Raw genomic sequence first — 52,745 nt, 5'->3', positions numbered from 1 at the left:
GAGCGACGCAACAGTTCGTTACTGCGGGAGTGGAATTCTACTCAACCGCCTTCTCGAGTCAAGCCTTATTTGCAAAGGCTTTTCGAGGTTACCGACGAGGTTGTTTGCGTTGCCGCTTGCCCTGTCGATGGAGGCGCATTATAGGGAACAGATTCTTTCTGGCAACCCCTTATCGGCAATAAAATTGCAAAAAACTGCACTTTTTTAGTTATTCATATCCAACCACAGCTTTTATACAAACTTATCCACAGAAACAAGCTCCGAGTTGTTAGAATGGCCGAAAACAAGGAGGCCAAGATGGACTTGAGACTGAGACCCTACAAGGGAAAACGCCCGCAATTGGGCAAAGGGGTGTATGTAGATCCCTGCGCGACACTGGTGGGTGATATCGAGCTGGCCGACGATGCCAGCATCTGGCCCATGGTGGCGGCACGGGGGGATGTGAACCATATCCGCATCGGTGCCCGCAGCAATATTCAGGATGGCACCGTGCTGCACCTGACTCGCAAGAGTGCCGGCAATCCTGACGGCTATCCGCTGCTGATCGGTGAAGATGTCACGGTCGGTCACAAAGCGATGCTGCACGGCTGTACCATCGGCAACCGGGTGCTGGTCGGCATGGGGGCCATCATTCTGGATGGGGTAGTAGTCGAGGATGATGTGATGATCGGCGCAGGTTCGCTGGTGCCACCGGGCAAGCGACTCGAATCGGGCTTTCTATATATAGGTAATCCCGTCAAACAGGCTCGCCCGCTCAAACCCGCCGAGGTCGCGTTTCTCAAAACCTCGGCCGACAACTATGTCCTGCTCAAGGATGAGTATCTGCAAGAGACCTGATAGGGCAGGCAGAAACAGTAAGCCCGGCATGATGCCGGGCTTCGCTTCTTATATAGCTATATAGCCGTGCATAAAAGCAGGCTGGAAATCAGTGGGCCTGATCCCAGTTGTCGCCGGTGCCCGCTTCCACCAGCAGCGGCACATGCAGCTCGGCTGCAGCTGACATCTTCTCCTTGATGATTGCGATGTACTCTTCCAGCTTCTCTTCGCGGATCTCGAACACAAGTTCATCGTGCACCTGCATCAGCATGCGGATCGACTGGTCTTCTATTCCGCGGATCCAGCTGTCCACGTTGATCATGGCGCGCTTGATGATATCGGCAGCGGTGCCCTGCATCGGGGCGTTGATGGCAGCCCGCTCGGCCGCCTTGCGCAGACCGGCGTTGCGGGACTTGATATCCGGCAGATAGAGGCGGCGGCCAAACAGGGTCTCGACATAGCCCTGGGCTTCCGCTTGCTGGCGGGTGCGCTCCATATATTCCAGCACGCCCGGGTAACGTTCGAAGTAGAGGTCCATGTACTTCTGCGCTTCGGCACGACCAATCCCCAGCTGCTTGGCCAGACCAAAGGCACTCATGCCGTAGATAAGGCCGAAGTTGATCGCCTTGGCGCTGCGGCGCATGTCGGTAGTGACCGCATCGAGCGCCACACCGAATACCTCGGCGGCAGTCGCCTTGTGGATGTCCTTACCCTCGGCGAAAGCGGTCAGCAAGCCCTTGTCACCGGAAAGATGCGCCATGATGCGCAACTCGATCTGGGAGTAGTCCGCCGCCACCAGCTTGTAGCCGGCGCTCGGAATAAAGGCCTGACGGATCCGGCGCCCCTGCTCATTGCGCACCGGGATGTTCTGCAGGTTGGGATCGGTGGACGAGAGTCGACCGGTCGCCGCCACAGCCTGATGATAGGAGGTGTGCACCCGCCCGGTCTGCGGCTTGATCATCAGCGGCAACTTGTCGGTATAGGTGGACTTGAGCTTGGCCAGACCGCGATGTTCCATCAGTAGGCGCGGCAGTTCGTAGGTCTCCGCCAGCTCGGCCAGCACCTCTTCTGCGGTGGACGGCGCTCCCTTGGGAGTCTTTTTGATGATCGGCAGGCCCAGCTTGGTGAAGAGGATCTCCCCCAGCTGCTTGGGCGAGGAGAGGTTGAACTCCTGCCCGGCCAGCTCGTGGGCTTGCTTCTCCAGCTCCGCCAACCGAACTTCTATCTCCTGACTCTGCTGGTGCAGCAACTTGGGATCAATGGTGGTACCGAGCAACTCCATCCGCGCCAGAACCGGCAGCAGCGGCAGCTCAATTTCGCTGAATACCCTGGCGAGGCCCGGCACGGCTTCCAACTGCCCCCACAGGGTCTGGTGCAGACGCAGGGTGATATCGGCATCTTCTGCCGCATAGGGAGCGGCCTGCTCCAGCTCGATCTGGTTGAAGGTGAGCTGCTTCACCCCTTTGCCCGCGATATCTTCAAAGGAGGTGGTCTCGACCCCGAGGTAACGCTTGGCCAGCGAATCCATATCGTGACGACTGGCAGTGGAGTTGAGCACGTAGGATTCGAGCATGGTGTCGTAGGCGATACCTTGCAGGTCGATGTCGTGGTTGAGCAGCACGTTGCGATCGTACTTGAGGTTCTGCCCCACCTTGAGACGGGTCGGATCTTCCAGCAGCGGCTTGAGCTTGCCCAACACCACGGCTTCGCTCAGCTGTACCGGCGCCCCGAGATAGTCGTGGCCAAACGGCACATAAGCGGCTTTGCCCGGCTCAACCGCGAAGGAGACGCCGACGATCCGCGCCTCCATATAGTCGAGACTGGTGGTTTCGGTATCGAAGGCGAACAGCTGCGCGGCCTGCAGTTGGGCCAGCCAGCCGTCGAATTCGGCTTCGTCCAGAATACAGCGGTAGTCGGTTTCGATGGCGGCAACCGGGGCGGTACTGTCATCGCCAGCCTCGTCTTGCCCGGCACGCTCACTGCCCTCTTCACCACCAGACTCCAGCTCCTTGATCAGGTTGCGCAGCTCGTATTCGCGGTAGACCGCCAACAGGGACTCCTTGTCGACCGGCTTGAGCAACAGCTGCTCCAGACTCTGTTCCAGCTCGACATCGGTCTTGATGGTCGCCAGTCGATAGGAGAGACGAACCTGATCTTCCTGCTCGCGGAACTTGTCGGCGAACGCCTTGGAACCACGGAAACCGAGCGCTGCTACCTTGTCGAGGTTGGCGGCAATCTCGTCGATGCTGCCAATCCCTTGCAACAGGGCCAGTGCGGTCTTCTCGCCGACACCGGTCATGCCGGGAATGTTGTCGACCTTGTCACCCATCAGGGCCAGATAGTCGATGATGAGCTCGGGCGGTACGCCGAACTTCTCGATCACCCCTTCCCGATCGGTCTTCACATCTTTCATGGTGTCGATCAGGGTGACATGGTCGGAGACCAGTTGCGCCATGTCCTTGTCACCGGTACTGATCAGCACCGGCAACTGCTTCTCAGTCGCCTGGCGGGCCAGGGTGCCGATCACATCGTCCGCCTCGACCCCCTCGATCATCAAAAAGGGGAAACCCATCGCCTTGATCATCTGATGGATCGGGCCAACCTGGCTGCGCAGATCTTCCGGCATGCTGGGGCGATTGGCCTTGTATTCGGAATAGATGTCGTCACGGAAGGTCTTGCCCTTGGCATCAAATACCACGGCCACATGACAGTCAGGATATTGCTTGCGCAGGCTGCGCATCATGTTGGCCATGACACGGACGGCGCCGCTCGGCAAACCGGTCGATGTGCGCAGATCGGCCTGCTGGGAGGCGAAGAAGGCGCGGTAAAGATAAGAGGAGCCGTCGACCAGAATAAGGGGATTGCTAGGGGCCATGAAATCGTCCTGCCAGAGATAAACAGCCGCTAGGATGCCACAGGGCCCCCCTCACACCAAGGGGCGCAGCAACAGCACAAAGCGCCTGATAAAGGGACTCAATCTGTGGATAACTCTGTGTTCAAAAATGGGGCGCATCAGAGCGCACAGTGACAAAGCTGTGTATAAGAATATAAAAATCTATTAAAAACAATATCATGAGATCGCAAAAACCGATCGCAAGACAGTTGGAATGATCTCGATCAATGTGGAAAAAGATTTAAGGGAGTAGGAACGGCAGGATCCAAAACGAAACAATCCTAGCACAGCAAGATGACTTGACCAGCGGATGGCGAGCGATAACCATACAAAAGTACAACAATCCATCTTGGCTCACATTTTCAACAACGAGGAGTTTGCCATGAAAAAAGTGGCCGTGATTTTGAGTGGCTGCGGTGTCTTTGACGGAGCCGAAATCCATGAGGCCGTCATCAGCCTGCTGGCGCTGGCCCGTCAGGGCGCTGCCGTCCAGTGCTTCGCACCGAATGTGACGCAGCTTCATGTGATCAACCACCTGACCGGTGAAGTGAGCGAGGGAGAAAGCCGCAACGTGCTGGTCGAAGCTGCCCGCATCTGCCGTGGCCAGATCAAGGACGTGGCCGAGCTGGATGCGGCCGATTACGACGCGCTGCTGGTGCCCGGCGGCTTTGGCGCAGCCAAGAACCTGTGCGACTTCGCCATCCGGGGCGCCGAGTGCCAGATCCAGCCCGATGTGCTGAAAGCGTGCCAGAGCTTTGCCAAGGCCAACAAACCGGCCGCCTATATCTGCATCGCACCCGCCATGATCCCGCTGATCTATGGCGCCGGGACGCTGGCGACCATCGGCCATGACGAAGGCACCGCCAACGCCATCGAGGCGATGGGCGGCAGCCATCTCAACTGCCAGGTCAACGAGTTCGTGGTGGATCAGGAACGCAAGGTGATCTCTACCCCCGCCTACATGCTTGCCAACAATATTGTCGAGGCGGCGGACGGCATCGAGAAGACGGTCAAACAGCTGCTGGCGCTGTAATCCCCGCCCCGCCAAAAACAGACGGGCCGCTCATCGAGCGGCCCGTTTTCAATTCTGCCTGAAGGCGATGAATTAGATGGTTTCGCCCATCTGATCCATTTTACCCAGCAGGGCGCGCAGACGCTCCTGCCATGCAACATGCTCGTTGCGCAGCTGATGGTTCTCGTCTTGCAGCTTGCTGTTCTGCTCTTTCAGCTCGTCCAGCTCCATCTTCAGCAGGGAGATGTTGTCGACGGCGGATTGTACTTTGGATTCGAGTTGCTCAAGGACTTCTAGTGACATATGCATACCTGTTTGTTCAATTGCGATGCCCCACAGAGGGCGATTCAAGCGCGTGAAGCCAGCATACCCCGAGCGCATCGGCACAAACAAGCCAGTGCGCTGTAAAATGCGCCTTCCATAGATGTATTGTCTAAATATGCGTCTATTTTTCTCGCATCCTGCGCCAGAGCCGCGACAACACACTGAGCCGTGCGTAAAAGACCCCGCCACCCGCGCATTATTGGCGCCCTCCCGACAGTACCGCCGTTATCCCTGCAAGGCGATATAAGCCCCCAGCAACAGACAGGCGACGACATACATCAACAGACCGTAGAGCAGGTTCCAACGCAGGATCAGCCCGGCGCTGAGGTTATAACGGGAGGCCAGCGCCAGATTGGAGCCGGAGAGCGGGCTGGTGCCGGTGGCAAGCCCCCATCCCAGCAGGAAACACATACCGAGCAGGCTGGGATCCGGCGCCAGCGGCCAGAGCAGCGGCGCCAATCCGGAGATACTGATGAGCGGATGCACCCCGACGATGGCCACCAGCAGGATCAGCAACAGAGTGAGGGATGCTTCGAGCCAGCCAAAGTGGTTGAACAGCGGCAGGCCGTGACCTGCGCCAAGATCGATGACCGACAGCGCACTGTTGATGCCCGCCGCCAACAAACCGGCCCCCAGAAACAGCACCAGCTGACCGCCGATGGCGGGAAAGCGCTCCACCACCTGCCGCTTGAGGGCCGCCTTGCGCCCGACCCTCGGCATAAAGAGCAGCGCCAGCAGCGGGGCCACCAGTGCGATCACCGCCAGAATGCCAAGCTGAGGCCAGATCTGCTTGATAAGGAGTACCAGCAACGCCAGCGTGACCGGCAACCCCAGAGTCTGCAGTCGCAGCGGATAACCGGCAAAGTCGGCCACTCCGATCCGCTCCACCTGCCAGGCGGTCAGTCCCATCGCCAGCAAGGCGGCGAGGATCCCGAACGGCAGAATATGGGAGAGCTGCATGCCCGGCGCATAGGTCAGTGCCACTGCCATGGCGACAAAGAAAGGTGACCAGAAGGCGGCGGCACAGAAGATCCGGCTCAGTACCATCACTTGGCGCCGCTCCAGGGTGCCGCCCCGCTCCAGCCGATCGCCGATGATAAACAACACCGAGAGATTGATGACGGCGCCCAGCAGATTGAGGCTGGCCATGGTGCTCCACAACCCCTTGCGCCCGGTCCAGGAAGCAGCACCGGTCAGCAGGCCGGAGGTAGCGAGATTGAGGGTGCTCACCGCGGCAAACATGGTGAGCATATTGATGTTGGGCAGCAACCAGTCACCGACGGTGAGAGTAGCCCCCCGCCACCAGGAGAAGAGCAGCAGCAACAGGGCTGCGCCATAAAGAGCCAGAGCCTGCCGCCTGGCAGCACCCACCAGCCAGGGCCAGGTGAGCAGTGACGCCCCCCAGGCCGCGATGGCTGCTGGCCAGGGGGAGAGCCCCAAATAGAGGTGAAGCAAATTGAGCAGCCACATCCCCAGGATCAGATAGCCTGACCAGCGCTTGGTCATCGAATCATCTCGGTCAGGGGATCAGAGGCACTGATCCATATCCAGCGACGGCTTGTCGCACTCCGGACGACCGACGATCTTGGCAGGGACGCCAGCGACAGTGGTATGAGGCGGCACCGGGTTGATCACCACGCTGCCAGCACCAATCTTGGCTCCCCTGCCCACTTCGATATTGCCGAGCACCTTGGCGCCCGCCCCGATCATTACCCCTTCACGGATCTTGGGATGGCGATCGCCGCTCTCCTTGCCAGTACCGCCAAGGGTCACGCTCTGCAGGATGGAGACATCATCCTCAATCACCGCCGTTTCACCGACCACGATGCCGGTGGCGTGGTCAAACATGATCCCCTTGCCGATGCGAGCGGCCGGGTGCACATCCACCCCGAACACCACCGAGATCTGGTTCTGCAGATAGAGCGCCAACGAGCGACGACCCTGCCGCCACAACCAGTTGGCGACCCGATAGCCCTGCAGAGCATGGAAGCCCTTGAGGTAGAGCAGCGGGGTGGAGAAGAGATCGACCGCAGGATCGCGATCCTGCACGGCGCAGATGTCGGCCGCGACCACCGTCAGCAGCTCCGGCTCGCTGCGCAGGGCCAGCTCAATCACTTCGCGCAGGGCGATGGCGGGCATGGTGGCGCTGTCGAGTTTGTTGGCCAGCTGGAAGCTGAGAGCCGATCGCAGATTCTTGTGATTGAGAATGGTGGAGTGGAAGAAGCTGGCCAGCATCGGCTCCTGGGCCGCCATGCACTGTGCTTCTTGTTGAATTTTGTGCCAGGTTTTGGCGACCAGTTCATCCATGTTGCAGCCTACTGTTGTTCTGGGTGAGGGCTCTGTTGTTCTTTTATCAACACCGAGATGGGGTCCATGTGGATGATGACATCCATCCGCTCGAATGCCTGGCGCACGGCCAGTTCGGCTTCATCGGCGATCTGATGGGCCTTGATCAGGGGGATCTGATCATCCAGTTCCAGATGTAGCTGAACGAATCGAGTCGGCCCGGATTGACGGGTACGCAGGTCATGTACGCCGTGGACACCTTCTACGGCACAGCAGAGGGCCATTATTCTCGCTTGTTCTTCAGCTGGCAACTGACGATCGAGCAGCGCCTGCACCGACTCGTAGCCAATGTGAACTGCCCCCCACAACAGAAACAGGCCGATCAGGATGGCAAACAGACCATCGGCCCAGTACCACCCCTGTCCCGCCAGCACCAGTGCCAGCAAGACGCCGGCATTGAGCAGCAAATCAGAACGGTAATGCAGCATGTCAGCCTTGATGGCGACGCTGTTGGTCTTGCGGATGACGAAGCCCTGGAAGCTGACCAGCAACAGGGTCAGCACGATGGAACCCCCACTGACCCAGAGGCCAGCCTCCAGCCGTTCGATGGGCGCCTGTTTGAGCAGCGACGAGATGCCGTGCATCACCAACAGCAGGGCGGAGCCCGAGATGAAAGCGGCCTGGATCAGCCCTGCCAGCGACTCCGCCTTGCCATGACCGAAGCGGTGTTCGTCATCGGCGGGGGCCAGCGCATAACGGATCGCCAGCAGGTTGATGATGGAAGCACTGACATCCATAAAGGAGTCGGTGAGCGACGCCAGCAGGGTCGATGAGTCTGTCATCAACCAGGCGATCAGTTTACCGATGATCAGCAAGGTAGCCGTCGTGACCGCCGCCATGCTGGCAAAGGTAACCCAACGAGAATATTGTTGATGGCTCAAAACCGGCTTTCCTCTGGCGGTGAAAAACTTATTATACCCTGACCCCGGCGTCAGTTTGGCGCGAAAATCTGCGGAATAACACCAGATGAACAGAATACTCCTGGTCGACGACGATCTTGAATTGACCCAGTTGCTTACCGAAATTCTGACCCTGGAGGGATTTCAGGTCACGGTCGCCGAGGATGGTGAAGAGGGGCTGCTACGACTGGCAGAACAGAGCTTCGATCTGGTGCTGCTGGATGTGATGATGCCCAAGCTCAATGGCTTTGCCATGCTGACCAAGCTGCGCAAGACCCACGATACCCCGGTGCTGATGCTGACTGCCCGCGGAGACAGTCAGGATCGGGTCAATGGCCTGGAGGCGGGGGCCGACGACTATCTGGCCAAGCCGTTCGATGATCGGGAGCTGTTGGCCAGAGTACGGGCCATCCTGCGCCGTACTCAAAGTGCTCCCCCCCAACGAGGCAGCTCCTCCGATGAAGTGCACTTCATGGACATCATCCTGCAGCCCGGCCTGCAACAAGCCCGTTGTGGCGAGCAGTTGCTGGAGCTGACCGCCACTGAATTTGGCCTGCTGGAGTGCTTGCTGCGCAATCCCGGCCAGATCGTCAGCAAGAGTCATCTCTCGGAACAGGTGCTCGGCAAGAAGCTGGAACCCTTCGATCGCGCCATCGACATGCACCTGAGCAACCTGCGCAAGAAACTGCCGGAACGTGCCGATGGCCAACCCCGTTTTAAAACTGTCAGGGGGCGCGGCTATCTGTGGCTAGAGCAAGAATAAAGGGCTCCACCTCCCTCAACGGCATCTCGACCCACATCTTCCTCTGGTTCTGGTTCATGCTGCTGGTGATCCTGGCAGCCGTGATCAGCCTGCCCACTCTGGACCCTCGCAACCAGATCCCGTTGCCTACCCATGAGGCGGCACGGATGCAAAATAACGTGCAGGCCCTGCTCAACGCCGCCGATCCGGACCAGGATTTCGACCTGAGCAAGGCGATGGACAAGATCGCCATGCTGCCAGTGGATAACGTCTACCTGCGTGATGAACGCGGGCAAATCCAGTCGACCACCCATCCGCGCAAGTTTGTCATTCGCTTCATGGTGGATGCCGATAACCCGGCCAACCCCATGCTGGGTAACGAGGATCGCAAGGCGATTGCCGGCCCCTTCCTGATGGAACACCATGGCCATCGCTATCACGTCTATTTCGGCCTCAATGCCGAAAACCCCTACCTGTTCCTGTTCATTCAGGTGCTGGATCACCCGATCCGCATTCTGGGCATCTCGATGCTGGTCAGTACCCCGCTCTGCCTGCTGCTCGCCTGGCGACTGACCCGCCCAATCCTGCAACTGCAAAAGTCGGTCTCCCAACTGGCGGCTGGCAATCTGGAGGTGCAGATCCCCAATCTGGGACGGGGCGACGAGATCGGCCAGCTGGCGGACAACGTCAGCCGCATGGTCGAGACGCTCAAGAGCATGATTCAGAAACAGAAACAGCTGCTCTCTGACATCTCCCACGAGCTGCGCAGCCCCCTCACCCGGATGCAGCTGGCACAGGCGCTGATCCGCCGCAAGCAGGGGGACAGCGCCGAGCTGGCGCGGATCGAATCGGAAATCGGACGGCTGGACAAGCTGATCGGCGATCTGCTCGATCTGTCGCGGGTACAGCAGCATGTGGAGGCGCCGGTGGTACACCCGCTGGCCGAGTTGCTGGAGCCCATCCTCGAAGATGCGATGTTCGAAGCGAACCAGAGCGGCAAGCAGCTCAGGTTGCCGCCGCTGCCTGCCGAGTCGATCCAGATGTGGCCCGAGCTGCTGGCCAGAGCGGTAGAGAACCCTCTGCGCAACGCCCTCAAGTATGCTCGCGAGTTCATCAAGGTGGACTGGTATCGGGAGGGGTTGGAGTGGGTGATGACCATTCGGGATGACGGCCCCGGTGTGCCTGACGAGCAGCAAGCATTGCTGTTCCAGCCCTTCTTCCGGGTCGATGATGCCCGCAATGCCAAGACCGGCGGCACCGGACTGGGGCTGGCCATCGCCTCGGAGGCGATCCAGCGTCACGGCGGCACCATTGCGGCCAGCAACAATCACCCGACCGGGCTGACCATCACCATCCGCTTGCCCATCGCCTGATCCTTTTCATCCTGGCGGGCGCTGGGTATGCTGGCGCCCCTTCTTGGCTTTACATCTCTTTGCAGGAACTCGTCATGCTCGATATCGTCCTCTACCAGCCGGAAATTCCGCCCAACACCGGCAATATCATCCGGCTCTGCGCCAATACCGGTTACCGGCTCCATCTGATCGAGCCGCTGGGATTTGAGTGGGATGACAAGCGGGTGAAGCGGGCGGGACTCGACTATCACGAGTTTGCCGAGGTGAAGCGCTGGCCGAACTATGAGGCCTTTCTGGCAGCCGTGGCGCCCAAGCGGGTATTTGCCTGCACCACCAAGGGTCGCACTGCTCACTCGGCGGTGCAATTTGCTCTGGGCGATGCCTTGCTGTTTGGCCCGGAGAGTCGCGGTCTGCCCATCGAGATCATCGAGAGCCTGCCGTTCGAGCAGCGGCTGCGCATTCCGATGGTGCCCCAGAGCCGCAGCATGAACCTCTCCAACGCGGTATCGGTGTTCGTCTACGAGAGCTGGCGCCAGCTCGGCTACGACGGCGCCATGTAAGCGCCGTCGCGGATCAGTGGCGGGCGTCGAGCAGATGCCCGCTTCGCTCCAGCCGCCAGCAGGTGACCCCCAACGACAGACCGCGCCCCACCATCAGCGCCGCCATCGCCGCCCATAACGCGGCCACGCCCCACGACTGACAGAGCCACCAAATCGGGAAGAAGCCGCCGAATGCGGCCAGCAACATGCTGTTGCGCATCTCCCGCGCCCGAGTCGCCCCGATAAAGACCCCGTCCAGCAGGAAGCACCAGACCGCCAGCAACGGCATGGCAATCAGCCAGGGAAGCTGGCGATTTGCCTCTGCCACGACCGCCGGAATATCGGTGATCTGCCCCACCAGCCAGCTGCCCAGCAGGGCAAACCCCAAGGTAAATGTGGTCGCAATCAGCGCGGCCCAGCCCAGATTGAGCACGATGGCTTCCCGCAGTTTCTGCCGATCCCGCTGACCGATGGCCCGCCCCACCATGGCCTCCACCGCATAGGCAAAACCATCGAGTCCGTAGGAGATGAGCATCAGAAAGTTGAGCAGCACCGCATTGGCGGCCACCGCCACATCTCCCAGCCGTGCCCCTTGCAGAGTCATAAATGCAAAGCAGAGCTGTAAACAGAGGGAGCGCAGGAAGATATCGCGGTTGAGGCCGAGCAGTCGCACCATAGGGGCAAGTTGCCGCCAACGCTGCCAGCCATTGTGCCACACCGTTGGCGCCAGTTGCCGCAGCTGACGGCGTACCAGCCAGATCCCGGCCGCCAGCGCGCAGTAGTCCGCCATGACCGACGCCGCTGCCACACCCCGCACCTGCCAGCCAAGCCCCAGCACAAACAGGGCATCGAGCGCCATGTTGACCAGATTGGTAAGAATCAGCATCACCATGGGGCTGCGGGCATCCTGCATGCCCAACAGCCAGCCCATGATCACCAGATTGCAGAGCGCCGCCGGGGCACTCCAGATCCGCACCGCTACGTATTGACCAGCATAGAGCTGCACCTCGGGCGAACCGCCACTCAGGGCGATTAGCCTTGGCAACAGGGGAAACAGCAACAGCAGCAGGGCTAATCCGAGGGCAATGGCCAGCCCCAACGCCCGCAACAGGGTGTCAAGTTGGGCGCGGCCATCGGCAGCACCATGAGCCTGCGCCGTCAGCCCGGTAGTCGACATCCGCAGAAAGCCGAGCAACCAGAAGATGAGGTTGATCAATGTTGCCCCGACCGAAACGCCTCCCAGAAACCAGGCCTGACCGAGATGACCGATCACCCAGGTGTCCACCAGCCCCAGCAAGGGGGTGGTGATATTGGAAAAAACCATGGGTAGAGCGAGGGCAAAAACAGCGCGATGGCGAGAGGGATCTCGCCACCAGTGAGCACACGACGGAGTCATGTTCAGTAGCCAGCCAGCTTCATCATGCGGGAGAAGTCAGACAGCATGGTGGCCATCTGCACTCGCGGTACCCGGCCAGGCACCACCTGCGGACGAAACACCCCCTGCAACTTGCCCTGGGGATTGATAAGCACAATGGAAGCGGAGTGATCGATCAGATAGTCCTTCTCCCCCTGATTGGCGATGGAGTAAACCAGCCCCAAATTGCGCACAAACGGGAACAACTTGTCGTGGGGTGCGGTCGCGGCTTTGAACTCGGGATTGAAGAAAGCGGTATAGGTCTTGAGACGGGCCGGATCATCGCGCTGGGGATCCGCCGAGATAAACACCACCTGGCTGTTGGGCGCTCTCTTCTTCAGCTGATCGTAGACGGAGCGTATATCTGCCAGCGTGGTGGGGCAGATATCGGGACAAAAGGTGTAGCCGACAAACAGAAAGGTCCAGTGCCCCTTCAGGTTGGCCGGGGTGAACGGCTTGCTATCCGCATCGGTAAAGGAGAAATCGTTGATATCCCGCCCGGCAGGATAGTAGTCGGCCTGCTCTGGCTGCTTCGGTTGTGTGGCGTAGAACGCGAGGATCAGACTGCCTATCAGCAGTAGAAAAAGCAGGGGATAGCGGAGCTTCATCATCACAAGAGACCTTTTCAATTCGAGGCAGATGGCCAGCCGTAACCGGACAAGAGGAGATATTGTACCCCAGTGAACCACCAAGATGGGGCGACCTTGTAACGAACCCTGTCAATAGTCGACCATTTGGTGCGATTTATCGCCAGTGTCGACCATAAAAAAACCGGCCCATCGGGAGCCGGTTATGAACACGCCGGTTTGTCTCGCGTCCTCTCAGGTACGGGCGTTGCGCCCCTGCTGCAACATCTTGCCGATGGCGCGGACTCCGATCGGAATAACGGGTGCCAGCCAGCCTTCTTCCCCTTGACGCTCGCCATGGCCTCGCCGGAACAACAGTACCAGACGCACCACCTTCTCTTTCGGGCATCCCAGCCAGAGCGTCCAGTGCGACCCCTTGTGGTGCAACCAGAGACCATAAAACCAGGTCATCCGGCTCCCCTTGATAAAATGGGTGATTGACGATTCCGAGGGCGCAGCTGCCACTTGTGAATCCCATGGCGATCTTGATGCCATACCAGTCCTCCTTGACCGACAGGTCATGTTGCTTCGTCGGCCTGCACTCTGGTCAGACCCGTCACGACTACCTGCAACGCCAAAAGTGGTGCCGAACCGCAAGGCTCGGGCTCTACCCACTCTCCCTTCATATCCCGTGAAGGTGTTTTGCTTCATTTTCGTAATGTCCGGCTCCTCGCGAACCACTCATTGGTTACTCATCAGCGAAGAACCCGTCGCCATCCCAGCGATGAGGCTGCAAGATGGGGCTCTGATCAGAGCATATATCTGAAATGAATGATTGCTAGCAGGTCGTACATGACAAACATACCCGCAGCAGAAATCCGCTTGATCTGGTTAGAAAAGATCACCAAAAACAGCACGGCCTCCCGAAGGAGGCCGTGTGGCAAAAGCAGTTGGAAGTAAGGACTACATCCAGTCGGCGTTACGGATCACCCCGACAGCCAGTCCCTCGATGGTGAGCTGCTGGCTGGAAAGGTCCACCTCGATGGGAGAGAGCTCTTCGTTCTCCGGCAGCAGCCACACCTGGCTACCCTTGCGCTGGAAGCGCTTGACGGTGACATCCTCATCGAGACGAGCAACCACCACCTGACCGTTGCGCACCTCCTGGGTCTTGTGCACTGCCAGCAGATCGCCATCCAGAATGCCGATGTTCTTCATGCTCATCCCCTGCACCCGCAGCAGAAAATCTGCCCGCGGATGGAACAGGGCGGGATCCACCTGGTAGTGGCTCTCGATATGCTCCTGCGCCAGGATCGGTTCACCGGCGGCTACCTTGCCGATCAGCGGCAGGCCGCTCTCTTCCAGCACCTCTTCCTCTTCAAGCAGCAGGCGAATACCGCGGGACGTGCCCGGCATGATCTCGATGACCCCTTTTTTGGCCAGGGCCTTCAAATGTTCTTCGGCCGCATTGGCCGACTTGAAACCAAGCTTCTGGGCAATCTCGGCACGAGTCGGCGGCATGCCGGTCTCGCTCATGTTCACCTTGATCAGCTCCAGCACTTCGGCCTGGCGGGGGGTAAGGGGTTTCATAGAATTGGCACCTGTCTTTTTATACAGCACACTGGCAGTATATACAGTGCGGTGGCCAAGGCAAGGCGCAGCTGACATTTGTCACGACCAACCCCTCATTTACTGCTGTTTTGATCCTGCGCAGCCAACTCATCGTACCTCTCGGCGACAACGGGCTGCCGATTTGTTATGCTCACGCCGCATTTTTTTGGAGAGCAGACGCACATGTCCCTAGGACAGAAGATTTCCAGAGCCATCTTGCAATGGCCGGTCAGCGGCTTGGTCAATCACAAGAGCCTGCCGGAAAATCCCATCACAGAACTCAATCTGGATCCGGCCAGACCCATCGTCTACGCCCTGAAAACCAGTTCGATCACCGACCTGATGACCTTGCAGCAGTGCTGCGAGGATCTCGATCTGCCCGGCCCCTTCACGCCGCTGGAGCTTAACGGCCAGCTGCTGCCGCGCTATGTCTGTCTGGATCGTCCGCCTCCCCTGTTTGGCAAGCGCAGCAAGCCGCTCCCCTTCCTGCAGGAGTTCCACCAGCTGCTGGACCTGCATAAGCAGGATCCCGAACTGGATATCCAGGTGGTACCCGTCACCCTGTTCTGGGGCCGCGCCCCGGGGCGGGAGGGGGAAGAGGCCTCCGGCCTCAACATCATCAGCAGTCTGGCGCCGAACCGCCTCAAAAAGGCGCTTATCGTGATCCTCAAGGGGCGCGAGAATCTGGTGCGCTTCTCGCCACCGCTCTCCCTGCGCTACATGGCCGACAAGCACGGCACCGACGAGGCCATCGCCCACAAGCTGGCACGAGTGGCTCGCACCCACTTCAGCCGCCAGCAGTTGGCCGCCACCGGCCCGAAACTGCCGAACCGCAACCTGCTGTTCAAGCAACTGCTTGATTCCGAGGTGATCCAGCAGGCGATCAGCGAAGAAGCTGAGCGCGAAGGGATCAGCCAGGAAAAAGCCCAGAAGCGGGCTCACGGCTACATGGACGAGATCGCCTCCGACTTCTCCTACCGGCTGATCCGCCTCGGCGAAAGTTTCCTCGGCTGGCTGTGGAACAAGCTCTACCGCGGGCTCTCCGTCAACGGTGCCGAGAAGGTACGCCAGCTGGCACAAGAGGGGCACGAGATCGTCTATGTACCCTGCCATCGCAGTCACATGGACTACCTTCTGCTCTCCTACGTCATCTACCATCAGGGGATGGTGCCGCCCCACATTGCGGCGGGCATCAACCTCAACTTCTGGCCAGCGGGGCCCATCTTTCGCCACGGCGGCGCCTTCTTCATTCGCCGCACCTTCAAGGGCAATCCGCTCTACAGCACGGTATTTCGCGAATATCTCAACCTGCTGTTTGCCAAGGGTTACTCGGTAGAGTTCTTCACCGAGGGTGGCCGCTCCCGTACCGGCCGTCTGCTGCCGCCCAAGACCGGCATGCTGGCGATGACCCTGCAGGCGATGATGCGCGGTCTGGATCGTCCGGTGACTCTGGTGCCGGTCTATCTGGGCTACGAACACGTGATGGAGGTAAACACCTACCACAACGAGCTCAAGGGCAGCCGCAAGGAGAAAGAGAGCTTCCTGCAGGTGCTCGGCATCCTGCGCAAGCTGCGCAACTACGGCCGTGGCTTCGTCAACTTCGGCGAGCCGCTGACCCTCAACAGCTACCTGAGCGAGCATGTCCCCGACTGGAAAAAACACATCGGGGAAGAGGAGCGTCCAGAGTGGATGGCGGGGACCGTCAACGATCTGGCCGAACTACTGATGACCCGGATCAACGGGGCCGCCGCCGTCAACGGCCTGACCCTGAGCGCGCTGGCACTGCTGGCCGCCGAGCGTCACGCCCTGACCCGCGACGAGTTGCAGGCCCAACTCAACACCTATCTGGATCTGCTCAAGGCGGTGCCTTACAGCCCGCAGAGCACCATCCCGGATGAGGACGCCAAGACCCTGCTGGATCAGGCGATGGAGCTCAACAAGTTCGAGGTGAGCGAGGACAAGCTGGGCCAGATCATCAGTCTGGATCGCTATCAGGCGATCCTGCTGACCTACTACCGCAACAACATCCTCCACCTGTTCGCCATGCCCTCTCTGGTCGCCGCCCTGATCGAGCGGTGCGAGGGGATCTCTCGCAGCGAAATCATGGCCCGCTGCATCGACATCTATCCGCTGCTCAAAACCGAGCTGTTCCTCCGTTATGAAGAGGAGGAGCTGCCGGAGTTGGTCGACAGCCTGCTCGATGCTCTGCAAACCCAGCAGTTGATCGAGACCCGTGATGGTGGCTACTGGGTCAACCCGGCCAACCAGATGCGCCTGCTGCTGCTGGCGGAGAGCATTCAGGAGACTCTGCAACGCTACGCTATCGTGCTGACCCGGGTGCTGGACCAGCCCCATATCGAAGCGGAGCAGCTGGAAGCGGACGGCCTGATGATGGCAGAGCGCCTCGGCACCCTGCATGGCATCAATGCCCCCGAGTTCTTCGACCAGAAACTGTTCAGTACCCTGATCCACACGCTGCGCAAAGAGGGCTACTTCTCCTCCGACTGCAAGCCGGATCTCGGCCGCTTCCAGGCACTGGCAGAAAACATAGTGCCGCTGCTGAGCAACAAGATCCGCCGTACTATTCAGGCGGGCAACCAGCTCTGATCAGCAACCCGAAACAAAGAAGGCCGCATGATGCGGCCTTCTTTTTTATCAGGATTTGTGCGGGATAAGTCACGCCAGCAGGTAGTCGAGTACCAGACCGGCAAACACCAGCGCCCCCACATAGTTGTTGTTGAGAAACGCCTGGAAGCAAGCCTCTCGCTGCCGCTCGCGAATGAGCCGCTGTTGGTAGACAAACAGCACCGCCGCCCCCAGCAAACCCCAGTAATACCAACTTCCCAGCACCATCAACTGCCCTACCACCACCAGCAACAGGAGTGCCGATAGCTGCAACACCCCGATGATCCGCTTGTCATGGCGGCCAAACAGGATGGCGCTGGATTTGAGACCGAGCTTGAGGTCATCGTCCCGATCCACCATGGCATACTGGGTGTCGTAGGCCACTGTCCAGAGCAGGTTGGCGAAAAAGAGCAGCCAGGCCACCAGCGGCAGGGCATCCGCCTGCGCTGCGTAGGCCATGGGGATGGACCAGGAGAAGGCCATCCCGAGCACCAGCTGGGGGTTGGAGATAAAGCGCTTCATGAAGGGGTAACTCACCGCCAGCAGCAGGCCAACAAACGACAGGCTAATGGTGAGCGAATTGAGGGTCAGCACCAGACCAAACGAGATGATTGCCAGCACGAAGAAGAGCGCCAGCGCCTCGCGGGGATCCACCCTGCCAGTCGGCAGGGGGCGCCCCGAGGTGCGTTTGACATGGCCATCGAAATTGCGATCCGCATAGTCGTTGATGACACACCCGGCCGAACGCATCAGAAATACTCCCAACACAAACACCAGCAGGATCCAGAGATTGGGCAGGCCGCCTGCAGCCAGCCAGAGCGCCCAAAGCGTCGGCCACAACAACAGCAGGGAACCGATTGGCTTGTCGATACGGGCCAACTGCATATAGGCCAGTCCCCGCTCCTTGGTTAACAGATTCACTCCAGCTCCTTGTTACAAACGAGAGAAGGCAGAAACAGCTCGTGGACCAACAGAGGCCACTGTCCCAGAAACAGCCGGGAGCGACGCCCCCAGACAGTGGCTGCGGGGCAGTGGGAATTGGCGGCAATCTCAAAACGGGCCAGTTGCAGATGATCGCGGCGGGCGGGCTCATGACCAAATACCCGCTCACCCAGCGGTTGCTCGCCCAACTCGGCAATGCCGCTTCCTTGCAACGCTGCTTCAGCAAACAGGGTCCAGCCCAACACCGCAGCCCCCCCATCGCCATGCAAGATCACTTCCCGGCAAATCCCGGTGGAAGAGGTTGAATCTACTAGCCACTGCTCATCGGCAGTCAAAGAGACCTGATGATTGCCAAGCCACTCCACCGAGAAGTGGCGATTGTGCTGGCGCAACCGTCGGGTCATGGAGCCGGGCTCCAGCAACCAGGGACGCAAGCTGGCGGGCAACTCGCAACATTCGGGGGCCAACCAGCCGCTTAACGGCGTGAGGGGAACAGTCAACTCGGACTTCACAGCTTCACCATCCAGAGATTTCCGTGTTCAGGTTAAAATCCGGTTTATTATCCGTAAATCAATAGCAAAATGTAAGAACATCCGTGCTTGACGGCCCCGATGGCAACATCAAAAATGGGTTATCTCTTGCTGATGAGCCATCCATATGAAGATCTTCAAAATTCTGCTGGTGTTGTTACTGAGCTGTGGTGCACTTCAGGTCTATGCCTCCGAAGGAGAGGAGCCAGCTGCGGAAGGAGAAGCCGCTGCGGCCCCCAAACCCGGTTTCTACTATCACCTGCTGGATCCGGACATCATCACCAACTACCTGAGCGATGGCAAAACCCTTGGCTACGTCCGGGTAACGGTAGAGTTGATGGCAGCCAACGAGGGCGATCTCAAGCTGCTGGAGCAGCATGACCCGCTGATCCGCGACGCCCTCATCCGCCTGATGGGCAGCAAGAGTACCGAACAGATCAAATCGCTGGTCAGCCGTGAAGAGCTGCGTAAAGAGTGCGAGACCAAGGCAAACGAGCTGCTGGTGAAAGAGACCGGCAAGAAGGCCGTACGCGAGCTCATCTTCACCAAATTTCTCTACCAGTAATATGTCATTTGCAAACCGGCCAGCAGGGAGTACTCCCTGCTGGCCGGTTTGTCGTTTATTCGAAATGAAAATTGATTACAATACGCCCATCGAGTCGTAGAGGTCGTCGTTATGGGCAGTAAAACCTTGTGTGAATGGCGCCGCCACGAGATCCCCGCCGATCTCAAAGCGCTGAGAAAAATCGTGCGCAAACCCAAGTTTGTCTGTGGCAAGTGTGCCCGCAGCGCCAACGAAAAGGGGTATCTCTGTCAGCCCCTGCGGCTGAAAGAGGAGTAAGTTCACCAGTTCAGGGCGTTATTGATCGGTCCAGCCCTGCCGTCCCTGCTCGAGCAACCGGCGCGCCTGGGTATCATTGGGGCAAACACCGCGATATTCACTACCGGAGCGACCAGCCAGATAAAGATGCTCAGGGCGGCAATACCAGGCCAACCCCTTCTGGCGTCCCTGCTCCCATAACTCGGCATCGACCTTTTTGCCGCACTGTGCCTGATGAAACTCGACCCGATCGGCGGTGAACCCCAGCTTGCCATCCGCCTCCCCCACATCGATCCACACCTTCTGGCAAGGGTCATCGTTGGAGACGCAGCCCCCCAGCAGGGCAGCCAACAGTATGATGGAAAGTCGCATAGTCATCCTTGAGTGTCGTTTGAGCAGTTCATTCTTATCCAGCCACCGGATGACCACAAGAGGTATGCGCTCGCCCTGTGAGCCCAGCAAAAAAATCAGGCGGGCCCAAAGCCCGCCTGTTCATTCAATGCTGTGGTTCACTGGTCATCGAAAGTGTCATCATCCTGCCAACTTTCATCTTCCCACTGATCCAGCTCTTCTTCCCAGGATTCCGGATCCCACTCATCATCAGAGGAGTCGTAATCCGGCTTGTGTCCACCCATCTTCACTCTCCTTGGATAGTTCACCCGCACTCCAATTTTATCCGGAATTGTCAGGCTCGCCAGTCAGTGAGAGTTCAAAGTTTGACCAGGGTGCGCCCGGCGATCTGGCCCAGCGTGATGGCCTCAGCGGCCTCCACTACCTGCTCCAGCCCGATCTCGGTGACGGCCTGTTCGAAGAAGCTGGCAGGCAGATCCCGTGCCAGTCGCTGCCACGCCAGTTGCCGACGCGCCAGCGGGCACATCACCGAATCAACCCCCTGCAACCGCACATTGCGCAGTATGAAGGGCATCACGCTGGTCGGCAGATCGAAACCGCCCGCCAGCCCGCAGGCTGCCACGGCGCCGCCGTAGTTCATCTGGGCCAGTAGCTTGGCCAGCACCTGACTGCCAACGGTGTCGATGGCTCCGGCCCACAGCTGTTTCTCCAGCGGTTTAGCTGGCACCAACAGCTCGCTGCGCGGCACGATGCGGCTGGCACCCAGCGCAGTCAGCATGGCGCCCTGCTCTTCGGGGCGACCGGTCAGCACCGCCACCTGATAGCCAAGGGCAGCCAGCAGGGCAACCGAGGTGGAACCCACACCGCCTGCCGCGCCGGTCACCAGCACCTCACCGCTTTCGGGAGTAATGCCCGCCTCTTCCAGCGCCAGCACGCAGAGCATGGCGGTAAGGCCGGCGGTGCCGATGCACATGGCCTGCCGCTCATCCAACCCGGCGGGCAGCGGCACCAGCCAGTCGCCCTTGACCCGCGCCTGTTCGGCCATGCCGCCCCAGTGCCCTTCGCCCACGCCCCAGCCGGTCAGCACCACCTTGTCGCCGGGCTGATAGCGGCTGTCGGCGGATTCGAGCACGGTACCGGCAAAATCGATGCCGGGCACCAGTGGCCACTGGCGCACTATCTTGCCCTTGCCGGTGATGGCCAGCCCATCCTTGTAGTTGATGGAGCTGTAGGCGACGGCCACCCGCACCTCACCTTCCGGCAACTGGCTCTCGGTCAGTTGGGTCAGGGTCGGAACAGTCTTGCCGTCTTGGTTTTCCAGTAACAGAGCCTTGAACATGGTTGCCTCTTTGATGACGTGTGAAACGGGGATCAACTGCTTTGGCGTTTTTGCAATTCAAACTCGAGGGGCTGAGTACACTCTTGCAGCTCCTCACCAGCCAGCCTGCGCAGGATCATCTCGGCAGCCATGCTGCCCATTTTGCGATAGGGAATATGTACCGATGTCAGAGCAGGATAACAGGCCTTCGCGACATCGGAGTCATCGAAACCGGCTATGGCCAGCTTGCCGGGCACACTCAGGTGCCGCCGCTGACATTCAAACAGCACGCCAGCGGCTAGCTCATCGTTGACGCAGATCAGAGCATCAAGCTCGGGCCAACGCAGCAGAAACTCACCCAACATGGCCGCCCCCGTACTGAAACTGGGCGCCTCCGAGGTATTGATCACCATATCTGGCGAGAGATAGCTCTCCAGCATTGCCTGTTGCCAGCCACGCATACGCTGTTGCAACATCCACTGCTCTTGGCGGGCACAGAGAAAACCGATATTGCGGTAGCCCCGCTCGATGAAGTGACGAGTCAGACGGTAACCTGCCTCCTGATTGGAACCCCCCACACAGATATCCATGGGATGTGGCACCAGTGCTCCCACCTCTACCACTGGCAGGCGACTCTGCCGCAACAACGCTTTGTCATCTGGCGACTCAAGGCAACCCAGCACAATCACGGCAGCCGGATTGTACTGCAGCAGATTCTCTAACTGTTCGCTCTGCTGGCGCAGATGCTGGGCATCGCCCAGTACCAGCTGATAACCGGCTTTCATCAACAGAGGTTGCAACCCGGCCATCAGTTCAGCACTGGCACGATCCAGCAGGCTTGGCACTATCACCAGAATGACATGGGAGGTACCCGAGGCCAGCGCCCCGGCCGCCCGGTTGGGGATATAGCCGAGCTCTTCCACCGCGGCTTCGATGCGCTCGCGCATCTTGTCGGAGACCATCTCCGGCGTGCGCAGGGCACGGGAGACCGTCATGGCCCCCACGCCGGCCAGCTGGGCCACATCGTTGAGGGTCACCCGACCCGTGCTACGGCGCTTCTTTGCTTCTGACATCCATCCCATCCTCGACTTGCGGCTGCCCACTTTAAGGCAAAAATGCGGCACCGACTATTTGCTCAGGGCCGATTCTACCCTCTTTCCCGGATCACGGGGGCAAGATGACTCCCGTTAATGGAGGAAGTGATAGCGCTATCACAGTTTTATGTTAGCGCTATCTGATAGCGCTAACTTTCGCGATCACCCTCACAGTTTCACCACCGCAAGATCGATAAATTGGCCCCATCTTAACTAGCCGGATCACCACCATGCTGACTCAACTGCTGACCGAGGATGTCATCCGCATCGAACCCGCCGCCCGCGACTGGCGTCATGCTATCGAGCTGGCCACGGCCCCCCTGCTGGCCAATGGCACCATCGAGCCCTCCTATGTGGCGGCGCTGTTTCGCTCCCACGAGGAGCTCGGCCCCTACTACGTATTGGGCCCCGGTCTGGCGATGCCCCATGCTCGCCCCGAGGACGGCGTCAACCGGCTGGGTCTGGGTCTGACCGTTATCAAGCAGGGGGTCAACTTCGATTCCGAAGGCAATGATCCGATCCAGCTGCTGATCACCCTGGCTGCCAGCGACAGCAACTCCCACGTGGAGACCATCGCCCAGCTGGCCGAGCTGTTTATGAATGAAGAGGACGTGGCGGCCATCATTGCGGCCGACACCAAAGACGACATCTTGCGCATTCTGGCGCGCTACTGAGCTGCGCCAAGGCGCACCTGACAAAGGAAGAGACAATGAAAATTCTGGTTGTATGCGGTCACGGTCTGGGCACCAGCCTGATGATGGAAATGAGCATCAAGAGCATCCTGAAAGAGCTGGCGGTCACCGCCGAAGTGGATCACCGCGATCTGGCCTCCGCCGGTAGCGAAACCGCCGAGATCTTTATCGCCACCCGTGACATTGCCGAGCAGCTGCAATCCATGGGCGTTAATGGCCGACTGGTGAGCCTCGCCAACATGGTCGACAAGGTCGCGATGAAAGAGCAGCTCTCCACCGCCTTGCGCGAACTGGGCGCCCTCTAAGAATCCTCCATGCGGCCTGCGGGCCGCATCTTCCATTGCCAGGAGCTGACCATGGAATTTTTCAATTTTCTGATGTTTGACGTGCTGTCCGAGCCCGCCGTGCTGGTCGGCCTGATCGCGCTTATCGGCCTGATTGCCCAGAAGAAACCGGTGACCGAGTGCATCAAGGGCACGGTCAAGACCATCATGGGCTTCGTCATTCTGGGGGCCGGTGCCACCCTGGTGATCAACTCGCTGGGTGACTTCGCCGTCATCTTCCAGCACGCCTTCGGCATCAAGGGGGTCGTCCCCAACAACGAGGCCATCGTCTCCATCGCCCAGACCTCGTTTGGCAAAGAGATGGCGATGATCATGTTCTTCGCCATGCTGGTGAACATCCTGATCGCCCGCCTCACCCCGTGGAAATTCATCTTCCTGACCGGTCACCACACCCTGTTCATGTCGATGATGGTGGCCGTAATCCTCTCTGCCGGTGGCATGAGCGGCGTGCCGCTGATCGCGGTCGGCAGTCTGGTAGTCGGCGTCGCCATGGTCTTCTTCCCGGCCATCGCCCACCCCTTCATGAAGCAGATCACCGGCTCCGACGACGTGGCGCTGGGCCACTTCTCCACCTGCTCCTACGTACTTTCTGCCCTGATCGGCGCCAAATTCGGCAACAAGGCTCACAGCTGTGAGGATGTACAGGTACCCAAGAGCCTGCTGTTCCTGCGCGACACCCCGGTAGCCATCTCCTTCACCATGGGCATCATCTTCCTGGTGACCGCCGCCTTCGCAGGCCCCGAGTTTGTCTCCAGCGTCGCCAAGGGCAAGCACTGGTTCATGTTCTCCCTGATGCAGTCCATCACCTTCGCGGCAGGCGTCTACGTCATTCTGCAGGGTGTGCGGATGGTCATCGCCGAGATCGTGCCAGCCTTCAAGGGGATCTCCGACAAGCTGGTACCTAATGCCAAACCGGCGCTCGACTGCCCCATCGTCTTCCCTTACGCCCCCAACGCCGTACTGATCGGCTTCCTGTCGAGTTTTGCCGCCGGTCTGGTGGGGATGGCGCTGCTCTACGCCATGGGTTTGACCGTCATCATCCCGGGCGTGGTACCGCACTTCTTCGTCGGTGCCGCCGCCGGGGTATTCGGCAACGCCACCGGTGGTCGTCGCGGTGCCATTCTGGGCGCCTTTGCCAACGGCCTTCTGCTGCTCACCATTCTGCCGGTGTTCCTGCTGCCGGTACTGGGCGACCTCGGCTTCGCCAACACCACCTTCAGCGACTCCGACTTCGGCGTGCTGGGCATCCTGCTGGGATTGATCGTTCGCTAATCCCAGCCACCGCCAACAACAAAACGGAGCGCATCGCGCTCCGTTTTTTTATCGATTGCTGACCCTGACTCAACCACACTGTAATCTGGCCAGGCAAACAAATGACATTAAAATCAGTAAGATATAGTCACCATTACTGATACATAACCTGTTAGCCATGGTTGTTAACCTGCTCACAACAGGACTCTTTTGCTGTCTATAAAATGTCCGCGCTGGCATACCAACAACAAGATAAAAAGAGAACCCTACGATGAAAACCACCCTTAAAATAAGTGCGGTGGCAGTGGTCTTTGCGCTGTCCGGCTGCAACCAAAGCGACTCTCAAGATCCCGCCAACAATGGCAAAACCACGGCAGAAACCCATGCTCAGGCCCCCGGTGACGTCAATCTGCGACTGATTGAAACTTCTGATATTCACGCCAACCTACGCAGTTTTGACTACTACCAGGATGAGAAAGCACCTCAGCTGGGGTTTGCCCGTACTGCGGTGCTGATCAAGAAAGCGCGTGAGGAAAATCCGAACAACCTGCTGATCGATAATGGCGATTTGATCCAGGGTACCCCGCTTGCCGACTATATCCACCAGCAGTATGCCAACGATCTCGGCGGTGCCAGTGCCGACGACGCCAAAGCGCAAGAGTTTGCCAAGCTGTGGTTCAAAAACCATACCCACCCGGCGATCAAAGCGCTCAACGTCATGAAATATGATGTAGGCAACCTGGGTAACCACGAGTTCAACTTTGGCCTCGATTTCCTGAAAGGGACCCTGAGTGGCGCCAACTACCCCTACATCAACGCCAACGTCTTCCAGGCCGATGCCTTCAGCCGTGATGGCAAGGGTGCCATCGACTGGAGCAAACAGTACTTCAAACCCTATGTGATCCTTGAGCGTCAGGTCACTGATGCCAACGGCAATCCCCAGACCATCAAGGTCGGTTTTCTGGGGCTGACACCGCCACAGATCACCATGTGGGACAAGAGCGTGCTGGAAGGCAAGGTGGTCGTAGCCGACATGGTTGAAACGGCTGAACACTACATTCCGGAGATGCAGCAAAATGGTGCTGACCTCATCGTGGTGGTCGCCCATACCGGCCTGATCGGTGGCGAACGCGTCAAAGGGATGGAGCATGCCGCCCTGCCGCTGGCCAAGGTGAAAGGGGTCAATGCACTGTTGATTGGCCATGCCCACCGCGAATTCCCTGGCGACAAGAGCTACTCCAACATCAAGGATGTAGATAACGTCAACGGGACGCTGGCTGGCATCCCGACTGTGATGCCAGCGGTAACGGGCACCCACCTGGGGGTTATCGACCTGAAGCTGACATGGCAGGATGGCCGCTGGCAGGTGGCGTCAAGCAAGGCGGGATTGCGCAAGATCGACAGCAGCCCGACAAGTTATGAAGATCCGGATGTCGTGGCTCAACTTACCGCCGAGCATCAGGAGACCAGAGAGTGGCTGAAGACCCCGATCAGCAAGATCACAGCGCCGTTTTACAGCTATTTCGCGCGGGTGCAGCCAGACCCTTCCATCCAGATCGTGAACGATGCCCAGCTGTGGCGTGGCAAGGAGTTGCAGAAAGAGGGGCTGCTGCCCGAACCGTTGCCGCTCCTCTCGGTCGCAGCCCCCTTCCGTGGTGGTCGCAACGGTCCCAAAGACTACACCTATGTACCAGCAGGTGAGCTGTCGCTGCGCAACATCGCCGACCTCTATGTCTTCCCCAACACGGTACAAGTGGTCAAGATCACCGGTAAAACCGTCAAGGAGTGGCTGGAGAAGAGTGCCGTTCAATTCAACCAGATCGATCCAGCCAAAACCGAACCGCAGGATCTGGTCAACGAGCAGTACCGCAGCTACTGCTTTGATGTGATAAGCGGGGTGAAATATGAGGTGGATGTCACCAAACCAGCTCGTTACACCATTGATGGCGTCAAGTTGAACAACAGCGAGCGCATTACCAGCCTGACCTATCAGGGCAAGCCAATCGATCCGGAGCAGAACTTCTACGTAGTCACCAACAACTACCGCGCCAGTGGCGGCTGCCACTTCCCGGGTGTTGATGGCAAGCAGATTGTGCTGGAGGATGGCTATGAAACGCCTCGTGCGCTTTCCGAATACCTCACAGAGCTGGCAGCCAAGTCTCCGAAAGAAGGCTTTACACCGCAAGCAGAAGAGATCTGGCACTTTGCCAAGCTCCCCGCCAATCTGGACCTGCGCTTCTACACTTCGCCAAGTGAGGAAGCTCAGGCATTGGCAACAGGCAAGTACACCTATCTGAAGACAATGCCGCCAAAAGGTACCGCGGGCGTTGATGACGATATCGCAGCCAAGGGCCAGTACAAGTTGATTCTTACTCCTTGATCTTCATCAGGTCACATTGATCGGATAACGAAAAGCCCCCTCCAACCGGAGGGGGCTTCTGTTTATCGACGGCTCGACAACACGTTCACGATCTGGTGCCAGGGGCATCAATCGCCCCTCCGCTCCGCTAGTCACTCTCCAGTGACGCGAGGCAATGCGAGAGGGTACGCGCCAGCGCCCCCTGATTGCGCAGCACCACGGCGCGGGCCTGCTCGCCCATCTCGCTGCGGGCGTTCCCGTCGGCAAACAGCTGGCTCACCCGCTCGCCCAGCTCGGCGGCATCGGCCACGATGGCAGCGCCCCCCTGAGCCACCAGCTGGCGAGTGATGTCACTGAAGTTGAAGTAGGCGGGGCCGGTCAGACAGGGCTTGCCGAGCGCCGCCGGTTCCAGCAGGTTGTGACCGCCCACCTTGACCAGACTGCCACCGACGAAGGCCACATCGGCCGCCGCCAGCATCAGCGGCAGCTCGCCCATGGTATCGCCGAGATAAACCTTATCCTCGGCACTCACCGCAGCACCATCAGTGCGCCGCACGCAGCCATAAGGGGCGCACAGCTCGGCCACCCGGTCAAACCGCTCGGGGTGGCGCGGCACCAGAATGAGCAACGCAGCGGGATGGCGTTTGAGCAGCAGATCGAAGGCGGCCAGCACCTGCTCGTCCTCACCCAGATGGGTGCTGGCGGCGATCAAGACCGGCCGATCTGCGCCCAGCTGCTGGCGCAGGGCGCGCCCTTTAGCCTGCACCTCGTCACCAAACTGGATATCGAACTTGATGGAGCCGGTCACCGCCAGCCGCGAACGATCGATGCCGAGGCGGGCGAAGCGGTCGGCGTCGTCCTGATGCTGGCAGAGCAGATGGGTCAGCGGCCGGCTCAGGGCGTCGAAGGCGCCGTGGAAGCGGGCATAACGCTGGCAAGAACGCTCGGAGAGGCGGGCGTTGATAATGGTCACCGGCAGGTGGCGCGCCTCGCAGGCGGCCAGCCAGTTCGGCCACAACTCGGTCTCCATCACCCAGAGCGCGCGCGGCTTGAAGGTGTCGAGAAAGGCCGCCACGGCCCAGGGGTAGTCGAGCGGCGCGTAGCGATGCATCACCAGATCCCCCAGCTTGGCAGCCTGCTCGGCGCCGGTGCGGGTGGTGGTGGTGAGCAGGATCGGCAGATCGGGCCGCTCTGCTTTCAGGGCTCGAATAAGCGGCGTGATGGCCAGTGTCTCCCCCACGCTCACCGCATGGATCCACAGCGGTGCATCCTGTCCGGTGGCAGGCAGTCGCCCGAGATGCTCGGCCCAGCGCTCACCAAAGCCGGGCTTGCCCTTCTTTGGCTTGTAGAGGGCCAGCAGTGCCAACGGCAATCCCAGATGGATCAGCAGGTTGTAGAGCAGACGGTAGGGCATCTTACTGGCTCTGCTCCAGCTTCTTGCAGGCATCGACCACCTGCTCGGGCGGCAAGTCGATCAGGCACTTGAGATGACCGAACTTGCAGGTGCGCTTGAAGCAGGGGCGGCACTCGATGTCGGTGTGAACGATCTCGACCCGATCCGCCAGCGGCGGGGTGTAGAGCGGCGAGGTGGAGCCATAGACGCCCACCAGCGGCCGATTGAGGGCGGCGGCGATGTGCATCAGGCCGGAGTCGTTGGAGATGACCCGGCTGGCCAGCGCCATCAGATCGATCGCCTCATGCAGGCTGGTCTTGCCTGCCAGCACATGGCAGTTGGGACGGGTCAGCAGATTGACCCGATCCCGAATGGTGTTGGCCACCGGCACATCCTTGTTGGAGCCGAAGATCCACACCTGCCACCCCTCGTCCAGATGCTGCTGGGCCACCACGGCGTAGTGCCCCTCCGGCCAGCGCTTGGCCGGACCAAACTCGGCACCGGGGCAGAGCACCAGCACCGGGCGGGCGCGATCCAGCCCCAGCCGCTCCAGCGCCTTGCTCTGATTGATCAGATCGACGTGGAGCGAAGGGTGGGGAATAGTCGGAATATCGGCCCGGCTCTTCATCTGCTCCTTGGGATAGGCGAGCGCCAGATAGCCCTCCACCATCAGCGGGAAGGCAGACTTGTTGCTGCGCAGGTCGTTGAGCAGGCCATAGCGGCTCTCGCCCTTCCAACCGGTACGTACCGGAATGCGGGCAAACCAGGGGATCAGCGCCGACTTCATGGAGTTGGGCTGGACGATGGCCTGATCGTACTTTTCGGCCGCCAGCTGCTTGCCGAGGCGGCGGCGTGCCACCAGCTTGAAGTCACCGTGGCCAAGGGGCATGGTGATCGCCTTGTCCACCTCCGGCATCCGCTCCAGCAGGGCGCAGCACCAGGCGGGGGCCATCACGTGCAGTTCGCACTCCGGATGGTTGGCCTTGATCGCCTTGTAGAGGCTCTGGGACATCACCATATCGCCGACCCAGGAGGGGCCGATCACCAATATTTTCATCACGCGTCTTCTCTCGGGACTGGCCCGGCGGTTAATCATCACTGGGCGAGATTATGCCCCAAGAATGACTGGATAAATAACAGAAGATCCTTGGCAATCCCCTCTGCCACCTCATTTTTCCAGCCGTGCCCCTCTTCCAACCGGGCGAGACGAGACAGGCAGACAGCAGGCAGAAACGGGCAATGGCGGCTCTCTCTTTGGCCCGTTTTTCCGTTAGAATGGCCCATCAATACGCATTCGCCCCGCCAGCCGGGCAATAACCGTGAGCCCACATTCGTGAAAAAACCGACTCTGGCTGCCGTTCTGATCGTCAAGAATGAAGCCGACAACCTGCGCAAGTGCCTCGCCTCCCTCGACGGACTGGTGGACGAGATCGTCATTCTGGATTCCGGCAGTCAGGACGAAACCCCGGCCATCGCTGCCGAGTTTGGGGCCCGTTTCTTCGTCAACGCCAAGTGGCCGGGATTTGGCAAACAGCGCCGACTGGCCCAGTCCCACGTGCAATCCGACTGGGTGTTGTGGCTGGACGCCGACGAGCGGCTCACCCCCGAGCTGAAAACCGCCATCGGCGAAGTGATGGCCAATCCGGCCAGCGATACCATCTACTCGCTGCCGCGCCTATCCTGGGTGTTTGGCCGCTTTATCCGCCACAGCGGCTGGTATCCGGATCGGGTGCTGCGGCTCTATCCCAAGGCGCTCACCAGCTACAACGAGGCGCTGGTGCACGAGAAGGTGGAGGTGCGCGCCAACATGAAGATCGTCAACCTTTACGGCGACCTGCACCACTTCACCTATCGGGATCTGGAGCACTATCTGGTCAAATCCGCCGGTTATGCCCGTGCCTGGGCCGATCAGCGCACCGCTCGCGGCAAGAAGGGCTCCCTCAGTCAGGGGCTGATGCACGCCGTCGGCTGCTTCATCAAGATGTACCTGCTCAAAGCGGGCTTCCTCGACGGCAAGCAGGGGTTGCTCTTGGCCATCCTCTCCGCCCACTCCACCTTCGTCAAATACGCCGACCTCTGGGTGCGCCAGCAACCGCAGCAGCCGGAATAGCGCCCTACACCACCCCACCGCAAGTTCGTCAATTCGCCCCTTGTTCCAGCGGAACAAGGGGCGAATAGCATGGCGGCAGATCGGGCGGAGCCCTTGCAGGGCGCGCAAGGACAATGACGGTGGGCGGCAGGGGTTAGATCGTTCGCTATAAGCTGAATTTATGGATTTTGGTTAAATGACCCAACTCCAGCTTATACCGGCAGGATCCGCGCCAGCGGGGCACTGGCAGGGCCGTTACAGGGCGGATGGGGGCGACTTCCGATCTCCCCGCCAGCCGAGCTCATCGCCAGATACCATCACCATACAAACGCACCATACAAAACAGGGCCCCGCGGGGCCCTGTTTGCATTGCGGTATACCTTTACTTTTGCCAGAAAGGTGCGGCCCAGCGGGCCATTACCGGCACCATGGTCTTGGGATCGAGCTGGCTCATATCCTCCGGATGGTCGCTATCCTCCGGCGGGCTGAAGGCGAGGTGACGCCCTTCGCTATTGAGGGGCCTCCAGCGCAGCGGGGTGGCGGAGCGGCGCATCGGGAAGAAGCCGATGGTCGGCACATCGAGCGCACCGGCGATATGGAGCGGGCCGGTACTGCCTGCCACGAACAACGCCGCGTTGGCCAATACCTGACAGAACATCGGCAAGCCATCACTGGAGCGGTAGATCCAGCCGTTACCGCCATGGGCCAGCAGCTCCGCTGCCAGCTGTTCAGCCATCTTCTCCTCGCCCGGGCCTGCGGTCAGCACGCACTGCAGCTCGGGGCAAGCCTGATTGAGCTTGATGATGATGCGGGCGTACTGCTCGATGGAGAGGTTGTTGGCCGAGCCACCGCTACCGGCGTGCACCATCAGCCAGGGGCGATTGGCATCGAGTTTCAATTTAGCCGCCAGCTGCTCACGCACCTGCAGCAGGCTAGCCCGATCGAAGCGGAGGAAGGGAGTCTTGGGCTCCACCACCGCCACCTGCTGATCGGCCAGGAAGCGACGGATCAACTCCAGATTGTACTCGGACTCCGGCTTTTGGGAGCGGGAGCGGCGCTGCACCAGGCGCTGGTTGTAGAGCACCTGCGCCAGCTTGGTCGCCGGGGCCAGCCGGTAAGGGATGTGTGCCTTCCACACCAGCATGGCATTGCGGGAGTTGGAGAAGAGGCAAATGGACGCGTCGAACGCCGCCGCCTTGATCCGCGCCAGCAGTGCCCGCTGTTGCTCCTTGTCGGCCCGCACGCCCGGATCGATGATCACCTCGTCAATCCAGGGGCAGAGCCGGGCCAGCGGCGCCGTATAGGCCGGAACCAGGGCAGTCACATGACACTCCATGGAGCCTTTGAGCATGGCGAAACTCGGCCACGCCAGCATGAAGTCACCAATCTTGTCATTGCGAACGACCAGAATACGTTTCATAAAAAATCCCTTTGCTCCCTGTCACCAATGCAGGGAGGCTTGATGCGCGATGGCGTATTCTTGCCTGATGCACTGCTATTCTCAAGCGACGACCTTATAATGCGACCAAATTTCCAGGTTGCAGGACCACAAAGATGACTACCAGGGTGATCTATCCCGGGACGTTTGATCCCGTTACCAATGGCCACGCCGACCTGATCGGCCGTGCCGCCAAGCTGTTTGACGAGGTGATCGTCGGCGTCGCCAACAGCCCGAGCAAGCGCCCGCTGTTCGATCTGGCGGAACGAGTCCAGCTTGTCCAGCAAGTGACCAGCCAGCTTCCCAACGTCAAGGTGGTCGGCTTCTCGGGCCTGCTGGTCGATTTCGCCAAAGAGCATCAGGCCAATGTGCTGATCCGCGGCCTGCGCGCCGTCTCCGACTTCGAGTACGAGTTCCAGCTGGCCAACATGAACCGCCGCCTGATGCCGGAGCTGGAGAGCGTCTTCCTCACCCCGGCCGAGGAGAACTCCTTTATCTCCTCCACTCTGGTGAAAGAGGTGGCGCTGCACGGCGGCGACATCCGCCAGTTTGTCGACCCCGTGGTGGCACAAGCCATCGCCGCCAAACAGCAGCAGCGCTAATCCCCTCCCCTGATTGGCAGAAACGACAAGGGCTACCCACGGGTAGCCCTTGTTGCATCAGCACGCCAAATGCTTAGCGGCGGACAAACTGCTCACGGATCGCCAGCTCCAGCTGATCGAGCCACTCGTAGCGACGCCGATACATGGCCCGCTTCTTGGAGGCGACCTCCTCCAGCGGCTTGCGCGGCTGCAGCTGCAGGGCGACAAAGTTGGCATCCACATCCTGCGCGCCAAACTCCTGCCACAACTCGTCATAATCGGCCTGCAGGTTGGCTTTCTGCTTGCTGCTGTAACGCTTGGCCTGAAATACGTGGGCCCGTTTGCGCACTGCCAGCACCTGACCGTTGCCCATCGCCAGCGCCAGCTGCTGCACCAGCTGCACCAGCAGGGATTTGGGCCGCAAACCCTGCCCCTCTTTGGTCAGCTCGCGCACCTTGTCTTGCGCGTTGGCCACCCCAGGCTCAGGCCCCTGCATGGAGCCGATCACCAGATGCAGCTGCTCGGCGCTGCCTGCCAGCGAGAAGGCACAGCTGTAGAGACGCAACCCCTCGTTATCGATGATGGAGAGCGCCAGCTCGGCCTCACGGCGGAAGGTACCGTCATGACGCAACACGATGCGGCAATCGCTCTGGGGGTAACGCCCCAGTTCAATCCCACCAGCCAGATAGAGCTGCTCAACCAACTCCGGATAGCAACTCAGCTGCAGCTGATAGTGATTTTCCAGCATCTCGGCCCGCTCACGGGCCGTGGCACAGGCGAAGCGATAGGGGCGCATCGGCTTGTCGAGCAACTCGGGGTAACGGGCAGGCAGCGCCTTGAGCGGTTCGGTCTGAAACAGCGCGAAGACCCGGCTCAGCTGCTTGCGGTAAAGCAGGCTGCGCAGCATAAACTTGCCACGGTTGAAGGTCTGGCGCTCGCTTCCCTCGGGGTAGAGGTAGCAGGCCATAGTTTTTGCGCGGTAGCGCTCCTGCCGGGATAAGTATTCCCAGTCTATTGATTTAACAGTCATTTTTGTTTCTCAAACCGCCTGAACGACCGAGATACTAGAGACAACTGTGCAAATCTTCAACAGCCGGGAAATACGCTGTTACAACTTTCCGCAAATTCGGCGAAAAAGTGCCCTTAACGCTGGCAATGGGAGCAAAATACCGTGGTTCTCTGGCCTATTTTCACTTCGCTCAACAGCGTCTGACAGTGGAAACAGGGCTGGCCGCCACGGCCGTAAACCTGCAGCTGCTGCACGAAATAGCCTGGCTTGCCATCGGCACTGGTGAAATCCTTGAGGGTGGTGCCGCCCTGCCTGATGGCTTCGGCCAGCACCCGCTTGATCTCGGCCACCAGCGTATCGAGCCGCTCGCCGCTGATATTCCCTGCCGCCCGCTTGGGGTGGATACCCGCCGCAAAGAGCGCCTCGTTGGCGTAGATGTTGCCGACCCCGACCACCACCTGGTTGTCCATCAGGAACTGCTTGATGGCAGTGCTGCGCCCCTTGGCGCGCTCGCGCAGGTAATCGCCATTAAAGGCATCGGTGAGCGGCTCCGGCCCCAGCTTGGCGAGCAGCGCGTGGGCTTCGGCCGGTTCACGGGTCCACAGCAGGGCGCCGAAACGGCGCGGATCGTTGAGCCGCAGCAGCTTGCCATTCTCCAGCTCGATATCCACGTGGTCGTGCTTCTCGGCCGGGGTGCCGATATCCAGCACCCGCAGGCTGCCGGACATCCCCAGATGGAGGATGGCAGTGCCGAAATCGGTCTCCAGCAGCAGGTATTTGGCACGGCGACGCACCCGATGGATGGTGAGGTCCACCAGCTCCTGAATTTCACCGGGGATCGACCAGCGCAGGCGGCCATCCCGCACCACCACGCGCGTCACCTTGATGCCGGTGAGCCAGGGGGAGATCCCCTGCCGGCTGACTTCAACTTCTGGCAATTCAGGCATTGGAACCTCGCAAGGAAAAAGAACTCAGGGAGCAGGACGCAGCAGATCGCGATACTGCTCGGCAGTGAGGGTGAGCCAGAGACCGGATGGCAGCTGGGCGCCATACTGGCCGCTGTTCTGATAGAGGCCGATCTCGACCGGATCGTTCTGGCCAGCAATCCACACCTTGATGGTCACCGGTGAACCCCGTACCGCCTCGCCGGGGGGCAGCAACCAGCCCTGCCAGCGCGCCAGACGGGCATCCAGCTGCGCCGTGTCGAGCCCCAGATCCGGCATACTGCGCCAGCCCTGACCGATCCGCTCAATCTGCCAGCTCGGTCCCTGCCAGGTGAGCACCACGGCCGCATCCGGCAACAAGGGGCGAGCCCGCTTGGCGCTGTTCTCCTGCTGGGCTGTCTCCATCCGGTGCAGCAGAGTGATCACGATCAGCACCACCACAATGATCACGTTATTCCAGCCTTTGCGGCTCAATTTGAACATGGCAAGCCTCCCTTTGAACCGGCAGTGTACTGAATTCCGCCCATAAAAAAACCCGGCACGAAGCCGGGTTTTTGGGAATGCAGCATCAAGTAATTACTTGATTTTGCCTTCCTTGTAGATCACATGCTGACGAACAACGGGATCAAACTTTTTGATCTCCATTTTTTCGGGCATGGTGCGCTTGTTTTTGGTAGTGGTATAGAAGTGACCAGTACCGGCGCTGGAGTTCAGGCGAATTTTCTCGCGAATACCTTTAGCCATGATCTAATTCCTTATACCTTAACACCGCTGGCGCGCAGTTCAGCCAGAACCACTTCAACGCCACGCTTGTCGATGATACGCATGCCTTTTGCGGATACGCGCAGGCTTACGAAGCGTTTTTCACTCTCAACCCAGAAACGGTGAGTGTGCAGGTTCGGCAGGAAACGACGCTTGGTAGCGTTGTTAGCGTGCGAACGGTTGTTACCAACTGCCGGGCGCTTGCCGGTTACTTGGCATACTCTAGACATGTCAGTCTCTCCAAATCTTACTTCATTGCTCGAGCAAATATCTGCCCCGCTGGCCTTCGATTGCGGGGCAAACAGAAGGCGGCATTTTATACAGCATCTGTGATCAAAGATCAACTAATACGGAGCCAGAGCACAGTTATAGCCAACCGCGCTCGGCAAAAGAAACCGTGATGCCGTCACCGATCACCAAGTGATCCAGCACTCTGATATCGATCAGGGCCAAAGCGGCCGTGATCCGATCCGTGATCTGGCGGTCGGCCCTACTGGGCTCGGCGACGCCGGACGGGTGATTATGCGCCAGAATCACCGCGGCTGCATTATGTTTGAGCGCGATCTGCACGATTTCTCTTGGCCAGACGCTTGCCGAATCGATTGTGCCGAAAAAAAGCTCAACAAATTGAATGACTCTGTGCTGATTGTCGAGCAACAGCAGGGCAAACACCTCGCGCGGCCGATCCCGTAGTTGGGCCTGTAGATAGTCGCGGGTCAGCTGGGGCGAAGTGAGCGCATCGCCCCGTTGCAGCTGCTGCGCCAGATGGCGCCTTGCCATCTCCAGCACCGCCTGCAACTGGGCATATTTGGCAGGGCCAAGGCCGTGGGCCTCGCAGAATTCCTGCTGATCCGCCCCCAGCAGATTTCGCAAAGAACCGAATTTATTCAACAGGTTGCGTGATAGGTCGACAGCACTTAAACCATTGACGCCGGTACGCAGGAAGATGGCGAGCAGTTCGGCATCGCTCAGCACTGTCGGCCCCTGACGCAACAGCTTCTCTCTGGGGCGTTCATCTTCCGGCCACTCCTTGATGCTCATTTGTCTCTCCTCTCTCCCTATTGAGGAAAAACATAGCAAATATTTGCGTGTTCCCCGCCACAACCCCTTGATGCCAACCCCTGTCGTCATCCCCTGCCTGTGGTATCTTAGCCGACCAGTCAAAGTGAGCCGGATAGAGAAACAGCAGATGAGATTGGCCGATAAACGCATCCTGTTGGGTGTCAGTGGCGGGATCGCCGCCTACAAGAGTGCCGAGCTGGTACGCCGCCTGAAAGATCAGGGTGCCGAGGTGCGGGTGGTGATGACCCGCTCCGCCAAGGAGTTCATCACCCCGCTGACCCTGCAGGCGGTCTCCGGTCATCCGGTGTCCTACAGCCTGCTGGATCCCTCTGCCGAAGCGGGCATGGGCCATATCGAGCTGGCCAAGTGGGCCGATCTGGTACTGATCGCCCCCGCCAGCGCCAACCTGATGGCGCGTATGGCAGCGGGCATGGCCGACGAACTGCTGACGACCCTCTGTCTGGCCACTCCGGCACCGGTCGCCCTGGCGCCTGCCATGAACCAGCAGATGTATCTCAACGCGGCGACCCAGGCCAACCTCAAGACCCTGGCCAACCGTGGCATCCTGCTATGGGGGCCGGACTCCGGCAGCCAGGCTTGTGGCGATGTGGGCCCGGGCCGGATGCTGGATCCCCTCGAGCTGGTTGAGCGCTGCTGCCAGCAGTTGACCGCCGAGCCGTTGCTGGCAGGCGTCAAGCTGCTGCTCACCGCAGGACCGACCCGCGAGGCGCTCGATCCGGTGCGCTACATCAGCAACCACAGCTCCGGCAAGATGGGCTTTGCCATCGCTCGCGCTGCCCGTGAAGCGGGCGCCGAGGTGACGCTGGTGAGCGGCCCGGTGACGCTGACTACGCCTGCTGGCGTGACCCGTGTCGATGTGGAGAGCGCCGAGCAGATGCATCAGGCGGTGATGAGCCGGGTCAACGAGTGCGACCTCTTCATCGGCTGCGCGGCGGTGGCCGACTATCGCCCCGAGCAGGTGGCCAGCCAGAAGATCAAGAAGACCGGTGACAACGACCAGATGGTAGTGACGCTGGTGAAAAACCCCGACATCATCGCAGCCGTTGGCGCCCTTTCAAACAAACCCTTCACCGTCGGATTTGCCGCCGAAACCGTGGATGTGGAACAATACGCCCTCGATAAATTGCAGCGTAAGCGGCTGGATATGATCGCCGCCAACGATGTGTCCCGCGAGGGGCAAGGCTTCAACGCCGATGACAACGCCCTGACCGTGTTCTGGCAAGGGGGTCAGGCCCCGCTGCCGCTGGCCGACAAACTGACGCTGGCCCGTCATCTGGTTGCCCTGATTGCGTGTCACTATCGGCGCTAAGCGTCCCGAAAGAACAAGACTCACGGCGCCCCGCCTTGCCAAGAGGGGCGCCAACACAAGATCCAACTGAAAAAGCGATTCATGACAACACAAATTGAACTGAAGATTCTGGATGCCCGTATCGGTACCGAGTACCCGCTGCCCGCCTACGCCACTCCCGGCTCTGCCGGCATGGATCTGCGTGCCCTGCTGGATACGCCGCTGACTCTGGCTCCGGGCGATACCACCCTGGTACCGACCGGTCTGGCCATCCACATCCAGGATCCGGGTCTGTGTGCCACAATTCTGCCCCGCTCCGGTCTTGGCCATAAGCACGGCATCGTGCTGGGCAACCTGGTCGGTCTCATCGATTCCGACTATCAGGGTCAGTTGATGGTCTCGGTGTGGAACCGCGGCAAAGATGAGTTCACCATGCAACCCGGTGAGCGTATCGCCCAGCTGGTGATCATGCCGGTCGTTCAAGCCAGCTTCCAACTGGTCGATGAATTCAACCAGAGCGAACGGGGTGAAGGCGGTTTTGGTTCTTCTGGTCGCCAATAACAGACCACACCTGCCGGATTGGCGGTGCCTAATAACAGAATCAAGCCATTGTTTTTTTTAGGGGAATCCATGGCAAGCAGTAATCAGAAACAGAGTCGGCGCGATCAGATCCTGCAAGCACTCGCCCATATGCTGGAAACCAGTCCGGGTCAGCGCATCACCACGGCCCGTCTGGCGGCCGAGGTCGGCGTCTCTGAAGCTGCCCTCTATCGACACTTTCCAAGCAAGGCGCGGATGTTCGAGGGGCTGATCGACTTTATCGAGGATTCCCTGCTGTCACGGGTCAATCTGATCATGGCGGAAGAGAAAGACACCATGGCGCGCTGCCACCATATCCTGCAGTTGCTGCTGGTGTTCGCCGAGCGCAATCCCGGCATCACCCGCATCCTCAACGGCGATGCCCTATTGGGTGAACACGACCGGCTGCGGGATCGCATCAGCATCCTGTTTGACAAGCTGGAGACCCAGATCAAACAGGTACTGCGCGAGAAAAGGCTGCGCGAGGGTCAGGGCTTCCAGCTCGACGAGACCATGCTGGCCAATCTGCTGCTGGCCTATACCGAGGGCCGCATCAGCCAGTTTGTCCGTTCCGAGTTCAAGCTCAAGCCCACCGCCGGCTTCGAGGATCAGTGGCAGTTTATCCGCAGCCAGCTGCTGCAAAGCTGAGCGGCAGCGCTTTTCACCGAGCATGAAGAAGGGAGGCCTTGGCCTCCCTTCTTTTTTGTGTCAGGTTTTTATGGCAGAAAAGAAGTACCAGATGCGACCCGGACTGTCGCGCTGCGGTGTTAGATTCATCCACCATAAACCTTTTAGAACCTGACAGGACATCCTATGGAACCCGAAATCATTACCGAAGCGCAGACCTGGCTGGTCAATAATCAGGGACTGCTGATCGAATACGGCGTCAATATCGCCGCTGCCCTGCTGACCCTGCTGGTCGGTTATATTGCCGCCAACCTCCTCAGCAGCGGCGTGGTCAAAGTGATGCAGGCGCGCAAGCTGGACACCACCGTCACCCACTTCGTCGGCAGCATCCTCAAGTACGCCATTCTGGTGTTCGTGGTGATCGCCGCGCTGGGCCGAGTCGGGGTGCAGACCGCCTCCTTCGTCGCCATTATCGGTGCCGCCGGTCTGGCCATCGGTCTGGCGCTGCAAGGCTCGCTCTCCAACTTCGCTGCCGGCTTCCTGCTGATCATCTTCCGCCCCATCAAGGCGGGCGAGTTTATCGAAGTGGCGGGCACTGCGGGTGTGGTGCAGTCCGTTCAGCTCTTTACCACCACCCTCACCTCCGGTGATAACAAGATGGTCGTGGTACCGAACTCCGCCATCCTCAACGGCACCATCGTCAATTACTCGCGCATGGATACCCGCCGGGTCGACATGACCTTCGGCATCGGCTACGGCTCCGACCTGCGCAAAGCCAAGCAGATCCTGGAGCGTCTGGTGAACGAAGAGCCGCGCATCCTCAAAGATCCGGCCGCCACCATCGCCGTCGCTGCGCTGGCCGACTCCTCGGTCAATATCGTGGTGCGCCCGTGGGTGAAAACCGCCGATTACTGGGGTGTCTGGTTCGACTTCCACGAGAAGGTGAAACTGACCTTTGATGCCGAAGGCGTCGAGATCCCCTTCCCGCAGATGGTAATGCACATGCAAAAACCGTAGGCGTGATCGCGGTTCTGCAACAACCCACAATGCCAGCCTTCGAGCTGGCATTGTCATTTCTGGCTCGCCATCCGCTGCATATTCAGGCAAGTGGAATGAAAACAATTTCAGGCTATCGGGCCAGCCCCAATCATGAGCGAGCGCAAGATCCCCCTTGCTTTCGTGACTCATAATCCCGATGTTCTGGTTGTATACTCCCGACGGTTGCCCCATTGCGGTAAAAGACAATCGGTAAAACTCTGTTACACGGGCCGCCCGGCCGGCTCGCTATAATGCTCGGATAATAAGGTTTGGCGGGACCTTGCCTGCAAGGTTCAAACACAACTTGGCATTTCAGGAATCCTATGAAAAATATCAATCCAACCCAAACCCAGGCCTGGCAGGCACTGGAAGCCCACTTTGCAGCAAACAAAGAGACTCGACTCAAGGATCTGTTCGCGCAGGACCCGAAGCGCTTTGACAAGTTTTCCCTTACCTTCGGCGGCGACATCCTGGTTGATTACTCGAAGAACCTGATCACCGAAGAAACCCTCAAGTTGCTGGTTGATCTGGCCAAAGAGACCGATCTTCGCAGCGCGATCGATGCCATGTTCAATGGCGACAAGATCAACATGACCGAAGGGCGCTCCGTACTGCACGTGGCCCTGCGCAACCGCTCCGACCGCCCCATCGAGTGCGACGGCAAGGACGTGATGCCGGAAGTGAACGCCGTACTGGCCAAGATGAAAGGCTTCTGCGAGAAGATCATCTCCGGCGAGTGGAAAGGCTACACCGGCAAAGCGATCCAGCACGTGGTCAACATCGGTATCGGTGGCTCCGATCTCGGCCCGGTGATGATTACCGAGGCACTGCGTCCCTACAAAAACCACCTGCAGATGCACTTCGTCTCCAACGTCGATGGCACCCACATCGCCGAGACCCTGAAGAAGATCGATCCGGAAACCACCCTGTTCCTGGTGGCCTCCAAGACCTTCACCACTCAGGAGACCATGACCAACGCCCTGACTGCCCGCGACTGGTTCATCAAGATCGCCGGTGACAAGGCGCACGTTGCCAAGCACTTCGCTGCGCTCTCCACCAACGGCAAGGCCGTGGCCGAGTTCGGTATCGACACCAACAACATGTTCGAGTTCTGGGACTGGGTTGGCGGCCGCTACTCCTCCTGGTCTGCCATCGGCATGCCCATCGCCCTCTCCGTCGGTTTCGAGAACTTCGAAGCCCTGCTGCAAGGCGCCTTCGAGATGGACATGCACTTCGCCACTGCCTCCTATGAGCAGAACGTGCCGGTGCTGCTGGCGCTGATCGGCCTGTGGTACAACAACTTCTACGGTGCCGAATCCGAAGCCATTCTGCCGTACGACCAGTACATGCATCGCTTCCCTGCCTACTTCCAGCAGGGCAACATGGAATCCAACGGCAAGTACGTGGATCGCAACGGCAATCCGGTTGACTACCAGACCGGCCCCATCATCTGGGGTGAGCCGGGCACCAACGGCCAGCACGCCTTCTACCAGCTGATCCATCAGGGCACCAAGCTGATCCCCTGTGACTTCCTGGCGCCGGCTATCAGCCACAACCCGATCGGTGACCACCACCCGAAACTGCTGGCCAACTTCTTCGCCCAGACCGAGGCGCTGGCCTTCGGCAAGAGCAAGGAAGAGGTCGAAGCCGAGTTCCTGGCGGCTGGCAAAACCCTGGCGCAGGTCAAGGATCTGGTGCCGTTCAAGGTGTTCGAAGGCAACCGCCCGACCAACTCCATCCTGTTCAAGAGCCTGACCCCGAAAACCCTGGGTGCCCTGATCGCCATGTATGAGCACAAGATCTTCGTACAGGGCGCAATCTGGAACATCTTCAGCTTCGACCAGTGGGGCGTGGAGCTGGGCAAACAGCTGGCCAACAAGATCCTGCCTGAGCTGGGCAACAACGAGGCTGTCACCAGTCACGACTGCTCCACCAATGGTCTGATCAACACCTGGAAAGCGTGGAAAGCCTGATTTATCCGGCCTTTCTGAATGCAAAAGCCCCGCTCGATGAGCGGGGCTTTTTTATGGCCGGGTTTTCTGGCTGGCCGGTCGGGTGTCCAGTCCGATCGGCGACGGGGATCGTCATCCCCGCCCCTTCATCATCCAGCGCGATGCTGGCTTAACCGCCAACAGCAATGCGTTTCATATCCTTCATGTAACCGCGCAGTACCTGACCGATCTTCTCGATCGGATGGTTGCGGGTCGCTTCGTTGGCCGCCAGCAGCGCCAGGTTATCGACGCTCTGCCCTTCCGCCTTGCTGGCACCCAGATCGCCTGCCTTCAAGGTCGGCATGAAGTGCTCACGCAGCAAGGGTACGGCGGCGTTGGCGAACAGGTAGTTGCCGTACTCGGCGGTGTCGGAGATGACCACGTTCATCTCGTACAGACGCTTGCGAGCAACTGTGTTGGCGATCAGCGGCAGCTCGTGCAGGGATTCGTAGTAGGCAGACTCTTCATAGATACCGGAAGCCACCATGGTCTCGAACGCCAGCTCGACACCCGCCTTGACCATGGCCACCATCACCACGCCATTGTTGAAGTACTCCTGCTCGGCAATCTTGCCTGCAAACGCCGGGGCGTTTTCGAAGGCGGACTTGCCGGTCTCTTCGCGCCAGCCGAACAGCTTGGCATCGTCTTCGGCCCAGTCGGCCATCATGCCGCGGGAGAATTCACCGGCGATGATGTCGTCCATGTGCTTCTCGAACAGCGGACGCATCAGGGTCTTGAGCTGCTCGGAGAGCTCGAAGGCGCGCAGCTTGGCCGGGTTGGACAGGCGGTCCATCATCAGGCTGATACCACCCTGCTTCAGGGCTTCGGTGATGGTCTCCCAACCGAACTGGATCAGCTTGCCGGCGTAGGCCGGGTCTGTGCCCTCGGCAACCAGCTTGTCGTAGCAGAGCAGAGAACCGGCCTGCAGCATGCCGCAGAGGATGGTCTGCTCGCCCATCAAGTCAGATTTCACTTCCGCCACGAAGGAGGACTCCAGCACCCCGGCACGGTCGCCGCCGGTGGCAGAGGCCCATGCCTTGGCGATGGCCATGCCTTCACCCTTGGGATCGTTCTCCGGATGTACGGCGATCAGGGTCGGCACACCGAAACCACGTTTGTACTCTTCACGCACTTCGGTACCCGGGCACTTGGGCGCCACCATCACGACCGTGATGTCGGCGCGGATTTGCTGACCCTCTTCCACCACGTTGAAACCGTGGGAGTAACCCAGCGCGGCGCCCTGCTTCATCAGCGGCATCACGGTTTTCACCACGTCGGAGTGCTGCTTGTCCGGAGTCAGGTTCAGCACCAGATCGGCGGTCGGGATCAGCTCTTCATAGGTGCCGACCGCGAAGCCGTTGTCGGTAGCTTTCTGCCAGGAGGCGCGCTTCTCGGTAATGGCGGCCTTGCGCAGGGCGTAGGAGATATCCAGCCCGGAGTCGCGCATGTTCAGACCCTGGTTCAGACCCTGGGCACCACAGCCCACAATCACCACCTTCTTGCCCTTCAGCACGTTGCAGCCGTCCGCGAACTCTTCGCGCTGCATGAAACGACACTTGCCCAGTTGGGCCAACTGCTGACGCAGGTTCAAGGTGTTGAAATAGTTAGCCATGGTGATTGCTCCGTTCGATTGATTCCATGCCGGGTAGCGGCGTTGTCTGAACCACTATAGCGCGGGACACTTATTGCCTGAACTGATATATTCGAAACAGTACGTTGCAATAATTGAAACGTTAACCCTTCATAATCGTCGGCTGTTTGTCCCACCAGATGGCAGAAACAAGCCGCCAACCGCTGGATATCAGGCACACATACCGTAGGAGCTGAAAGATGGATCTTCGCAATCTCGAACTGTTTCTCCACCTCGCCGACTCCCTCCACTTCGGCAAGAGTGCCGACGCCATGGCGGTCAGCCCCTCCACCCTGAGTCGCGCCATCCAGCGGTTGGAGCAGGAGACCGGCTGCATCCTGTTCGAGCGGGACAACCGTTCGGTACGGCTTACCCCCGCCGGCGAGAAGCTGCGGGAGTTTGGCGGCGGCCTGTTGCAGGAGTGGCGTCAGCTCAAGCAGGAGCTCAAACGCAGCGATGAACCGCTGCAGGGGCGGCTGCGAGTCTTCTGCTCGGTCACTGCCAGCTACTTTCTGCTGCCCGAGGTGCTGGAGCGCTTTCGCCGCCGCTACCCCCAACTGGAGATCAAGCTGGAGACCGGTGACCCGGCGCTGGCGGTGGACAAGATCCTGGCCGACGAAGCCGATCTCGCCATCGCCGCCCGCCCCGATGCCCTGCCCGCCAAGCTGGAGTTCGCCAGCCTGCAGTTGGTGCCGCTGGTCTTTATCGCACCGCGCAATGCGCCCCAGCTGAACCAGTGGTTCCGCCAGGGGGAGCCTGACTGGGAACACCTGCCGCTGATCCTCTCCGAGCAGGGGCTGGCCCGCAAACGCAGCGATCAGTGGTTTCGCAACAAGGGGATAGCCCCCAACATCTATGCCGAAGTGGCGGGCAACGAAGGAATTGTCGCCATGGTGGCGCTCGGTTGCGGCGTGGGGCTGGTACCGGCGGCGGTAATCGACCACAGCCCGCTCGGCGACAAGGTGCGGATCATCGACCTCAAGCCCGCCTTCAAACCATTTGATGTAGGGATCGGGGTGCTCAAGAAACGGCTGGAGGAGCCGCTGATCCGCGCCTTCTGGGATACGGCGCAAAATCAGGGCTCACTGCGCTGACACCGGATTATAGATAAGGGTCGGATCGGCCAGCATCTTGCGGCTGGGCAGCGGCAAGTCGGGGTTGTGCAGCTCGAGACGCACCCGCTCATCCAACTTCAGCCGCCGAATGGTGCTGCCAAATCCCTCTTCAAAGACCCGATCAAAAGCGCCCGATTGCCTTGCCCGCTGCAGGCCGAGCTCGATGCGCTGCGCCAGCTCCGGATAGTTGGGCGAGACGAAAAATAGCAGCGCCAGCGGATAACGAAACACCAGATGGGGCTCAATGGCGAGATCGGGATGCTCCCTGAGTTCATCCTCGACCTCGATGACCGAGCGCAAGAAGCAGTCAAAACGCTTCTTGCGCAACATGTTGAAGAGCGCCTCGTAGCGGTTGCCCACCGTCACCTGGAGGCCGTTAGCCTTGAGCAGCTGGGTATCGGGCCAGGATCTGTGCTGACCGATGGAGAGCCCGGCGCGATGCCACTGTGCCAACGACCCGATCGCGGCAAAGCGCCCCTCGTCCCCCTGCCGAATCAGACAAACCCGCCACCCCAGCAGCCCTTTGGCCAACGGAATATGCACAGCCAGCAGCTCTCGTTCCCGTTCACCATCCGGGGCAAAGACGCCAATCTGAACCAGCTCGCCACTGCGCAGCTCCTTCACCACCCGTCCCTGCTCCATCTGCGGGCTGGGAACCAGCCGATAGGGGCCATACTCGGGTACGGTGAGATCGAGAGAGATCCGTAGCAACTGGACGACGGCGGGGTTGGGGTGATCCAGCAGCAGATTCCAGGCACGGATAGGCTGCTCGGTTGCCGATACGCCAACCGCCCACAATGCCATGCACCACAGCCAGACTCTGCTCATCCTGTGCACCATCTGCACCATCCGTGCCCTATTCCTCGCCATACTATAACGCCAGCCAGCGCCTCTCAGCTGCCAGCACTGAGAGATGTGTGAGCTCTCTCGTGTCAAATCTCATGTCAAAAGTGACAATAGGCAAACCCGGCAGGTCATTGCAGACTGGGTGTTCATCAACAAACACCAAGGCACAGGGAGGAGAGCCATGAAACAGCATCTGGTAGAGATCAAGGGTTCGACCCTGTTTGGCGAATATCTGCAAAGCATGGGCGTTCCCAGTACAGCACTGGACCGTGAGCAGGATATCTATCTGCAGGAGCGTCACCTGGGCGCAATTCGCCGGGTGCAGGGGGAACTGCGCTTTTATCTGCGTGCCAATGCCCTGAACAAACGGTGATCAGGATCCGGTCACAGAACCCGCAGCAAAGGCGCATTAGACTGGTATCTTCCCCCTCTTGTCGGGAGTACCCATGAAAGCAAGCGGTCTGGATCGGCTGTTCAAACCCCAATCAATCGCCGTGATCGGCGCCTCGACCGACCCGCTCAAGGCGGGTCATGTGATCGTGCGCCACCTGCTGGCGGGCCAGTTCAAAGGGCCTATCCTCCCCGTCACCGCGCGTAACAAGGCCATCGCTGGCGTACTGGCCTATCCCGATGTCGCCAGCCTGCCGCTGACCCCGGATCTTGCCATCATCTGCACCCGGCGGGAGCGGGTCTTGCCACTGCTGGAGGCGCTCGGCCAAAAGGGAACGGGAGCTGCCATCATACTGGCCGCCGACTTCTCCCCAGAGGAGCGGCTGGATCTGAAACGGGTCTGCAAGCAATATGGCATTCGCCTGCTCGGCCCCAACAGCATGGGGATGCTGCTGCCCGGCCAGGGGATCAACGCCAGCTTTTCGCCCATTGCCGCGAGGCCTGGGCAGGTCGCCTTTCTGTCGCAATCCGCCGCCGTCAGCACCACCATTCTGGATTGGGCCAAGCAGCATGAACTGGGCTTCTCCGCCTTCATCTCCCTTGGCGATCACTGCGACATCGACTTCGGCCAGTTGCTGGATCAACTCTCCCGCGACAGCGTCACCCGCGCCATCTTGATCTATATGGACAAGCTGCACGACGCCCGCCACTTTCTCTCGGCGGCCCGGGCAGCCTCGCGCAACAAGCCGATCCTGGTGCTGAAAAGCGGGCGCCACGATCCGGCCCACGGCCTCGACAATGTCTATGATGCCGCCATCCGCCGCGCCGGTATGCTGCGGGTGCGGGATACCCATGAACTGTTTGCCGCGGTCGAAACCCTGAGCCACTCCATGACCCTCAAAGGGGAGCGGCTCGCCATCATCTCCAATGGCCGCGGGCTGGCCAATATGGCGGTGGATGTGCTGCTGGAGCGCGGCGGCAAACTGGCTCGCCTGCCGCTCGATATCGGCAGCGATGCCACCATCACCACCTATCAGGAGGCGCTGGACAGCGTGCTGCAGGAAGATGGCATCGACGCCATCCTGATTATCCACGCTCCCTCGCTCACGGCACCGAGCGCACCGCTGGCCAGCCATCTTATCGCCCATCTGAAACAGCACCCCCGAGCGCGCCGTTTCAATATCCTTACCAACTGGGCGGGCGAATATTCGGCGCAGGAGGGGCGCAAACTCTTTACCGAGGCGGGCATCCCGACCTACCGCACGCCGGAAAGCGCCATGGCCGCCTTCATGCACATGGTGGAATACCGTCGCAACCAGAAACAGCTGATGGAGACCCCCGCCTCCCTGCACGGCAACCAGCTCAATGTCGAGCTCTGCCAGCAGCTGATCCGCCAAGCTCAGGAGCGCAAACAACTGAGACTGGATACCCATCTGGTCCATCCCATCTTGCAGGCTGCGGGCCTCGCAACCTTGCCCACCTGGATCGTTACCGACGCCATCGAGGCAACCCTGACCGCCGAGCAGATCGGCTATCCGGTGGCAGTGAAGCTGCGCTCGCCAGATATCCTCCACAAGTCTGCCGTGCACGGCGTAGTGCTCAACCTGCGCACCTCGGCCGAAGTGGCGCAGGCCGCAGATGCCATTCTGGATCGGGTCAGACAACACGATCCGGGCGCCCGCATCGAAGGCTTGCTGGTACAGCGGATGGCCCGCCGCAGCGGCGGCCTCGAGCTGCGGGTGCGGATCCAGCAAGACGCCATCTTTGGCCCCGTCATTCTGCTGGGTGAATCAGGCGCCGAGCCGCAGGAGATGGTCGCGGCGTTACCACCGCTCAATCAGGCACTGGCTCGTTATCAGATCATCGGTGCCCTCAAGAGCCGCAAGATCCGCGAACAGGCGACGCCGGAGCGACTGGATATCGATGCCCTCGGTCAGGTGCTCTGCCAACTCTCCGAGCTATTGCTCGCCTTTCCGGAGATCCAGGAGCTGGATCTGCACCCGCTGCAAGCGTGCGGTGCCGAAATGGTGGTACTGGATGCCAGCCTCACGCTGGCTGACCCCGCACTCCCGGCCAGCAACCGGCTGGCGATCCGTCCCTATCCCACCGAACTGGAAGAAGGTGCCTGGCTTAAAGATCAGCGTCACATCCTGTTGCGCCCGATCCGGCCGGAAGATGAACCGGCTCACAAACAGTTCGTACTGCAAGTCTCCGATGAAGACAGGTACAAGCGCTTCTTCGCCGATGTGGGTGAACTTGGCCATGAAGAGCTGGCCCGTATGACCCAGATCGATTACGACCGGGAGATGGCATTCGTTGCAGTAGGTCAGGATGGCAATCTGCAGGATCAGATCCTTGGCGTGGTGCGCGCTATCTCGACCCCGGATCTGAGCGATGCCGAGTTTGCCATTCTGGTGCGATCGGACCTAAAAGGGGTGGGGCTCGGCAAATTGATGATGGAGAAGATCATCCGTTACGCCAAAGAACAGGGGATTGGCCAGTTATCCGGCATGACCATGCCCAGCAATCGCGGCATGGTCAACCTCGCCAAGCGGCTCGGCTTCAAGATCGACGTCCAGATGGAAGATGGAGTGGTCAATATGGAACTTACCTGTGGGACTAAATCTGAGTGAAGGCGGTGGGTGGCTACGAGTAATTCAGCACAAATGGTTATGAATGACGCAAAAATAACGGTGATTGCACACCATAAGAAGGGAATAACATGCCTGCCAGCGCCCTTCCCCCTGGCAAAAGCCACTATTGGGGTCTCCAATAGGCTGAAAACCCCAAAGCCCGGTCTGAGGGACCGGGCTTTGGGGTTTGTTCTGGTGTGCAACTCTGTGGGCTAATGGGCAAATCGCCCATAGCAAAAAGGCCTTCCCAGTCAGGAAGGCCTTTCAAATTAGTGGCGGAGCGGACGACCGCTACAAATAAGTCTGGCACACGCCAACTAAATTCATTTAACCACTCCATATCATGCACTTACATCTAAACACTGTTCATCCATGTCCAATCAAACTTAACCATAACCACCCCGATATGGCATGCTGCATGGCACACCGTGATATTAACTAAGGAGCTGTTATGGCACTCCTCTCTGATGCGAAAGCCCGTAGCATCAAACCCGATGACAAACCCATTCCACATGGCGGCATTATCGGCCTTACGCTGCACCCCTCCACCACAAAAGGTCGTGGGAAATGGGTATTTCGCTATGTCAGCCCTGTTACCGGCAAGCGCCGCAACGCGGGCCTCGGCATCTATCCTGAAATTTCCATCGCTGAGGCGGGCCACCAAGCCCGCCTGATGCGCGAACAATTGGCCAAGGGACTCGACCCCCTAGAGATAAAGAAAGAAAAAGCCAATAAGCCAGCCATACCTACGGTAGAGATGGCAGCTCGTCAGACACACGAGCAAAAGCTCCCCGGTTGGCGAAATCCCAAACATGGGAAGCAGTGGATCTCTACTCTGGAGCAGTATGCCTTCCCGATCATCGGTCGGCAGCCCATTGATACCATTACCCCGGCCCATATCGCCAGCGTACTACAACCTATTTGGCTGGAGATCCCGGAAACCGCAACCCGCGTGAAACAACGACTACATGCAGTGATGGCTTGGGCGTGGGCCCACGGATTTTGCCAAGCAAACCCTGTCGATGTCGTGGATAACCTCTTGCCACTGCAGCCCAGTAAGGCCATTCGCACCCAGCACCAACCAGCGATGGATTGGCGGATACTGCCAGCGTTCTACCAACAGCACTTGGCGAATGCAGCACGCTTTGATGTCAGCCGTGCACTGCTCTCGTTTGTCATCCTCACGGCCTGCCGCTCTGGCGAGGCCAGAAAAATGCGATGGGATGAGCTCGACCTAGATGCCGGGATCTGGACCATTCCGGCTGACAGGATGAAGACGCAAGTCGTGCACCGCGTTCCGTTATCTCTTCAGGCGCTGGCCGTATTAGAAAAGGTACGGGGGCTACATGGAGAATGGGTGTTCCCTTCCCCACGCAAACAGGTGCCACTGACGGATATGGCGTTGACGACCCTGCTCAGACGAGTAGAGGCCCCAAGTTCGACGCCGGGTCGGCTGGCCACCGCTCACGGCTTTCGCTCAACGTTCCGAGACTGGTGTAGTGAACAAGGCTACCCCAGGGACTTGGCAGAGCGAGCACTCGCGCATCTCATCCAGAACAAAGTCGAGGCTGCGTACCACCGAACTGACTTGCTGGACCAGCGCAGGCCCATGATGGATGCGTGGGCGACGTTTGTTACTGAGGGATGACCTGCCAAACAAAAAGGAAGCGGCCTTGGTGGGCGCTTCCTTCTATCGTTTTTTTTAGCTTTTCGACATACCAACATCATGTGTCCAAGAGCACCAGATATCGCCTGAGGGGTGATGTGGACGTGATAAACACACGGCCCCTTTTGGACTGCAGAACCAAGGTACATCACAGGATTATTTTACTTCCGCCGACCTAAACGTATCGCCTGCGGTCCAGATACGGTAACGCACTTCAACGTCTTTTGGGGTATAAACAACAATTGGCAGTTTACTGTTATAGCGCTCAAAACGGTTGGCGTTCTGGATTGCCACAAAGGCGTCTCTTTGGGAATTGTCGGTACAAGCCATCATGGTTGATGCCAATTGACTCACGCGGGTTAGTACAAAGTAGTCGTAGCCCCATCCTTGTATTGTGTTGGTCTCCAGGTGTCCACCCATCGTGTAACTGTTGCAATCGACCGTCATGGTTTTACCCATAGCGAGCTCTACTTGAAAGTTATCTTCGTTGTCGACCGCAGGTAGTAAAATAACGTGACGAACCTGGCCTTTCTCTGCCGGCGGGTAAGGCGCGACCTCTTTGAGGTTTGGTGTCTTTTCCGTCGCGACAGCAAATCCATTTGCGCTAGCAATACTTAGCATGGCGACAATAACCACTAATTTCCCTTTCACTTTCTGTTTTCCTTCTTGAGCCGCGGCATAAATGACATCACATACTGGAGATTTGCATCATTAGTAAGGCGGTAGAGCCAAACCAAGAGATAACCGAATACCTCATTCTCCCCCTCCCGATGCAAAGCACATAAGACATTAGCGCCGCTCACAAAACCGAGCCACAAGCGCACGTCACACAAGTCAGTGTGACATCTTCGTCGCTAGATAATGACAGCGACAGCGTGAAATGGTTCACATGACGAGTGGCACCCGATGCGAACACAATATTCACCTACCGCGGTTAAGCGAAAGCGGGTCAGAACGTGACTTTTGTTGATAGCATGGCATCCAGGCAGGTATTCTCAGCGGGCCAGGCAGGGATAATGTTGCTATTCCACCCCCGCTCGACGTCGAGTGGGTCAGCACCACAATAAACCGAGCTGCAAACACCATCGGCATAGTAACCAAGAGGGCCATAGTGACCCACCTCGTGGCTGAACGGCGCCTGCACGATATATTCACCACAGCAGTGGGAATCCAGTCGGGCAACATCAAATGTATGGCTCTCGTTCCAGGAGCTGTTGATATTGCCGAAACCATAAGCGATGAGCGCCTGGCGCGGGGGTGATATCTGACGAGCAAGCACAGACTGGGAATAGACCACAACCAGTGAGCAGGCCAAAATTGGCGCCACCAAAAGACCAAAGAGCAAAACAGACTTAAGCTCGAATTTCATGTAATTATCCCACATTGAATGTCATCGTGAGCTGACTCCCCCTGACGCGCGGTATTACCGACTGAGGATATAGCCGGCCATCATCAACAACTCGGCGATAAACAAGCATCGCAGTAACCATACGAGCATCGAAAAAACCATGTAATTGTTCCTTACCTCACCCCATCAATTCGCCGGAGCGCACTTCACTGGCCTCTCGTGCCAGGTTCGTGGGGTGTAAATTGAGACTGCACCAGCGGGTCGCCACTAGCGTGCGCCATAGCGTCGCAATCTCACGGTCGGATATTGACCGCCCCTCTCGCCGTCGAACCGGATTGTTACGCAAGTCCAACCAGTGGGGGTGAATGCACAGCACGCGCACCTGGAACTGAGGCAGTCCACACCGAACAAAGTCCATGCGCTGCCATTCGCTTTCGATAATGTCGACACGCTTGCGGATTAATGCCAGGTCAGCACACGCTTGCTTGGTCGTTATATTGAAATGTGAGGTGTCCTGACAAGATCGGACAGTCCCGGATCAAGCAGCCTGAGCTGTTCTCCAATACCTCTTGTTAAACTCCGCCGGGCTGACATTGCCAAGTCGTGAATGCCGACGTTGGCGGTTGTAAAAAATCTCTATGTATTCCTGAATCGCTGCCTTGGCCTCCGCTCTCGTCTTGAATCTATGGTGGTGAACCAGTTCATTTTTAAGAGACCCCCAGAAGCTTTCTATCGGGGCATTGTCGAAGCAGTTCCCCTTGCGTGACATGGAGGTCTGCATGCCAAATTGTACCTGGAGAGCCCGGTAAGTCTTGGCACAGTACTGACTGCCCCGGTCTGTGTGATGAATAAGCCCAACAGGTGGCCTCTTCTGCTGCACAGCCCGAAACAGCGCCTGACTGACCAACCCGGTGGTCATTCGCTCTCCCATCGCATAACCCACTATCTCACAGGTAAACACATCCTTGAGACCAGCCAGATAAAGCCAGCCTTCGTCGGTGGCGATATAGGTGATATCACCGGTCCAGACTTCGTTGGGCTTCGTCGGCGCAAAGACCTGACCAAGGAGATTCTCCGCCACAGGCAGGGAATGAGCAGAATGGGTTGTCGCCTTGAATTTGCGCTTTTGTTTGCAAGACAACCCCATTTCACGGCGCAATCGCCCAATTCGGTCCCGCCCAGCGTAAAATCCTTCGGCGGCCAACTCAGCTTGTAAACGCGCTGCGCCATAGGTCTGGCGCGTTTTGCTGTGAGCAGCCCGAATGGCGACCTTGAGTCGTTCATCTTCTTGTTGGTGCAGTGACTGTGGACGCTGGCGCCAGTGGTAGAAGCCCGCACGAGAGACCTCCAGCACACGACAGATAACGGAAATGGGATAGAGGTCCTGCTGGTTGGCTATCCACGCGTACTTGGCAGTGACTCCTGAGCAAAGTACGCGGCGGCCTTTTTTATGATGTC

General features: G+C 59.2%; 52 protein-coding genes. 23 read left to right on the top strand and 29 right to left on the bottom strand.

From position 1 onward, the window contains the following. The first annotated feature begins 297 nt into the window (after positions 1-297). Positions 298-837 (top strand): gamma carbonic anhydrase family protein, encoded by a 540-nt coding sequence (locus ACE1BR_RS08445; RefSeq protein ID WP_374869313.1) that lies wholly within the window; start codon positions 298-300, stop codon positions 835-837. Positions 838-925: 88 nt separating this feature from the next. Here the strand turns inward: ACE1BR_RS08445 and polA are convergent, their stop codons facing one another. Then, complete coding sequence (gene polA / locus ACE1BR_RS08440) at positions 926-3,691, bottom strand: DNA polymerase I (RefSeq protein WP_374869311.1); 2,766 nt, start codon at positions 3,689-3,691, stop codon at positions 926-928. Between the two features lie 400 nt (positions 3,692-4,091). Here polA and elbB point away from each other — a divergent pair, with 400 nt between their 5' ends. Continuing rightward, on the top strand, positions 4,092-4,742 hold the full coding sequence (elbB, locus tag ACE1BR_RS08435) for an isoprenoid biosynthesis glyoxalase ElbB (RefSeq protein WP_374869309.1): 651 nt from the start codon (positions 4,092-4,094) through the stop codon (positions 4,740-4,742). Positions 4,743-4,814: 72 nt separating this feature from the next. On the opposite strand, the gene ACE1BR_RS08430 is transcribed toward elbB, so the two are convergent. From ACE1BR_RS08430 to ACE1BR_RS08415, 4 genes are all read right to left on the bottom strand, one after another. Continuing rightward, a complete protein-coding gene (locus ACE1BR_RS08430) occupies positions 4,815-5,024 on the bottom strand; it encodes a cell division protein ZapB (protein WP_033136398.1) in 210 nt (69 codons plus the stop codon). Between the two features lie 246 nt (positions 5,025-5,270). Beyond that, positions 5,271-6,551 carry a hypothetical protein gene (locus ACE1BR_RS08425; protein WP_374869307.1) on the bottom strand — a complete coding sequence of 427 codons (1,281 nt, stop codon included), beginning with the start codon at positions 6,549-6,551 and terminating at the stop codon, positions 5,271-5,273. Positions 6,552-6,572: 21 nt separating this feature from the next. Further along, entirely contained in the window at positions 6,573-7,352 is a 780-nt protein-coding gene (cysE, locus tag ACE1BR_RS08420) for a serine O-acetyltransferase (RefSeq protein ID WP_374869305.1), read from the bottom strand. Positions 7,353-7,360: 8 nt separating this feature from the next. Beyond that, positions 7,361-8,272, bottom strand: coding sequence for a cation diffusion facilitator family transporter (locus ACE1BR_RS08415; protein ID WP_374869303.1), 912 nt, complete (start codon positions 8,270-8,272; stop codon positions 7,361-7,363). An 85-nt stretch (positions 8,273-8,357) separates the two neighbouring features. Here ACE1BR_RS08415 and ACE1BR_RS08410 point away from each other — a divergent pair, with 85 nt between their 5' ends. The 3 genes from ACE1BR_RS08410 to trmL all read left to right on the top strand — a co-directional run bounded on the left by ACE1BR_RS08410 (position 8,358) and on the right by trmL (position 10,944). After that, the gene (locus tag ACE1BR_RS08410; RefSeq protein ID WP_374869301.1) at positions 8,358-9,053 is read left to right on the top strand and encodes a response regulator; all 696 of its coding nucleotides are present in this window, start codon (positions 8,358-8,360) and stop codon (positions 9,051-9,053) included. Continuing rightward, the gene (locus tag ACE1BR_RS08405; RefSeq protein ID WP_374869299.1) at positions 9,035-10,405 is read left to right on the top strand and encodes an ATP-binding protein; all 1,371 of its coding nucleotides are present in this window, start codon (positions 9,035-9,037) and stop codon (positions 10,403-10,405) included. Before ACE1BR_RS08410 ends, ACE1BR_RS08405 begins: the two co-directional genes overlap by 19 nt. Before the next feature lie 74 nt (positions 10,406-10,479). Continuing rightward, a complete protein-coding gene (trmL, locus tag ACE1BR_RS08400; RefSeq protein ID WP_374869297.1) occupies positions 10,480-10,944 on the top strand; it encodes a tRNA (uridine(34)/cytosine(34)/5-carboxymethylaminomethyluridine(34)-2'-O)-methyltransferase TrmL in 465 nt (154 codons plus the stop codon). Between the two features lie 13 nt (positions 10,945-10,957). On the opposite strand, the gene ACE1BR_RS08395 is transcribed toward trmL, so the two are convergent. From ACE1BR_RS08395 to lexA, 4 genes are all read right to left on the bottom strand, one after another. Continuing rightward, positions 10,958-12,319, bottom strand: a complete 1,362-nt coding sequence (locus ACE1BR_RS08395; RefSeq protein WP_374869295.1) for an MATE family efflux transporter — start codon at positions 12,317-12,319, stop codon at positions 10,958-10,960. 2 nt (positions 12,320-12,321) lie between these two features. Further along, entirely contained in the window at positions 12,322-12,948 is a 627-nt protein-coding gene (locus ACE1BR_RS08390; RefSeq protein WP_374869293.1) for an SCO family protein, read from the bottom strand. A gap of 210 nt (positions 12,949-13,158) precedes the next feature. Further along, on the bottom strand, positions 13,159-13,374 hold the full coding sequence (locus tag ACE1BR_RS08385) for a hypothetical protein (RefSeq protein WP_374869291.1): 216 nt from the start codon (positions 13,372-13,374) through the stop codon (positions 13,159-13,161). 492 nt (positions 13,375-13,866) lie between these two features. Next, positions 13,867-14,490, bottom strand: coding sequence for a transcriptional repressor LexA (gene lexA / locus ACE1BR_RS08380; RefSeq protein ID WP_374869289.1), 624 nt, complete (start codon positions 14,488-14,490; stop codon positions 13,867-13,869). 204 nt (positions 14,491-14,694) lie between these two features. Between lexA and plsB the strand changes: the two genes are divergently transcribed. After that, entirely contained in the window at positions 14,695-17,118 is a 2,424-nt protein-coding gene (gene plsB, locus ACE1BR_RS08375; RefSeq protein WP_374869287.1) for a glycerol-3-phosphate 1-O-acyltransferase PlsB, read from the top strand. Positions 17,119-17,187: 69 nt separating this feature from the next. Here plsB and ubiA read toward each other — a convergent pair whose 3' ends face one another. Then, positions 17,188-18,057 (bottom strand): 4-hydroxybenzoate octaprenyltransferase, encoded by an 870-nt coding sequence (ubiA, locus tag ACE1BR_RS08370; RefSeq protein ID WP_374869285.1) that lies wholly within the window; start codon positions 18,055-18,057, stop codon positions 17,188-17,190. Further along, positions 18,054-18,590 carry a chorismate--pyruvate lyase family protein gene (locus tag ACE1BR_RS08365; protein WP_374869283.1) on the bottom strand — a complete coding sequence of 179 codons (537 nt, stop codon included), beginning with the start codon at positions 18,588-18,590 and terminating at the stop codon, positions 18,054-18,056. The genes ubiA and ACE1BR_RS08365 overlap by 4 nt, the downstream gene beginning before the upstream one ends. A gap of 145 nt (positions 18,591-18,735) precedes the next feature. On the opposite strand from ACE1BR_RS08365, the gene ACE1BR_RS08360 reads away from it, so the two are divergent. Together ACE1BR_RS08360 and ACE1BR_RS08355 are read left to right on the top strand one after the other, a co-directional pair. Next, positions 18,736-19,173, top strand: a complete 438-nt coding sequence (locus ACE1BR_RS08360) for a flagellar basal body-associated FliL family protein (RefSeq protein WP_374869281.1) — start codon at positions 18,736-18,738, stop codon at positions 19,171-19,173. 111 nt (positions 19,174-19,284) lie between these two features. Continuing rightward, a complete protein-coding gene (locus tag ACE1BR_RS08355; RefSeq protein WP_374869279.1) occupies positions 19,285-19,449 on the top strand; it encodes a hypothetical protein in 165 nt (54 codons plus the stop codon). 18 nt (positions 19,450-19,467) lie between these two features. Here ACE1BR_RS08355 and ACE1BR_RS08350 read toward each other — a convergent pair whose 3' ends face one another. The 4 genes from ACE1BR_RS08350 to ACE1BR_RS08335 all read right to left on the bottom strand — a co-directional run bounded on the left by ACE1BR_RS08350 (position 19,468) and on the right by ACE1BR_RS08335 (position 22,170). Next, positions 19,468-19,800, bottom strand: coding sequence for a DUF2799 domain-containing protein (locus ACE1BR_RS08350; protein ID WP_374869277.1), 333 nt, complete (start codon positions 19,798-19,800; stop codon positions 19,468-19,470). A 137-nt stretch (positions 19,801-19,937) separates the two neighbouring features. Beyond that, positions 19,938-20,063, bottom strand: coding sequence for a hypothetical protein (locus ACE1BR_RS08345; RefSeq protein ID WP_256029019.1), 126 nt, complete (start codon positions 20,061-20,063; stop codon positions 19,938-19,940). A gap of 74 nt (positions 20,064-20,137) precedes the next feature. After that, a complete protein-coding gene (locus ACE1BR_RS08340) occupies positions 20,138-21,118 on the bottom strand; it encodes an MDR family oxidoreductase (RefSeq protein ID WP_374869275.1) in 981 nt (326 codons plus the stop codon). Between the two features lie 32 nt (positions 21,119-21,150). Continuing rightward, positions 21,151-22,170 (bottom strand): LacI family DNA-binding transcriptional regulator, encoded by a 1,020-nt coding sequence (locus ACE1BR_RS08335; protein ID WP_374869273.1) that lies wholly within the window; start codon positions 22,168-22,170, stop codon positions 21,151-21,153. Positions 22,171-22,421: 251 nt separating this feature from the next. Here ACE1BR_RS08335 and ACE1BR_RS08330 point away from each other — a divergent pair, with 251 nt between their 5' ends. From ACE1BR_RS08330 to ACE1BR_RS08315, 4 genes are all read left to right on the top strand, one after another. Further along, complete coding sequence (locus ACE1BR_RS08330) at positions 22,422-22,865, top strand: PTS sugar transporter subunit IIA (RefSeq protein ID WP_033136381.1); 444 nt, start codon at positions 22,422-22,424, stop codon at positions 22,863-22,865. A 35-nt stretch (positions 22,866-22,900) separates the two neighbouring features. After that, positions 22,901-23,188 carry a PTS sugar transporter subunit IIB gene (locus ACE1BR_RS08325; protein WP_042657794.1) on the top strand — a complete coding sequence of 96 codons (288 nt, stop codon included), beginning with the start codon at positions 22,901-22,903 and terminating at the stop codon, positions 23,186-23,188. Positions 23,189-23,239: 51 nt separating this feature from the next. After that, complete coding sequence (locus ACE1BR_RS08320; RefSeq protein WP_075114295.1) at positions 23,240-24,499, top strand: PTS ascorbate transporter subunit IIC; 1,260 nt, start codon at positions 23,240-23,242, stop codon at positions 24,497-24,499. Positions 24,500-24,749: 250 nt separating this feature from the next. Further along, a complete protein-coding gene (locus tag ACE1BR_RS08315) occupies positions 24,750-26,858 on the top strand; it encodes a bifunctional 2',3'-cyclic-nucleotide 2'-phosphodiesterase/3'-nucleotidase (RefSeq protein WP_374869270.1) in 2,109 nt (702 codons plus the stop codon). A 127-nt stretch (positions 26,859-26,985) separates the two neighbouring features. Here ACE1BR_RS08315 and waaA read toward each other — a convergent pair whose 3' ends face one another. Further along, the gene (gene waaA / locus ACE1BR_RS08310) at positions 26,986-28,251 is read right to left on the bottom strand and encodes a lipid IV(A) 3-deoxy-D-manno-octulosonic acid transferase (protein WP_374869268.1); all 1,266 of its coding nucleotides are present in this window, start codon (positions 28,249-28,251) and stop codon (positions 26,986-26,988) included. Between the two features lies 1 nt (position 28,252). Beyond that, positions 28,253-29,287 carry a lipopolysaccharide heptosyltransferase II gene (gene waaF / locus ACE1BR_RS08305; protein WP_374869266.1) on the bottom strand — a complete coding sequence of 345 codons (1,035 nt, stop codon included), beginning with the start codon at positions 29,285-29,287 and terminating at the stop codon, positions 28,253-28,255. 276 nt (positions 29,288-29,563) lie between these two features. On the opposite strand from waaF, the gene ACE1BR_RS08300 reads away from it, so the two are divergent. Then, positions 29,564-30,340 (top strand): glycosyltransferase family 2 protein, encoded by a 777-nt coding sequence (locus tag ACE1BR_RS08300; RefSeq protein ID WP_374869264.1) that lies wholly within the window; start codon positions 29,564-29,566, stop codon positions 30,338-30,340. 361 nt (positions 30,341-30,701) lie between these two features. On the opposite strand, the gene ACE1BR_RS08295 is transcribed toward ACE1BR_RS08300, so the two are convergent. Further along, positions 30,702-31,739: a glycosyltransferase family 9 protein gene (locus ACE1BR_RS08295; RefSeq protein WP_374869262.1), complete on the bottom strand. Its 1,038-nt coding sequence runs from the start codon at positions 31,737-31,739 to the stop codon at positions 30,702-30,704. 134 nt (positions 31,740-31,873) lie between these two features. Between ACE1BR_RS08295 and coaD the strand changes: the two genes are divergently transcribed. After that, positions 31,874-32,359 (top strand): pantetheine-phosphate adenylyltransferase, encoded by a 486-nt coding sequence (gene coaD, locus ACE1BR_RS08290; RefSeq protein ID WP_041210779.1) that lies wholly within the window; start codon positions 31,874-31,876, stop codon positions 32,357-32,359. A 73-nt stretch (positions 32,360-32,432) separates the two neighbouring features. On the opposite strand, the gene ACE1BR_RS08285 is transcribed toward coaD, so the two are convergent. From ACE1BR_RS08285 to radC, 6 genes are all read right to left on the bottom strand, one after another. Further along, entirely contained in the window at positions 32,433-33,305 is an 873-nt protein-coding gene (locus ACE1BR_RS08285; protein ID WP_374869260.1) for a VirK/YbjX family protein, read from the bottom strand. 176 nt (positions 33,306-33,481) lie between these two features. Next, positions 33,482-34,294 (bottom strand): bifunctional DNA-formamidopyrimidine glycosylase/DNA-(apurinic or apyrimidinic site) lyase, encoded by an 813-nt coding sequence (mutM, locus tag ACE1BR_RS08280; RefSeq protein ID WP_374869258.1) that lies wholly within the window; start codon positions 34,292-34,294, stop codon positions 33,482-33,484. A 24-nt stretch (positions 34,295-34,318) separates the two neighbouring features. After that, the gene (locus ACE1BR_RS08275) at positions 34,319-34,774 is read right to left on the bottom strand and encodes a hypothetical protein (RefSeq protein WP_362802315.1); all 456 of its coding nucleotides are present in this window, start codon (positions 34,772-34,774) and stop codon (positions 34,319-34,321) included. 93 nt (positions 34,775-34,867) lie between these two features. Continuing rightward, entirely contained in the window at positions 34,868-35,035 is a 168-nt protein-coding gene (rpmG, locus tag ACE1BR_RS08270) for a 50S ribosomal protein L33 (protein ID WP_005307500.1), read from the bottom strand. An 11-nt stretch (positions 35,036-35,046) separates the two neighbouring features. Continuing rightward, the gene (rpmB, locus tag ACE1BR_RS08265) at positions 35,047-35,283 is read right to left on the bottom strand and encodes a 50S ribosomal protein L28 (RefSeq protein WP_005307492.1); all 237 of its coding nucleotides are present in this window, start codon (positions 35,281-35,283) and stop codon (positions 35,047-35,049) included. A 136-nt stretch (positions 35,284-35,419) separates the two neighbouring features. Continuing rightward, entirely contained in the window at positions 35,420-36,094 is a 675-nt protein-coding gene (radC, locus tag ACE1BR_RS08260; RefSeq protein WP_374869256.1) for a DNA repair protein RadC, read from the bottom strand. A 148-nt stretch (positions 36,095-36,242) separates the two neighbouring features. Between radC and coaBC the strand changes: the two genes are divergently transcribed. The 5 genes from coaBC to pgi all read left to right on the top strand — a co-directional run bounded on the left by coaBC (position 36,243) and on the right by pgi (position 41,641). Beyond that, positions 36,243-37,445 carry a bifunctional phosphopantothenoylcysteine decarboxylase/phosphopantothenate--cysteine ligase CoaBC gene (coaBC, locus tag ACE1BR_RS08255; RefSeq protein WP_374869254.1) on the top strand — a complete coding sequence of 401 codons (1,203 nt, stop codon included), beginning with the start codon at positions 36,243-36,245 and terminating at the stop codon, positions 37,443-37,445. An 81-nt stretch (positions 37,446-37,526) separates the two neighbouring features. Beyond that, positions 37,527-37,985, top strand: a complete 459-nt coding sequence (dut, locus tag ACE1BR_RS08250) for a dUTP diphosphatase (RefSeq protein WP_193861454.1) — start codon at positions 37,527-37,529, stop codon at positions 37,983-37,985. Between the two features lie 69 nt (positions 37,986-38,054). Then, positions 38,055-38,651 (top strand): nucleoid occlusion factor SlmA, encoded by a 597-nt coding sequence (slmA, locus tag ACE1BR_RS08245; protein ID WP_005339495.1) that lies wholly within the window; start codon positions 38,055-38,057, stop codon positions 38,649-38,651. Between the two features lie 165 nt (positions 38,652-38,816). Continuing rightward, on the top strand, positions 38,817-39,647 hold the full coding sequence (locus ACE1BR_RS08240; RefSeq protein ID WP_374869252.1) for a mechanosensitive ion channel domain-containing protein: 831 nt from the start codon (positions 38,817-38,819) through the stop codon (positions 39,645-39,647). 344 nt (positions 39,648-39,991) lie between these two features. Next, positions 39,992-41,641 (top strand): glucose-6-phosphate isomerase, encoded by a 1,650-nt coding sequence (gene pgi, locus ACE1BR_RS08235; protein WP_374869250.1) that lies wholly within the window; start codon positions 39,992-39,994, stop codon positions 41,639-41,641. Between the two features lie 148 nt (positions 41,642-41,789). Here pgi and ilvC read toward each other — a convergent pair whose 3' ends face one another. Next, positions 41,790-43,271 carry a ketol-acid reductoisomerase gene (gene ilvC, locus ACE1BR_RS08230; protein WP_374869248.1) on the bottom strand — a complete coding sequence of 494 codons (1,482 nt, stop codon included), beginning with the start codon at positions 43,269-43,271 and terminating at the stop codon, positions 41,790-41,792. A 218-nt stretch (positions 43,272-43,489) separates the two neighbouring features. Here ilvC and ilvY point away from each other — a divergent pair, with 218 nt between their 5' ends. Continuing rightward, positions 43,490-44,383: an HTH-type transcriptional activator IlvY gene (gene ilvY / locus ACE1BR_RS08225; protein WP_182970136.1), complete on the top strand. Its 894-nt coding sequence runs from the start codon at positions 43,490-43,492 to the stop codon at positions 44,381-44,383. Here the strand turns inward: ilvY and ACE1BR_RS08220 are convergent. Then, positions 44,372-45,232 carry a hypothetical protein gene (locus ACE1BR_RS08220; protein ID WP_374869246.1) on the bottom strand — a complete coding sequence of 287 codons (861 nt, stop codon included), beginning with the start codon at positions 45,230-45,232 and terminating at the stop codon, positions 44,372-44,374. The genes ilvY and ACE1BR_RS08220 overlap by 12 nt on opposite strands. A 199-nt stretch (positions 45,233-45,431) precedes the next feature. On the opposite strand from ACE1BR_RS08220, the gene ACE1BR_RS08215 reads away from it, so the two are divergent. From ACE1BR_RS08215 to ACE1BR_RS08205, 3 genes are all read left to right on the top strand, one after another. Continuing rightward, complete coding sequence (locus ACE1BR_RS08215) at positions 45,432-45,623, top strand: hypothetical protein (protein ID WP_374869244.1); 192 nt, start codon at positions 45,432-45,434, stop codon at positions 45,621-45,623. A gap of 73 nt (positions 45,624-45,696) precedes the next feature. Next, entirely contained in the window at positions 45,697-48,273 is a 2,577-nt protein-coding gene (locus tag ACE1BR_RS08210; protein ID WP_374869242.1) for a GNAT family N-acetyltransferase, read from the top strand. A 451-nt stretch (positions 48,274-48,724) separates the two neighbouring features. Then, positions 48,725-49,921 carry a tyrosine-type recombinase/integrase gene (locus tag ACE1BR_RS08205; RefSeq protein ID WP_374869240.1) on the top strand — a complete coding sequence of 399 codons (1,197 nt, stop codon included), beginning with the start codon at positions 48,725-48,727 and terminating at the stop codon, positions 49,919-49,921. Positions 49,922-50,095: 174 nt separating this feature from the next. Here ACE1BR_RS08205 and eco read toward each other — a convergent pair whose 3' ends face one another. The 3 genes from eco to ACE1BR_RS08190 all read right to left on the bottom strand — a co-directional run. Then, the gene (eco, locus tag ACE1BR_RS08200; RefSeq protein WP_374869238.1) at positions 50,096-50,590 is read right to left on the bottom strand and encodes a serine protease inhibitor ecotin; all 495 of its coding nucleotides are present in this window, start codon (positions 50,588-50,590) and stop codon (positions 50,096-50,098) included. A gap of 298 nt (positions 50,591-50,888) precedes the next feature. After that, entirely contained in the window at positions 50,889-51,308 is a 420-nt protein-coding gene (locus tag ACE1BR_RS08195; protein ID WP_374869236.1) for a hypothetical protein, read from the bottom strand. Positions 51,309-51,825: 517 nt separating this feature from the next. Then, a partial coding sequence (locus tag ACE1BR_RS08190) for an IS3 family transposase (RefSeq protein WP_374869234.1) occupies positions 51,826-52,745 on the bottom strand: 920 nt, incomplete at its 5' end.

The sequence above is a fragment of the Aeromonas sp. MdU4 genome, from assembly GCF_041929505.1.
GTDB lineage: Bacteria > Pseudomonadota > Gammaproteobacteria > Enterobacterales > Aeromonadaceae > Aeromonas.
The sequence above is the reverse complement of the archived record's forward strand: the minus strand, read 5'-3'. Positions and strand labels throughout refer to the sequence as shown.

Bases quoted from the DNA above. Each gene is read 5' to 3' on its own strand.
- mutM (WP_374869258.1), bottom strand. From the start codon at position 34,294: ATGCCTGAATTGCCAGAAGTTGAAGTCAGCCGGCAGGGGATCTCCCCC.
- waaA (WP_374869268.1), bottom strand. From the start codon at position 28,251: ATGCCCTACCGTCTGCTCTACAACCTGCTGATCCATCTGGGATTGCCG.
- ACE1BR_RS08240 (WP_374869252.1), top strand. From the start codon at position 38,817: ATGGAACCCGAAATCATTACCGAAGCGCAGACCTGGCTGGTCAATAAT.
- ilvY (WP_182970136.1), top strand. From the start codon at position 43,490: ATGGATCTTCGCAATCTCGAACTGTTTCTCCACCTCGCCGACTCCCTC.
- ACE1BR_RS08195 (WP_374869236.1), bottom strand. From the start codon at position 51,308: ATGAAATTCGAGCTTAAGTCTGTTTTGCTCTTTGGTCTTTTGGTGGCG.
- ACE1BR_RS08340 (WP_374869275.1), bottom strand. From the start codon at position 21,118: ATGTTCAAGGCTCTGTTACTGGAAAACCAAGACGGCAAGACTGTTCCG.
- ACE1BR_RS08385 (WP_374869291.1), bottom strand. From the start codon at position 13,374: ATGACCTGGTTTTATGGTCTCTGGTTGCACCACAAGGGGTCGCACTGG.
- rpmB (WP_005307492.1), bottom strand. From the start codon at position 35,283: ATGTCTAGAGTATGCCAAGTAACCGGCAAGCGCCCGGCAGTTGGTAAC.
- radC (WP_374869256.1), bottom strand. From the start codon at position 36,094: ATGAGCATCAAGGAGTGGCCGGAAGATGAACGCCCCAGAGAGAAGCTG.
- ACE1BR_RS08295 (WP_374869262.1), bottom strand. From the start codon at position 31,739: ATGAAACGTATTCTGGTCGTTCGCAATGACAAGATTGGTGACTTCATG.
- ACE1BR_RS08205 (WP_374869240.1), top strand. From the start codon at position 48,725: ATGGCACTCCTCTCTGATGCGAAAGCCCGTAGCATCAAACCCGATGAC.
- ACE1BR_RS08275 (WP_362802315.1), bottom strand. From the start codon at position 34,774: ATGTTCAAATTGAGCCGCAAAGGCTGGAATAACGTGATCATTGTGGTG.
- cysE (WP_374869305.1), bottom strand. From the start codon at position 7,352: ATGGATGAACTGGTCGCCAAAACCTGGCACAAAATTCAACAAGAAGCA.
- ACE1BR_RS08285 (WP_374869260.1), bottom strand. From the start codon at position 33,305: ATGGCCTGCTACCTCTACCCCGAGGGAAGCGAGCGCCAGACCTTCAAC.
- trmL (WP_374869297.1), top strand. From the start codon at position 10,480: ATGCTCGATATCGTCCTCTACCAGCCGGAAATTCCGCCCAACACCGGC.
- coaD (WP_041210779.1), top strand. From the start codon at position 31,874: ATGACTACCAGGGTGATCTATCCCGGGACGTTTGATCCCGTTACCAAT.
- slmA (WP_005339495.1), top strand. From the start codon at position 38,055: ATGGCAAGCAGTAATCAGAAACAGAGTCGGCGCGATCAGATCCTGCAA.
- plsB (WP_374869287.1), top strand. From the start codon at position 14,695: ATGTCCCTAGGACAGAAGATTTCCAGAGCCATCTTGCAATGGCCGGTC.
- ACE1BR_RS08350 (WP_374869277.1), bottom strand. From the start codon at position 19,800: ATGCGACTTTCCATCATACTGTTGGCTGCCCTGCTGGGGGGCTGCGTC.
- ACE1BR_RS08390 (WP_374869293.1), bottom strand. From the start codon at position 12,948: ATGATGAAGCTCCGCTATCCCCTGCTTTTTCTACTGCTGATAGGCAGT.
- elbB (WP_374869309.1), top strand. From the start codon at position 4,092: ATGAAAAAAGTGGCCGTGATTTTGAGTGGCTGCGGTGTCTTTGACGGA.
- ACE1BR_RS08355 (WP_374869279.1), top strand. From the start codon at position 19,285: ATGGGCAGTAAAACCTTGTGTGAATGGCGCCGCCACGAGATCCCCGCC.
- ilvC (WP_374869248.1), bottom strand. From the start codon at position 43,271: ATGGCTAACTATTTCAACACCTTGAACCTGCGTCAGCAGTTGGCCCAA.
- ACE1BR_RS08210 (WP_374869242.1), top strand. From the start codon at position 45,697: ATGAAAGCAAGCGGTCTGGATCGGCTGTTCAAACCCCAATCAATCGCC.
- ACE1BR_RS08330 (WP_033136381.1), top strand. From the start codon at position 22,422: ATGCTGACTCAACTGCTGACCGAGGATGTCATCCGCATCGAACCCGCC.
- ACE1BR_RS08215 (WP_374869244.1), top strand. From the start codon at position 45,432: ATGAAACAGCATCTGGTAGAGATCAAGGGTTCGACCCTGTTTGGCGAA.
- lexA (WP_374869289.1), bottom strand. From the start codon at position 14,490: ATGAAACCCCTTACCCCCCGCCAGGCCGAAGTGCTGGAGCTGATCAAG.
- ACE1BR_RS08360 (WP_374869281.1), top strand. From the start codon at position 18,736: ATGAAGATCTTCAAAATTCTGCTGGTGTTGTTACTGAGCTGTGGTGCA.
- ACE1BR_RS08345 (WP_256029019.1), bottom strand. From the start codon at position 20,063: ATGGGTGGACACAAGCCGGATTACGACTCCTCTGATGATGAGTGGGAT.
- pgi (WP_374869250.1), top strand. From the start codon at position 39,992: ATGAAAAATATCAATCCAACCCAAACCCAGGCCTGGCAGGCACTGGAA.
- coaBC (WP_374869254.1), top strand. From the start codon at position 36,243: ATGAGATTGGCCGATAAACGCATCCTGTTGGGTGTCAGTGGCGGGATC.
- ACE1BR_RS08430 (WP_033136398.1), bottom strand. From the start codon at position 5,024: ATGTCACTAGAAGTCCTTGAGCAACTCGAATCCAAAGTACAATCCGCC.
- ACE1BR_RS08410 (WP_374869301.1), top strand. From the start codon at position 8,358: ATGAACAGAATACTCCTGGTCGACGACGATCTTGAATTGACCCAGTTG.
- ACE1BR_RS08220 (WP_374869246.1), bottom strand. From the start codon at position 45,232: ATGAGCAGAGTCTGGCTGTGGTGCATGGCATTGTGGGCGGTTGGCGTA.
- ACE1BR_RS08395 (WP_374869295.1), bottom strand. From the start codon at position 12,319: ATGACTCCGTCGTGTGCTCACTGGTGGCGAGATCCCTCTCGCCATCGC.
- ACE1BR_RS08315 (WP_374869270.1), top strand. From the start codon at position 24,750: ATGAAAACCACCCTTAAAATAAGTGCGGTGGCAGTGGTCTTTGCGCTG.
- polA (WP_374869311.1), bottom strand. From the start codon at position 3,691: ATGGCCCCTAGCAATCCCCTTATTCTGGTCGACGGCTCCTCTTATCTT.
- dut (WP_193861454.1), top strand. From the start codon at position 37,527: ATGACAACACAAATTGAACTGAAGATTCTGGATGCCCGTATCGGTACC.
- ACE1BR_RS08320 (WP_075114295.1), top strand. From the start codon at position 23,240: ATGGAATTTTTCAATTTTCTGATGTTTGACGTGCTGTCCGAGCCCGCC.
- ACE1BR_RS08425 (WP_374869307.1), bottom strand. From the start codon at position 6,551: ATGACCAAGCGCTGGTCAGGCTATCTGATCCTGGGGATGTGGCTGCTC.
- waaF (WP_374869266.1), bottom strand. From the start codon at position 29,287: ATGAAAATATTGGTGATCGGCCCCTCCTGGGTCGGCGATATGGTGATG.
- rpmG (WP_005307500.1), bottom strand. From the start codon at position 35,035: ATGGCTAAAGGTATTCGCGAGAAAATTCGCCTGAACTCCAGCGCCGGT.
- ACE1BR_RS08325 (WP_042657794.1), top strand. From the start codon at position 22,901: ATGAAAATTCTGGTTGTATGCGGTCACGGTCTGGGCACCAGCCTGATG.
- ACE1BR_RS08445 (WP_374869313.1), top strand. From the start codon at position 298: ATGGACTTGAGACTGAGACCCTACAAGGGAAAACGCCCGCAATTGGGC.
- ACE1BR_RS08335 (WP_374869273.1), bottom strand. From the start codon at position 22,170: ATGTCAGAAGCAAAGAAGCGCCGTAGCACGGGTCGGGTGACCCTCAAC.